The organism is Mycolicibacter sinensis, assembly GCF_001667375.1.
Taxonomy (GTDB): Bacteria; Actinomycetota; Actinomycetes; order Mycobacteriales; family Mycobacteriaceae; genus Mycobacterium; species Mycobacterium sinense_A.
In genome coordinates this window covers 1-54972 of record NZ_LZIN01000069.1, presented here as the reverse complement: position 1 = coordinate 54972, position 54972 = coordinate 1, and the positions used below count along the sequence as shown (strand labels likewise).

The 54972-nt window shown below is 69.0% G+C and carries 61 protein-coding genes and 1 tRNA gene (1 of these 62 only partly in view); 49 read left to right on the top strand and 13 right to left on the bottom strand.

The window, feature by feature from the left end; genetic code table 11:
- The 10 genes from hisD to A5771_RS13325 all read left to right on the top strand — a co-directional run.
- Positions 1-74, top strand: the final stretch of a protein-coding gene (gene hisD, locus A5771_RS13370; protein WP_064855700.1) for a histidinol dehydrogenase. 1273 nt of this gene lie to the left of the window's left edge; only the last 74 of its 1347 coding nucleotides appear in the window; its start codon lies off the left edge, out of view; it ends in the stop codon at positions 72-74.
- A complete protein-coding gene (locus A5771_RS13365; protein WP_064855699.1) occupies positions 71-1204 on the top strand; it encodes a histidinol-phosphate transaminase in 1134 nt (377 codons plus the stop codon). The genes hisD and A5771_RS13365 overlap by 4 nt, the downstream gene beginning before the upstream one ends.
- Entirely contained in the window at positions 1201-1815 is a 615-nt protein-coding gene (gene hisB, locus A5771_RS13360; protein ID WP_064855698.1) for an imidazoleglycerol-phosphate dehydratase HisB, read from the top strand. The genes A5771_RS13365 and hisB overlap by 4 nt, the downstream gene beginning before the upstream one ends.
- Positions 1812-2426: an imidazole glycerol phosphate synthase subunit HisH gene (hisH, locus tag A5771_RS13355; protein ID WP_064855697.1), complete on the top strand. Its 615-nt coding sequence runs from the start codon at positions 1812-1814 to the stop codon at positions 2424-2426. The genes hisB and hisH overlap by 4 nt, the downstream gene beginning before the upstream one ends.
- Entirely contained in the window at positions 2423-3175 is a 753-nt protein-coding gene (gene priA / locus A5771_RS13350; RefSeq protein ID WP_064855696.1) for a bifunctional 1-(5-phosphoribosyl)-5-((5-phosphoribosylamino)methylideneamino)imidazole-4-carboxamide isomerase/phosphoribosylanthranilate isomerase PriA, read from the top strand. Before hisH ends, priA begins: the two co-directional genes overlap by 4 nt.
- 8 nt (positions 3176-3183) lie before the next feature.
- Positions 3184-3999, top strand: coding sequence for an inositol monophosphatase family protein (locus A5771_RS13345; RefSeq protein ID WP_064855695.1), 816 nt, complete (start codon positions 3184-3186; stop codon positions 3997-3999).
- Between the two features lies 1 nt (position 4000).
- A complete protein-coding gene (gene hisF, locus A5771_RS13340) occupies positions 4001-4786 on the top strand; it encodes an imidazole glycerol phosphate synthase subunit HisF (RefSeq protein WP_064855694.1) in 786 nt (261 codons plus the stop codon).
- A 91-nt stretch (positions 4787-4877) separates the two neighbouring features.
- Complete coding sequence (gene hisI / locus A5771_RS13335; RefSeq protein WP_064855693.1) at positions 4878-5225, top strand: phosphoribosyl-AMP cyclohydrolase; 348 nt, start codon at positions 4878-4880, stop codon at positions 5223-5225.
- Positions 5226-5261: 36 nt separating this feature from the next.
- The gene (locus A5771_RS13330) at positions 5262-5975 is read left to right on the top strand and encodes a hypothetical protein (RefSeq protein WP_064855692.1); all 714 of its coding nucleotides are present in this window, start codon (positions 5262-5264) and stop codon (positions 5973-5975) included.
- 122 nt (positions 5976-6097) lie between these two features.
- A complete protein-coding gene (locus tag A5771_RS13325) occupies positions 6098-7180 on the top strand; it encodes a hypothetical protein (protein ID WP_234783047.1) in 1083 nt (360 codons plus the stop codon).
- On the opposite strand, the gene A5771_RS13320 is transcribed toward A5771_RS13325, so the two are convergent.
- Complete coding sequence (locus tag A5771_RS13320; protein WP_064855690.1) at positions 7177-7641, bottom strand: peroxiredoxin; 465 nt, start codon at positions 7639-7641, stop codon at positions 7177-7179. The two genes, A5771_RS13325 and A5771_RS13320, sit on opposite strands and share 4 nt — an antisense overlap.
- A 26-nt stretch (positions 7642-7667) precedes the next feature.
- On the opposite strand from A5771_RS13320, the gene A5771_RS13315 reads away from it, so the two are divergent.
- From A5771_RS13315 to A5771_RS13275, 9 genes are all read left to right on the top strand, one after another.
- The gene (locus tag A5771_RS13315; protein ID WP_207545445.1) at positions 7668-9224 is read left to right on the top strand and encodes an anthranilate synthase component I; all 1557 of its coding nucleotides are present in this window, start codon (positions 7668-7670) and stop codon (positions 9222-9224) included.
- The gene (locus A5771_RS13310) at positions 9217-9876 is read left to right on the top strand and encodes a TIGR02234 family membrane protein (RefSeq protein ID WP_064855689.1); all 660 of its coding nucleotides are present in this window, start codon (positions 9217-9219) and stop codon (positions 9874-9876) included. Before A5771_RS13315 ends, A5771_RS13310 begins: the two co-directional genes overlap by 8 nt.
- 72 nt (positions 9877-9948) lie before the next feature.
- Complete coding sequence (gene trpC / locus A5771_RS13305) at positions 9949-10767, top strand: indole-3-glycerol phosphate synthase TrpC (RefSeq protein ID WP_064855688.1); 819 nt, start codon at positions 9949-9951, stop codon at positions 10765-10767.
- The gene (gene trpB / locus A5771_RS13300) at positions 10768-12033 is read left to right on the top strand and encodes a tryptophan synthase subunit beta (RefSeq protein ID WP_064855687.1); all 1266 of its coding nucleotides are present in this window, start codon (positions 10768-10770) and stop codon (positions 12031-12033) included.
- Positions 12030-12836 (top strand): tryptophan synthase subunit alpha, encoded by an 807-nt coding sequence (gene trpA, locus A5771_RS13295; RefSeq protein WP_064855686.1) that lies wholly within the window; start codon positions 12030-12032, stop codon positions 12834-12836. Before trpB ends, trpA begins: the two co-directional genes overlap by 4 nt.
- Complete coding sequence (gene lgt / locus A5771_RS13290) at positions 12833-14260, top strand: prolipoprotein diacylglyceryl transferase (protein WP_064855685.1); 1428 nt, start codon at positions 12833-12835, stop codon at positions 14258-14260. Before trpA ends, lgt begins: the two co-directional genes overlap by 4 nt.
- Positions 14261-14305: 45 nt before the next feature.
- Positions 14306-14692, top strand: coding sequence for a TM2 domain-containing protein (locus tag A5771_RS13285; protein ID WP_064855684.1), 387 nt, complete (start codon positions 14306-14308; stop codon positions 14690-14692).
- 101 nt (positions 14693-14793) lie between these two features.
- Positions 14794-16212: a pyruvate kinase gene (gene pyk, locus A5771_RS13280; RefSeq protein WP_064855683.1), complete on the top strand. Its 1419-nt coding sequence runs from the start codon at positions 14794-14796 to the stop codon at positions 16210-16212.
- Entirely contained in the window at positions 16212-17090 is an 879-nt protein-coding gene (locus tag A5771_RS13275) for an acyl-CoA thioesterase II (RefSeq protein ID WP_064855682.1), read from the top strand. The genes pyk and A5771_RS13275 overlap by 1 nt, the downstream gene beginning before the upstream one ends.
- A gap of 21 nt (positions 17091-17111) precedes the next feature.
- Here the strand turns inward: A5771_RS13275 and A5771_RS13270 are convergent, their stop codons facing one another.
- The 5 genes from A5771_RS13270 to A5771_RS13250 form a co-directional block, all read right to left on the bottom strand.
- On the bottom strand, positions 17112-17669 hold the full coding sequence (locus tag A5771_RS13270; protein WP_064855681.1) for a DUF4190 domain-containing protein: 558 nt from the start codon (positions 17667-17669) through the stop codon (positions 17112-17114).
- A 97-nt stretch (positions 17670-17766) separates the two neighbouring features.
- Positions 17767-18375 carry an HdeD family acid-resistance protein gene (locus A5771_RS13265; RefSeq protein WP_064855721.1) on the bottom strand — a complete coding sequence of 203 codons (609 nt, stop codon included), beginning with the start codon at positions 18373-18375 and terminating at the stop codon, positions 17767-17769.
- 34 nt (positions 18376-18409) lie between these two features.
- Complete coding sequence (locus tag A5771_RS13260; RefSeq protein ID WP_064855680.1) at positions 18410-19654, bottom strand: alpha/beta hydrolase; 1245 nt, start codon at positions 19652-19654, stop codon at positions 18410-18412.
- Positions 19655-19717: 63 nt separating this feature from the next.
- Positions 19718-21025: an adenylate/guanylate cyclase domain-containing protein gene (locus A5771_RS13255; protein WP_207545444.1), complete on the bottom strand. Its 1308-nt coding sequence runs from the start codon at positions 21023-21025 to the stop codon at positions 19718-19720.
- A 148-nt stretch (positions 21026-21173) separates the two neighbouring features.
- Positions 21174-21250, bottom strand: a tRNA-Leu gene (locus tag A5771_RS13250).
- A 73-nt stretch (positions 21251-21323) separates the two neighbouring features.
- On the opposite strand from A5771_RS13250, the gene A5771_RS13245 reads away from it, so the two are divergent.
- The 8 genes from A5771_RS13245 (at position 21324) to A5771_RS13210 (ending at position 30279) form a co-directional block, all read left to right on the top strand.
- Positions 21324-21947, top strand: coding sequence for an ANTAR domain-containing response regulator (locus A5771_RS13245; protein ID WP_064855679.1), 624 nt, complete (start codon positions 21324-21326; stop codon positions 21945-21947).
- 37 nt (positions 21948-21984) lie between these two features.
- The gene (gene pafA, locus A5771_RS13240) at positions 21985-23346 is read left to right on the top strand and encodes a Pup--protein ligase (RefSeq protein ID WP_109401130.1); all 1362 of its coding nucleotides are present in this window, start codon (positions 21985-21987) and stop codon (positions 23344-23346) included.
- A gap of 17 nt (positions 23347-23363) precedes the next feature.
- Positions 23364-24359, top strand: coding sequence for a helix-turn-helix transcriptional regulator (locus tag A5771_RS13235; RefSeq protein WP_064855677.1), 996 nt, complete (start codon positions 23364-23366; stop codon positions 24357-24359).
- On the top strand, positions 24356-25306 hold the full coding sequence (locus tag A5771_RS13230; protein WP_109401129.1) for a helix-turn-helix transcriptional regulator: 951 nt from the start codon (positions 24356-24358) through the stop codon (positions 25304-25306). Before A5771_RS13235 ends, A5771_RS13230 begins: the two co-directional genes overlap by 4 nt.
- 214 nt (positions 25307-25520) lie before the next feature.
- Positions 25521-25751, top strand: a complete 231-nt coding sequence (gene tatA, locus A5771_RS13225; RefSeq protein ID WP_064855676.1) for a Sec-independent protein translocase subunit TatA — start codon at positions 25521-25523, stop codon at positions 25749-25751.
- A gap of 110 nt (positions 25752-25861) precedes the next feature.
- Positions 25862-26698 carry a twin-arginine translocase subunit TatC gene (gene tatC, locus A5771_RS13220; protein ID WP_428844410.1) on the top strand — a complete coding sequence of 279 codons (837 nt, stop codon included), beginning with the start codon at positions 25862-25864 and terminating at the stop codon, positions 26696-26698.
- The gene (locus A5771_RS13215; protein ID WP_064855674.1) at positions 26664-29462 is read left to right on the top strand and encodes a DEAD/DEAH box helicase; all 2799 of its coding nucleotides are present in this window, start codon (positions 26664-26666) and stop codon (positions 29460-29462) included. Before tatC ends, A5771_RS13215 begins: the two co-directional genes overlap by 35 nt.
- Positions 29463-29535: 73 nt before the next feature.
- On the top strand, positions 29536-30279 hold the full coding sequence (locus A5771_RS13210; protein ID WP_064855673.1) for a DUF4333 domain-containing protein: 744 nt from the start codon (positions 29536-29538) through the stop codon (positions 30277-30279).
- 16 nt (positions 30280-30295) lie between these two features.
- Here the strand turns inward: A5771_RS13210 and A5771_RS13205 are convergent, their stop codons facing one another.
- Complete coding sequence (locus tag A5771_RS13205) at positions 30296-31249, bottom strand: 5'-3' exonuclease (protein WP_064855672.1); 954 nt, start codon at positions 31247-31249, stop codon at positions 30296-30298.
- A 103-nt stretch (positions 31250-31352) separates the two neighbouring features.
- Here A5771_RS13205 and A5771_RS13200 point away from each other — a divergent pair, with 103 nt between their 5' ends.
- Positions 31353-32474: a M24 family metallopeptidase gene (locus A5771_RS13200; RefSeq protein WP_064855671.1), complete on the top strand. Its 1122-nt coding sequence runs from the start codon at positions 31353-31355 to the stop codon at positions 32472-32474.
- Here A5771_RS13200 and A5771_RS13195 read toward each other — a convergent pair.
- A complete protein-coding gene (locus A5771_RS13195) occupies positions 32471-32884 on the bottom strand; it encodes a F420-dependent biliverdin reductase (RefSeq protein ID WP_064855670.1) in 414 nt (137 codons plus the stop codon). The two genes, A5771_RS13200 and A5771_RS13195, sit on opposite strands and share 4 nt — an antisense overlap.
- A gap of 35 nt (positions 32885-32919) precedes the next feature.
- Between A5771_RS13195 and A5771_RS13190 the strand changes: the two genes are divergently transcribed.
- The 4 genes from A5771_RS13190 to ric all read left to right on the top strand — a co-directional run bounded on the left by A5771_RS13190 (position 32920) and on the right by ric (position 35352).
- Positions 32920-33669, top strand: a complete 750-nt coding sequence (locus A5771_RS13190) for an SDR family NAD(P)-dependent oxidoreductase (protein ID WP_064855669.1) — start codon at positions 32920-32922, stop codon at positions 33667-33669.
- A gap of 127 nt (positions 33670-33796) precedes the next feature.
- Positions 33797-34114 (top strand): hypothetical protein, encoded by a 318-nt coding sequence (locus A5771_RS13185; RefSeq protein WP_064855668.1) that lies wholly within the window; start codon positions 33797-33799, stop codon positions 34112-34114.
- A gap of 71 nt (positions 34115-34185) precedes the next feature.
- Positions 34186-34569: a PPOX class F420-dependent oxidoreductase gene (locus A5771_RS13180; RefSeq protein ID WP_064855667.1), complete on the top strand. Its 384-nt coding sequence runs from the start codon at positions 34186-34188 to the stop codon at positions 34567-34569.
- Positions 34570-34650: 81 nt separating this feature from the next.
- Positions 34651-35352 carry an iron-sulfur cluster repair di-iron protein gene (ric, locus tag A5771_RS13175; RefSeq protein ID WP_064855666.1) on the top strand — a complete coding sequence of 234 codons (702 nt, stop codon included), beginning with the start codon at positions 34651-34653 and terminating at the stop codon, positions 35350-35352.
- 2 nt (positions 35353-35354) lie between these two features.
- Here ric and A5771_RS13170 read toward each other — a convergent pair whose 3' ends face one another.
- Complete coding sequence (locus A5771_RS13170) at positions 35355-36053, bottom strand: dienelactone hydrolase family protein (protein WP_064855665.1); 699 nt, start codon at positions 36051-36053, stop codon at positions 35355-35357.
- 65 nt (positions 36054-36118) lie between these two features.
- Between A5771_RS13170 and A5771_RS13165 the strand changes: the two genes are divergently transcribed.
- The 4 genes from A5771_RS13165 to A5771_RS13150 all read left to right on the top strand — a co-directional run bounded on the left by A5771_RS13165 (position 36119) and on the right by A5771_RS13150 (position 40684).
- The gene (locus tag A5771_RS13165) at positions 36119-36619 is read left to right on the top strand and encodes an FxsA family protein (protein WP_064855664.1); all 501 of its coding nucleotides are present in this window, start codon (positions 36119-36121) and stop codon (positions 36617-36619) included.
- A gap of 115 nt (positions 36620-36734) precedes the next feature.
- The gene (locus A5771_RS13160) at positions 36735-38258 is read left to right on the top strand and encodes an amidohydrolase (RefSeq protein WP_064855718.1); all 1524 of its coding nucleotides are present in this window, start codon (positions 36735-36737) and stop codon (positions 38256-38258) included.
- Complete coding sequence (gene lnt / locus A5771_RS13155; protein WP_064855663.1) at positions 38251-39939, top strand: apolipoprotein N-acyltransferase; 1689 nt, start codon at positions 38251-38253, stop codon at positions 39937-39939. The genes A5771_RS13160 and lnt overlap by 8 nt, the downstream gene beginning before the upstream one ends.
- Positions 39932-40684 (top strand): polyprenol monophosphomannose synthase, encoded by a 753-nt coding sequence (locus A5771_RS13150; protein ID WP_064855662.1) that lies wholly within the window; start codon positions 39932-39934, stop codon positions 40682-40684. Before lnt ends, A5771_RS13150 begins: the two co-directional genes overlap by 8 nt.
- Positions 40685-40714: 30 nt before the next feature.
- Here the strand turns inward: A5771_RS13150 and A5771_RS13145 are convergent, their stop codons facing one another.
- Positions 40715-41050: an RNA polymerase-binding protein RbpA gene (locus A5771_RS13145; protein WP_064855661.1), complete on the bottom strand. Its 336-nt coding sequence runs from the start codon at positions 41048-41050 to the stop codon at positions 40715-40717.
- 142 nt (positions 41051-41192) lie between these two features.
- Here A5771_RS13145 and A5771_RS13140 point away from each other — a divergent pair, with 142 nt between their 5' ends.
- Positions 41193-41531, top strand: coding sequence for a hypothetical protein (locus tag A5771_RS13140; RefSeq protein ID WP_109401128.1), 339 nt, complete (start codon positions 41193-41195; stop codon positions 41529-41531).
- Between the two features lie 3 nt (positions 41532-41534).
- Here the strand turns inward: A5771_RS13140 and A5771_RS13135 are convergent, their stop codons facing one another.
- Positions 41535-42239 (bottom strand): hypothetical protein, encoded by a 705-nt coding sequence (locus tag A5771_RS13135; RefSeq protein WP_064855659.1) that lies wholly within the window; start codon positions 42237-42239, stop codon positions 41535-41537.
- A 42-nt stretch (positions 42240-42281) separates the two neighbouring features.
- Between A5771_RS13135 and A5771_RS13130 the strand changes: the two genes are divergently transcribed.
- Entirely contained in the window at positions 42282-43790 is a 1509-nt protein-coding gene (locus tag A5771_RS13130; protein ID WP_064855658.1) for a carboxylesterase/lipase family protein, read from the top strand.
- Between the two features lie 18 nt (positions 43791-43808).
- On the opposite strand, the gene A5771_RS13125 is transcribed toward A5771_RS13130, so the two are convergent.
- Complete coding sequence (locus A5771_RS13125) at positions 43809-44366, bottom strand: RDD family protein (protein WP_064855657.1); 558 nt, start codon at positions 44364-44366, stop codon at positions 43809-43811.
- A gap of 99 nt (positions 44367-44465) precedes the next feature.
- On the opposite strand from A5771_RS13125, the gene A5771_RS13120 reads away from it, so the two are divergent.
- From A5771_RS13120 to A5771_RS13105, 4 genes are read left to right on the top strand one after another with little or no spacing between them, the layout of a single operon-like run.
- Positions 44466-44879, top strand: coding sequence for a DUF2784 domain-containing protein (locus tag A5771_RS13120; RefSeq protein WP_064855656.1), 414 nt, complete (start codon positions 44466-44468; stop codon positions 44877-44879).
- The gene (locus A5771_RS13115) at positions 44836-45399 is read left to right on the top strand and encodes an isochorismatase family protein (protein WP_064855655.1); all 564 of its coding nucleotides are present in this window, start codon (positions 44836-44838) and stop codon (positions 45397-45399) included. Before A5771_RS13120 ends, A5771_RS13115 begins: the two co-directional genes overlap by 44 nt.
- A complete protein-coding gene (locus A5771_RS13110) occupies positions 45399-46211 on the top strand; it encodes a ketosteroid isomerase family protein (protein WP_064855654.1) in 813 nt (270 codons plus the stop codon). The genes A5771_RS13115 and A5771_RS13110 overlap by 1 nt, the downstream gene beginning before the upstream one ends.
- Before the next feature lie 32 nt (positions 46212-46243).
- On the top strand, positions 46244-46687 hold the full coding sequence (locus tag A5771_RS13105) for a TOBE domain-containing protein (protein ID WP_064855653.1): 444 nt from the start codon (positions 46244-46246) through the stop codon (positions 46685-46687).
- A gap of 1 nt (position 46688) precedes the next feature.
- On the opposite strand, the gene A5771_RS13100 is transcribed toward A5771_RS13105, so the two are convergent.
- The gene (locus tag A5771_RS13100) at positions 46689-47042 is read right to left on the bottom strand and encodes a DoxX family protein (RefSeq protein WP_064855652.1); all 354 of its coding nucleotides are present in this window, start codon (positions 47040-47042) and stop codon (positions 46689-46691) included.
- 74 nt (positions 47043-47116) lie between these two features.
- Here A5771_RS13100 and A5771_RS13095 point away from each other — a divergent pair, with 74 nt between their 5' ends.
- From A5771_RS13095 to A5771_RS13065, 7 genes are all read left to right on the top strand, one after another.
- Positions 47117-47998 (top strand): sigma-70 family RNA polymerase sigma factor, encoded by an 882-nt coding sequence (locus A5771_RS13095; protein ID WP_064855651.1) that lies wholly within the window; start codon positions 47117-47119, stop codon positions 47996-47998.
- An 82-nt stretch (positions 47999-48080) separates the two neighbouring features.
- Positions 48081-48815 (top strand): ATP-binding cassette domain-containing protein, encoded by a 735-nt coding sequence (locus tag A5771_RS13090; protein WP_064855650.1) that lies wholly within the window; start codon positions 48081-48083, stop codon positions 48813-48815.
- 3 nt (positions 48816-48818) lie between these two features.
- Positions 48819-50732 (top strand): YhgE/Pip domain-containing protein, encoded by a 1914-nt coding sequence (locus A5771_RS13085; protein ID WP_064855649.1) that lies wholly within the window; start codon positions 48819-48821, stop codon positions 50730-50732.
- 6 nt (positions 50733-50738) lie between these two features.
- Positions 50739-52055: an ABC transporter substrate-binding protein gene (locus A5771_RS13080; protein ID WP_064855648.1), complete on the top strand. Its 1317-nt coding sequence runs from the start codon at positions 50739-50741 to the stop codon at positions 52053-52055.
- Entirely contained in the window at positions 52052-52936 is an 885-nt protein-coding gene (locus tag A5771_RS13075) for a carbohydrate ABC transporter permease (protein WP_064855647.1), read from the top strand. The genes A5771_RS13080 and A5771_RS13075 overlap by 4 nt, the downstream gene beginning before the upstream one ends.
- Positions 52933-53784 (top strand): carbohydrate ABC transporter permease, encoded by an 852-nt coding sequence (locus tag A5771_RS13070; RefSeq protein WP_064855646.1) that lies wholly within the window; start codon positions 52933-52935, stop codon positions 53782-53784. Before A5771_RS13075 ends, A5771_RS13070 begins: the two co-directional genes overlap by 4 nt.
- A 4-nt stretch (positions 53785-53788) precedes the next feature.
- Complete coding sequence (locus A5771_RS13065) at positions 53789-54862, top strand: ABC transporter ATP-binding protein (protein ID WP_064855645.1); 1074 nt, start codon at positions 53789-53791, stop codon at positions 54860-54862.
- Positions 54863-54972: the final 110 nt, after the last annotated feature.

The following is a 54972-nucleotide window of genomic DNA, read 5'->3' as shown; positions in this document are numbered from 1 at the left end:
ACGTGATCGCCCTGGCCAACGCCGAGGATCTACCCTCGCACGGCGAAGCGGTCCGGCGGAGGTTCGAGCAGTGACCCGTCCCGGAGGCGAGATCACGCTTGCCGACCTGCCACTGCGCGAGGATCTTCGCGGCAAGTCGCCCTACGGCGCACCGCAACTCAGCGTTCCGGCGCGGCTGAACACCAACGAGAACCCGCACCCGCCCAGCGCGGCGCTGGTCGACGACGTCGCCCGCTCGGTGCGCGAGGCCGCGGCCGATCTGCACCGCTATCCCGACCGCGACGCGGTGGCGCTGCGCACCGACCTGGCCGGCTACCTGAGCACCCAGACCGGTGTCGAAGTGGGCCCGGAGAACGTGTGGGCGGCAAACGGCTCCAACGAGATCCTGCAGCAACTGCTGCAGGCGTTCGGCGGTCCCGGCCGCAGCGCGATCGGATTCGTCCCGTCGTATTCGATGCACCCGATCATCTCCGATGGCACCCAGACCCGGTGGTTGGCTGCGAACCGGGCCGAGGACTTCGGGCTGGACGTCGACGTCGCCGTCGGGGCCATCACCGACCGTCAGCCCGATGTGGTGTTCGTCGCGAGCCCGAATAATCCGTCCGGGCAGAGCATTCCACTCGATGATCTGCGTAGCGTGCTCGACGTCGCGCCGGGAATCGTGATCGTGGACGAGGCCTACGGCGAATTTTCGTCGCAGCCCAGCGCGATCGGGCTGATCGGCGACTATCCGACGAAGCTGATCGTCACCCGCACCATGAGCAAGGCGTTCGCATTCGCCGGCGGCCGGCTCGGATACCTGATCGCCGCCCCGGCGGTGATCGACGCGATGCTGCTGGTGCGGTTGCCCTATCACCTGTCGGCGATCACCCAGGCGGCCGCCCGTGCTGCGCTGCGACACGCCGACGACACCCTGGGCAGCGTCGCGCAGCTCATCTCCGAACGGGAGCGGGTCTGTGCGGCATTGATCGCCATGGGGTTTCGGGTCATCCCCAGCGATGCGAACTTCGTGCTGTTCGGCGAATTCGCCGATGCGCCCGCAACCTGGCAGCGCTACCTGGATGCCGGCATCCTGATCCGCGACGTCGGCATCGCCGGCTACCTGCGCGCCACCACCGGATTGCCGGAGGAGAACGACGCCCTGCTCGCCGCCAGCCAACGCCTTGCGGCCACCGAACTCGCACAACCATTAGGAGCTTCATGACCGGCAGCCGCCGCGCCCGGGTGGAACGCACCACCCGCGAATCTCAGATCACCGTCGAACTCGACCTCGACGGCACCGGGATCGTCGACATCGACACCGGGGTGCCGTTCTACGACCACATGTTGACCGCGCTCGGCAGCCACGCCAGTTTCGACCTGACGGTGCGCGCCAAAGGTGACGTCGAGATCGAGGCGCATCACACCGTGGAGGACACCGCGATCGTGCTCGGGCAGGCCCTGGACCGGGCGCTCGGCGACAAGACAGGCATCCGCCGGTTCGGCGACGCGTTCATCCCGATGGACGAAACACTGGCGCACGCCGCCGTCGACGTGTCCGGGCGGCCCTACTGTGTGCACACCGGCGAGCCGGATCACTTGGTGCACAGCACTATTGCGGGGTCGCAGGTGCCCTACCACACCGTCATCAACCGCCACGTGTTCGAGACACTGGCTTCGAACGCCCGTATCGCGCTGCACGTGCGGGTGCTCTACGGGCGCGACCCGCACCACATCACCGAGGCCCAGTACAAGGCGGTCGCCCGTGCGCTGCGTCAGGCCGTGGAGCCCGATCCGCGGGTGACCGGCGTGCCGTCGACCAAAGGCGCTCTGTGAAGTCGGTAGTGATCCTGGATTACGGCTCGGGCAACCTGCGTTCAGCCCAGCGCGCCCTGCAGCGGGCCGGGGCCGCGGTCGAGGTGACCGCCGACGCCGACGCGGCGGCTGCTGCCGATGGACTGGTGGTCCCCGGCGTCGGCGCGTTCGCGGCGTGCATGGCCGGGCTGCACGCGGTGCGCGGCGAGAAGATCATCGCCGAACGGGTGGCTGCTGGGCGCCCGGTGTTGGGGGTTTGCGTCGGGATGCAGATCCTGTTCGCCCGCGGCGTCGAGTTCGGCGTGGAGACCGTCGGCTGCGGGCAATGGCCCGGCGCGGTCACCCGACTCGAGGCGCCGGTGATCCCGCACATGGGCTGGAACGTCGTGGACGCGCCGGCCGGCAGCACCTTGTTCGCCGGGTTGGACGCCGACACCAGGTTCTACTTCGTGCACTCCTACGCCGCGCAGCGCTGGGAGGGCCGTCCCGAGGCTTTGGTGACCCGGGCGACCCATCAGGTACCGTTCCTGGCGGCTGTCGAGGACGGGCCGTTGGCCGCCACCCAGTTTCACCCTGAAAAGAGTGGGGATGCCGGGGCGAGACTGCTGAGCAACTGGGTGGAGGCACTGTGAGTACACGATTGATCTTGCTGCCGGCCGTCGACGTGGTCGACGGGCGTGCGGTGCGACTGGTGCAGGGCAAGGCCGGCAGCGAAACCGAGTACGGGTCGGCGATCGAAGCCGCGCTGGGCTGGCAGCGTGACGGCGCCGAGTGGATCCACCTCGTCGACCTGGATGCCGCCTTCGGCCGCGGCTCCAACCGTGAGCTGCTCGCCGATGTGGTTGGCCGCCTTGATGTGAAGGTCGAAATGTCCGGTGGCATCCGCGACGACGACTCGCTGGCGGCGGCGCTGGCCACCGGCTGCGCCCGGGTGAACCTGGGCACCGCGGCGTTGGAGAACCCGCAGTGGTGTGCCCGCGCGATCGCCGAGCACGGCGACCGGATCGCGGTCGGTCTGGACGTACAGCTCGACAAGGACAGTCCGGAAGGCGCCTACCGACTGCGCGGACGCGGCTGGGAGACCGACGGCGGCGAACTGTGGCCGGTGCTGGAACGTCTTGACCGCGAAGGGTGTTCACGCTACGTAGTCACCGATGTGAGCAAGGACGGCACCTTGGGCGGGCCCAACCTGGAGCTGCTCGGTGAGGTCGCCGACCGCACCGACGCTCCGGTGATCGCCTCCGGCGGGGTGTCCAGCCTCGACGATCTGCGGGCGATCGCCACGCTGGTGGACCGCGGAGTCGAAGGCGCGATCGTCGGCAAAGCGCTCTACGCGGGGCGGTTCACCCTGCCCGAGGCGCTGACCGCGGTGCAAGGCTAGGCCCGCGCGTGGCGCTGGACACCGCGGATCTGAACGCCCTGGTCGCCGAGGCGTCGAAAATCCTTGATGTCGCGGCGCAGCCGTTCCTCGAGGGCCACCGCGCCGGTTCGGCGGTTCGAAAGGGCGGCAACGACTTCGCCACCGAGGTCGACCTGGCTCTGGAGCGTCAGATCACCGACGGCTTGGTGGCGGCGACCGGAATCGGCGTGCACGGTGAAGAATTCGGCGGTCCGCCGATCGATTCCCCGCTGGTGTGGGTGCTGGATCCGATCGACGGCACGTTCAACTATGCCGCGGGATCCCCGCTGGCGGCGATCCTGTTGGGTCTGCTGAGCGACGGTGAGCCGGTGGCCGGTCTGACCTGGCTGCCGTTCACCGACCAGCGCTACACCGCGGTGGCAGGCGGACCGTTGCTGCGCAACGGGGCGGTCCAGCCGGCGCTGGGCCAAACGGCGCTCTCGGAGTCCCAGGTCGGGATCGGCACGTTCAATGTCGAGTGGCGGGGACGCTTTCCGGGCCGTTATCGGCTCGCGGTGTTGGAGGGCCTGAGCCGGGTGACTTCGCGGCAGCGGGTGCACGGCGCCACCGGAATCGACCTGGCCTATGTCGCCGACGGCATTCTCGGCGGGGCGCTCAGTTTCGGCGACCACATCTGGGACCACGCCGCCGGTGTCGCGCTGGTACGCGCGGCCGGCGGCATCGTCACGGATCTGACCGGCGCGCCGTGGACGGCGCAGTCGCGCTCGGCGCTGGCCGCCGCACCGGGCGTGCACCGCGAGATCCTCGACATCTTGACCGCGGTCGGCGCACCGGAGGACTACTGAGATGAGCCAACCGAGCGATGTGGCGGTCCGGGTCATCCCGTGCCTGGACGTCGACGACGGCCGGGTCGTCAAAGGGGTCAACTTCGCGAATCTGCGCGATGCCGGGGATCCCGTCGAGCTCGCCGCCGCCTACGACGCCGAGGGCGCCGACGAACTGACCTTTCTTGACGTCACGGCGTCGTCGTCGGGCCGGGCAACCATGCTGGAGGTGGTTGCCCGCACCGCGGACCAGGTGTTCATCCCGCTCACCGTCGGCGGCGGGGTGCGCACCGTCGCCGACGTCGACGTGCTGCTGCGGGCCGGCGCCGACAAGGTGTCGGTGAATACCGCCGCGATCGGCCGTCCCGAGCTGCTGGCCGAGCTGGCCCTCCAGTTCGGCTCCCAGTGCATCGTGCTGTCGGTCGACGCCCGCACGGTGCCAACCGGATCGGCGCCGACCCCGTCGGGATGGGAGGTCACCACCCATGGCGGCCGGCGCGGCACCGGAATCGACGCCGTCGAGTGGGCGGTCCGCGGTGTCGAACTGGGCGTCGGGGAGATCCTGCTGAACTCGATGGACGCCGACGGCACCAAGGCCGGCTTCGACCTGCCGATGCTGCGCGCGGTGCGGGCGGCGGTGAGCGTGCCGGTGATCGCCAGCGGGGGAGCCGGCGCGACGGAGCATTTCGCCCCGGCGGTCGATGCTGGCGCCGATGCGGTGCTGGCGGCCAGCGTCTTTCATTTCCGGGAGCTGACGATCGGGCAGGTCAAAGCGGCGATGGCGGCCGAAGGGATCATTGTGCGATGACTCGCGGTGGCGACGATGCAGTGGGGGTGCCCCCAGCCGCGCAGCGGCGAGGGGGACGGACCTTGCGGAGCGATGAGGAGGAGTGCCGCCAATGACACTCGATCCGGTGATTGCGGCCCGGCTCAAACGCAACGCCGACGGCTTGATCGCTGCGGTCGCTCAGGAGCGGAGCAGCGGCGACGTGCTGATGGTCGCCTGGATGGATGACGACGCCTTGGCGCGCACCCTGGAAACCCGTGAGGCGACGTACTTTTCGCGCTCGCGGGGGCAGCAGTGGGTCAAGGGCGCGACGTCCGGACACACCCAGCACGTCCACTCGGTGCGGTTGGACTGCGACGGTGACACCGTGCTGCTGGAGGTCGATCAGACCGGCGGGGCCTGCCACACCGGCGACCACAGTTGCTTCGACTCCGACGTGTTGCTGCCTCCCGCGGATTGACTCCCTGACGGGACCCGAGCGGTATGCTGGCCGACTGTGAACTCCGACGAACCGGACGACTCGTACCCGTTGGACTACCCGGGTTTGGAGCTGGAGCGGGTTTCCCAGCAGATCGACTCCCACTATGCCCGGGGCACGGTCAGCGACAGCGAGGCGCACCTGCCACGCGCGGGAGCACGGATCATCGCGCTCACCAAGCAGCTGAGCGAATCGCAGGCGACCCTGGAGTCGACGTCCGTGCAGTTCAACGAGTTGGCGTCGGCCATCCCCGGTGACATCGTGGACCTCAGTGATCGGCTCTCCGGAATTCTCAACGGCGCCATGGCCGAAGCCGAGGACATCCGGGCGGAGGCGCAGCGATTCGCCGACGAATTACGCAGTGCCGCCGAAAAGGAAGCCGGGGCGATTCTCGATGACGCCGAGGCCCAGCGCCGAGAGGCGGCCGAACTGCGCGCCGAGCTGGAGACCCAGCACAAGCAACTTCGGGTTCATGCCGCCCAATTGCGGCGGCAGGCCGTGATGAGCGCCGCGGAGATCATGAAGGAAGCCGAGAACCACGCCTCGGAGATATTGACCGAGATGAACAACGCGATCACTACGCATGTCGCCGATGCGCAGCTTCGGTTGACCGAGCTCATGGATGCCCGCGCGAAAATTGTCAATCAGATTCAGCGTTCGACCACCGGGGTGAAACGTGAATCCCTCGCCCCGGCCAAAGAGTCCTGGTTTCGCGAAAATCGTCCACGCTGACTTATGTCAGCCCTGTTAATGCGAGCCGGTGACACGCCCACACAGGTCTGGTACGCTGCGTCGCACGGCAACTGGCCGGTCCATTTGGCCTCGCGCACAAGCCAACTCAGTCGAGCAGCTGGTTGCCCCCCGAAACCCGCAGACCGAACCAGTCAGGTGCTAGGAGTAAATCGGTGGCCCTAGAGATTCCGGAATTCGAAACGCAGATGCGCGGTTTCGACCGCAATGAGGTGTCCGACTACATCGCGCGCCTGCATCATGAAATCGAGATCCTGCAGGATCGAACGAAATCTCTCGACGCGGTCAAGGCGCAGACGCGATTTGATCGCGAACAACTGACCGCCGAGGTCACGCGATTGCAAAACGACATTGTGCGGATGACCGCCGAGGCTGATTCCGAGCGTCAGCGCCTGACCGCTGAGCTGGCCGAACTGCGGTCCCAATTCGAGCAGGTCACCGGTCCGGTCGATTCCGTGGAGGGCATGTCGGATCGGATCGCGCGGATGATGCGGATCGCCTCCGAGGAAGCGCGGCGCACCAAGGAACTGGCCCGCCAGGACGCGGAGGCACTGACCGCAGAACTGCGCGAGCAGTTGGAGGCCGCCCGCCAGGACCGGTCCGCCGCCAGTGAGGCGCTGGCGGAGTTCCAGGCGTCCACCAATGTGCGCCGGGCGAAAATCCTCGAAACCGCGACGGCCGAAGCGGAGGAGATCCTGCAGATCGCCCATGAGGAACGCAGCCGGATCGCGCAGGAGATCGAGGACGCCGAACGCAGCCGTCGCGAGGTCTACCAGCGCCTCGCCGAGGAAGACGAGCGCAACCGCCGGGCGGCGCAGGAAGCGCTCGATGAGCAGATCAAGCTGGCCTGGGAGGAGGACGAGCGCAACCGCCGCGAGGCGCAGCGCCGGCTGGACCAGAAGATGCAGGCGGCCTGGGAGCAGGCCGAGGCGAACATCGCCAAGCTCGATAAGGAAGCCCGCCTGGAGGCCTCCACGCTGATCAGCACCACCAAACGCGAGTCCAAGCTGCTCACCGAGCGCACCCAGGCCGAAGTCGATCTATTGGTGCGGGAGCGCGCCGGGATCGTCACCCACCTCAACGAGATCCGGAACTGGATCGACACCGCCGTCGGCGACAGCCGCCAGGTGGCCGAGGACGCTCCCGCCCAGGAAGACGCGGCAGAGGAAGACGCCGCCGAGGCTTAGGCCGAGGAGCGTGCCCGCAGCGCCTCCAGCGCCTTGTCGGCGTGGGTGTCCATGGAGAACTCGCTGGCGATCACATCGAGCACCTTGCGGTCGGTGTCGATGACGAAGGTGGTGCGCTTGACCGGCATCAACTTGCCGAGCAACCCGCGTTTGACCCCGAACTGGGCGGCCACCGCGCCGTCGGTGTCGGACAGCAGCGGGTAGTCGAAACCCTCCTGGTCGGCGAACTTGGCCTGCTTGGCCACCGGATCGGTGCTGATACCGACCCGCTGTGCCCCGACCGCGGCGAACTCGGCGGCCAGGTCACGGAAGTGGCAAGCCTCCTTGGTGCAGCCCGGCGTCATCGCCGCCGGATAGAAGAACAGCACCACCGGCCCGTCGGCCAGCAGGGCGCTGAGCTTGCGCGGTGTTCCGGTCTGGTCGGGCAGTTCGAAATCGGCCACGGTGTCGCCTGTTTTCATGGCCGCAAGGCTACTCCTGACTCCACATGGGGGTCTGGGAAGATGGGCGGGTGCAAACGACCCACGCCGGCACCGCATCGCGGGAGGATTTCCGGGCCCTGGCTGCCGAGCACCGGGTGGTCCCGGTGACCCGCAAGGTGCTCGCCGACGCCGAGACGCCGCTGTCGGCCTACCGCAAGCTGGCCGCCAACCGGCCCGGCACCTTCTTGCTGGAGTCGGCCGAGAACGGGCGGTCCTGGTCGCGGTGGTCGTTCATCGGTGCCGGAACCTCCTCGGCGCTGACGGTGCGCGACGGCGAAGCGGCGTGGCTGGGCGCGGCCCCGCAGGACGCCCCCACCGGCGGCGACCCGCTGGAAGCCCTGCGCGAGACTCTGGCGGTGCTGGAAACGGCCCATCTGCCCGGTCTGCCGCCGCTGTCGAGCGGCCTGGTGGGGTTCTTCGCCTACGACATGGTGCGCCGGTTGGAGCGGCTTCCCGAGCTGGCCGTCGACGATCTGCGGTTGCCCGACATGCTGCTGCTGCTGGCCACCGACATGGCCGCCGTCGACCACCACGAGGGCACCATCACCCTGATCGCCAACGCGGTCAACTGGAACGGCACCGACGAGCGGGTCGACGAGGCCTATGACGACGCGATCGCCCGCCTCGATGTGATGACCGCGGCGCTGAGTCAGCCGCTGGAGTCCAGTGTGGCGATCTTCGAGCGCCCCGAGCCGGTCTACCGACGGCAGCGCACCGCCGAGGAGTACGGGGCGATCGTCGAGCGGCTGGTCGGGGAGATCGAGGCCGGCGAGGCGTTTCAGGTGGTGCCGTCGCAGCGTTTCGAGATGGACACCGCGGTCGACCCCATTGATGTCTACCGGATGCTGCGGGTGTCCAATCCGAGCCCGTACATGTATCTGCTGCAGGTCCCCGATGACGATGGGGGACTGGCATTTTCGATCGTCGGCTCCAGCCCCGAGGCGTTGGTGACGGTCCAGGACGGTCGCGCGACCACCCACCCGATCGCCGGAACCCGGTGGCGCGGTGCGACCGACGAGGAAGACCTGCTGCTGGAGAAGGACCTGCTCAATGACGACAAGGAGCGCGCCGAGCACCTGATGCTCGTCGACCTCGGCCGCAACGACTTGGGCCGGGTCTGTGTTCCGGGCACGGTGCGGGTGTCCGACTACAGCCACATCGAGCGCTACAGCCACGTCATGCACCTGGTGTCCACGGTCACCGGCTTGCTCGCCGAGAACCGCACCGCACTGGACGCGGTGACCGCGTGCTTCCCGGCCGGCACCCTGTCCGGGGCACCCAAGGTCCGCGCGATGGAGCTGATCGAGGAGGTCGAGAAGACCCGACGCGGCCTGTACGGCGGCGTCGTCGGCTATCTGGATTTCGCCGGCAACGCCGACTTCGCGATCGCGATCCGCACTGCCCTGCTCGCCGGCGGCACCGCCTACGTGCAGGCCGGCGGCGGGGTGGTGGCCGACTCCAACGGCCCCTATGAGTACACCGAGGCATCGAACAAGGCTCGCGCGGTGCTGGCTGCGATCGCCGCCGCCGAAACCCTCACCGCGCCCGGGGCCGATGGCTGAGGGCCGGGCTCGTCGCGCCACCGTCGCGCTGCGGGTAGCGCAACTGCTGCTGGTGCTGGCCGCCGGCGGCCTGTGGGGCGCCTCCCGGCTGTCCTGGGTGCTGATCCGCTCGTTCGACGGGCTGGGACAGCCCAAGGAGGTCGCGGTCACCGGCGCGTCGTGGTCGACGGCGCTGATGCCGCTGGCATGGGTGTGCCTGGCCGCCGCCGTCGCCGCGGTGGCGGTGCGGGGCTGGCCGCTGCGGGCGCTGGCGGTGCTGATGGCCGCGGTGAGCCTGGCCGCGGGGTATCTGGGCGTGAGCATGTGGGTGGTGCGCGACATCGCGCTGCGTGCCCTCGACATCGCCGAGATCCCGCTGACCTCGCTGCTGGGGACCGATCGCCGGCTGACCGGTGCGGTGTTGAGCCTGCTGGCCGCGTTGTGCGTGCTGGCCGCTGCCGTGCTGCTGATGCGCGCGGCCGCGCACGGCTCCGGCGGTGACGCGAAATATGCGGCGCCGGCGGCGCGCCGGGAAGCTGTCCGGGGCCGCGCCGGTGGCGCTGAGGGCCAGGAGATGTCGGAACGGTCGATGTGGGATGCGCTTGACGAGGGCTCTGACCCCACCAGTGATCCACCCGATGACGCGTCCGGCCCGGCCGCCGAGGGCCGGTGACATCGCGGGTGGTGACGGTAGCTACCCTTCGATGAAGGTCTTCGACGGAACGTGCGAGAGGAACCGGCAGACATGAGTTCGGCAACCGTGCTCGACTCCATCATCGAGGGAGTCTGCGCCGACGTTGCCGCCCGGGAGGCCGTCGTCAGCCTGGCGCAAGTCAAGGCGGCAGCCGAGGCCATGCCCGCCCCGCGGGACGTCATGGCGGCACTGCGAGAGCCCGGCATCGCGGTGATCGCCGAGGTCAAGCGGGCCAGCCCGTCGAAGGGCCAACTGGCCCCCATCGCCGACCCGGCCGAACTGGCCTGCGCCTACGCCGAAGGCGGTGCCCGCGCGATCAGTGTGCTGACCGAACAGCGCCGGTTCAACGGCTCGCTGGCCGACCTGGACGCGGTGCGCGCCGCGGTGTCGGTGCCGGTGCTGCGCAAGGATTTCATCGTGCGGCCCTACCAGATTCACGAAGCACGCGCTCACGGCGCGGACATGCTGTTGCTGATCGTGGCGGCGCTCGAACAGCAGGCGCTGGTCTCGATGCTCGACCGCACCGAGTCCCTCGGGATGACCGCCCTGGTGGAGGTGCACACCGAGGAAGAGGCCGACCGGGCCCTGACCGCCGGCGCGAAGGTGATCGGGGTCAACGCCCGCGACCTGCACACGCTGAAGGTCGACCGGGACTGCTTCGCGCGGATCGCGCCGGGCCTGCCCACCGAGGTGGTCAAGATCGCCGAGTCCGGAGTTCGCGGCACCGCGGACCTGCTGGCCTACGCCGGCGCCGGCGCGGACGCCGTTCTGGTCGGTGAGGGACTGGTCACCAGCGGCGACCCGCGGGCGGCCGTTGCCGATTTGGTCAGTGCGGGTAAGCATCCGTCCTGCCCGAAGTCGACCCGCTAGATGTCGGACACCGCCCAGCCTCCTCTTCCGCGCGCCAGCGCCGGAGTGGCCGAACCGAGCCGGCACGACCCCGACGCCCGCGGGCACTTCGGCGCCTACGGCGGCCGCTACGTCGCCGAGGCGTTGATGGCGGTCATCGAAGAAGTCACCGCCGCCTACGACAAGGTGCGCAATGACCGCGAGTTCCTCGACACCCTCGACAAGCTGCAGACGCACTACACCGGCCGGCCCTCACCTCTGTATGAGGCCGAACGCCTCTCCGCCCACGCCGGCGGGGCACGCATCTTCCTCAAACGCGAGGATCTGAACCACACCGGCTCGCACAAGATCAACAACGTGCTCGGCCAAGCGCTGCTGGCCCGGCGCATGGGCAAGACCCGGGTGATCGCCGAGACCGGCGCCGGCCAGCACGGGGTGGCCACCGCCACCGCCTGCGCCCTGCTGGGGCTGGAGTGCGTGATCTACATGGGCGCCGTCGACACCCGCCGCCAAGCGCTCAACGTGGCCCGGATGCGGTTGCTGGGCGCTGAGGTGGTCTCGGTGGAGTCGGGCTCGCAGACCTTGAAGGACGCCATCAACGAGGCGTTCCGGGACTGGGTGACCAACGCCGATCGCACCTACTACTGCTTCGGCACCGCCGCCGGGCCGCACCCGTTTCCGACCATGGTGCGCGACTTCCAGCGGATCGTCGGCCTGGAGACCCGCACGCAGATTCAGCAGATGGCGGGCCGGCTGCCCGATGCCGTGGTGGCCTGCGTCGGCGGTGGATCGAACGCCATCGGCATCTTCCACGCGTTCCTCGACGACCCGGCGGTGCGGCTGATCGGCTACGAAGCCGGCGGCGACGGCGTGGCCACCGGCCGGCACGCCGCGACGTTCACCGGCGGATCCCCGGGGGCGTTCCAGGGGTCGTTCTCCTACCTGCTGCAAGACGACGACGGTCAGACCATCGAATCCCATTCGATCTCGGCGGGGCTGGACTACCCCGGCGTCGGCCCGGAGCACGCCTGGCTGCGCGAGACGGGGCGAGCCGAGTACCGGCCGATCACCGACACCGAGGCGATGGCGGCGTTCGGAATACTTTGCCGCACTGAGGGAATCATCCCGGCGATCGAATCCGCGCACGCGGTGGCCGGCGCGCTGCAGCTGGCCGCCGAGCTGGGCCCGGGCAAAATCATCGTGGTGAACCTGTCCGGGCGCGGCGACAAGGACGTCGAGACCGCCGCCAAGTGGTTCGGCCTGCTCGACGACGGCGGCCCGCAATGAGCGGTCACGCCGGCGACCGGCTGGCCTCGCTGTTCGCCGGGTGCCGGGAGGAGGGCCGCGCCGCCCTGATCGGCTACTTACCGACCGGCTATCCGGACGTGGCCGGCTCCATCGCCGCGATGACCACGCTGGTCGAGGCGGGGTGCGACCTCGTCGAAGTCGGCGTGCCGTACTCCGATCCGGGAATGGACGGACCGACCGTGGCGGGGGCCGCCGAGGCCGCCCTGCGGGGCGGTGTCCGGGTGCGTGACACCCTGACCGTGGTCGAGGCGATCACCCGCGCCGGTGGCCGCGCGGTGGTAATGACCTACTGGAACCCGGTGCTGCGCTACGGGGTCGACGCATTCGCCCGTGATCTCGCTTCGGCCGGTGGCCTCGGGTTGATCACCCCCGACTTGATCATCGACGAGGCCGACGACTGGATGGCCGCGTCCGAGCAGCACCGGCTGGACCGGATCTTCCTGGTGGCACCGTCGTCGACACCGCAGCGCCTTGCCGAGACCGCACACGCTTCAAGCGGATTCGTCTACGCCGCTTCGACCATGGGCGTCACCGGTGCTCGCGACACGGTGTCGAACGCCGCACCGGAACTGGTGCGCCGCGTTCGGGAGGCCTCCGACATTCCCGTCGGGGTGGGATTGGGAGTGCGGTCCGGGGCGCAGGCCGCCGAGATCGGCGCCTACGCCGACGGCGTCATCGTGGGGTCGGCACTGGTCACCGCACTCACCGACAGCCTGCCCGCGCTGCGGTCCTTGACCGAAGAACTCGCTGCTGGTGTGCGTCAGAGGGTTTCGCACGGATGACGTTGAACTGGCTGACCTACTTTCCCAGTCCGGCGCGCGGTGTCTGGCATCTGGGCCCGGTCCCCATCCGGGCCTATGCACTGTGCATCATCGTCGGGATCGTCGCGGCGCTGCTGATCGGGGACCGCCGGTGGCGGGCCCGCGGCGGCGAGCCGGGGGTCATCTATGACATTGCGCTGTGGGCGGTGCCGTTCGGGTTGATCGGTGGGCGGCTGTATCACCTGATGACGGACTGGCGGACCTACTTCGGTGAGGGCGGCGTCGGATGGGAGGCCACGGTACGTATCTGGGACGGCGGTCTGGGCATCTGGGGTGCGGTGGCGCTCGGCGGTGTCGGCGCGTGGATCGGCTGCCGCCGTCGCGGGATCCCGCTGCCGGCCTTCGGCGACGCGGTCGCACCCGGCATCGTGTTGGCGCAGGCGATCGGGCGCATCGGTAACTACTTCAATCAGGAGCTCTACGGCCGGGAGACGACGCTGCCGTGGGGGCTGGAGATCTTCTGGCGTGAGGATGCTGCCGGGGTACGCGATCCGCACCTGCTCGACGGCGTGTCGACCGGGGAACTGTACAAGATCGTCCAGCCGACGTTCCTCTACGAATTGCTCTGGAACCTCGTGGTATTCGCGGTGCTGATCTACGCCGACCGGCGGTTCCGGATGGGGCACGGCCGGCTGTTCGCGCTGTATGTCGCCGGTTACTGCATCGGGCGCTTCGGCATCGAATTGCTGCGCGATGATGCGGCCACCCACATCGCCGGTATCCGGGTCAACTCGTTCACCTCGACCTTCGTGTTCATCGGCGCGGTGGTCTACATCCTGCTGGCCACCAAGGGTCGTGAGGATCCGGACGTCATCCGTCGCGCTTGGGAGCAGCAGGGATCCGGGCAGCAGGCGGTGACCGAGCCGGAGCCGGAAGCCGAAGAGGAGTTGGTGGCAGTCGGCACCGCAAACGGCGTCGGATCGGTGGTCCGAGTGCCGAAAAGACTGACCGGCGAAGGCGAAACCGATGAGGACCAAGACGCGGACGAAGGGGCTGACGAGGCCGACGACGTCGACGACGCCACTGCGGCCGAGCCCGATGAGGACACCGAGACCCCTGAAGACGCCGAGGACGTCGAGCACGTCGACGATGCCGCCGTTGTCGAGGATGACGACGTTGCCGCTGACGACGCCGCCGAAACGGACGACGTGGTCCAGGAGGCTGACGACGCCACCGCGGCCGATGAATCTGACGACGCCACCGAGGCCGAAGACCCCGAGCCGGAGGCCGAGGGGTCGGAGGAAGGCGAGGACCCCGAAGCGTTAGCCGACCCGGACGAAGAATCCGAGGACGCCGAGCCTGAACCAGAGGTCGCTGCCGACGAGGGCGCTGAAACCGACACCGAACCCGAGACGTCCACCGACGAGGACGCTGAACAGCGCTGATATCAGCCCGGGCCGCGGATTCGCGTTTTCTGGCATGCTGCGGAGATGACCGATCCGTCGTGGCCTCCTACCGGGCCGGAGGGCAAGTGGCAGCCTTACCAGCAGGCCTCGCCTTACCCGCCACCGTATCCGGGCCAACCCGATCCGTGGGCACCGCACGGTCATCATCCGATGACCGGACAGCCGTACTCGGACAAGTCGAAGGTCCCCGCGGCTCTGCTGCAACTGCTCGGCGTGTTCGGGCTGCTCGGGTTCGGGCGGATCTACCTCGGCCAGACCGGATTCGGGATCGCGCAGTTGCTGGCCGGCATCTTCATCACGATCGTGACGTGGGGGGTCGGCGGTGCGGTTCCGCTCATCTGGGGCATCGTGGATGCGATCCTGATCCTGAGCGGTCGGGTTCACGACGCGCAGGGCCGTCCGCTGCGCTAGGTGCTATAGCATGCGTGATCATGCTGCGTAACAGCCGGGTTACGGCTGGCGCCAACCATTCCTGAGGATGGCGGCTCAGCCGGCCCGACTATGCTGACGGCGTGAATAGACGCGGCAAGATCGTCTGCACTCTGGGACCGGCGACCCACTCCGCGGAGATGGTCAGGGCATTGGTCGACGCGGGCATGGATGTGGCCCGTCTGAACTTCAGCCACGGCGACCATGAAGACCACCAAGCCTCCTACGAATGGGTGCGCATCGCCTCGGACGCGACCGGGCGGGCGGTCGGCGTGCTCGCCGATCTGCAGGGGCCCAAGATCCGGCTGGGACGTTTCACCGACGGCTCGGCTTATTGGGCGACCGGTGAGACCGTGCGGATCACCGTCGCCGACTACCCCGGCGACCACGACCGGGTATCCACCACCTATAAGCAGTTGGCCGCCGACGCCGCGCCCGGTGACCGGGTCTTGGTCGACGACGGCAAGGTCGGCCTCGTCGTAGAACACATCGACGGCTTGGACGTGGTGTGCACGGTCACCGAGGGCGGCCCGGTCAGCAACCACAAGGGCATGTCCCTGCCGGGTATGAAGGTCTCGGCGCCCGCCCTGTCGGAAAAGGACATCGAGGACCTGGAATTCGCCCTGAACCTCGGCGTCGACATGGTGGCGCTGTCGTTCGTGCGCTCGCCGTCGGATGTCGAGTTGGTGCACGAGGTGATGGACCGGGTCGGGCGCCGGGTTCCGGTGATCGCCAAACTGGAGAAGCCCGAGGCGATCGAGGACCTGGAAGCCGTGGTGCTGGCGTTCGACGCGGTGATGGTCGCGCGCGGTGACCTGGGGGTGGAGCTCGCGCTCGAAGAGGTGCCGTTGGTGCAGAAGCGCGCCATCCAGGTTGCGCGGGAGAACGCCCGGCCGGTGATCGTCGCGACCCAGATGCTCGAATCGATGATCGAGAACTTCCGGCCGACCCGGGCCGAGGCGTCCGATGTGGCCAACGCGGTGCTCGACGGCGCCGACGCGGTGATGCTTTCCGGTGAGACCGCCGTGGGCAAGTACGCCCTGGAGGCGGTGCGCACGATGAGCAGGATCGTGTGTGCCGTGGAGGAGAATTCCACCGCCGCACCGCCGTTGAGCCATGTCCCGCGCACCAAGCGCGGGGTGATCTCCTATGCGGCTCGCGAGATCGGTGAACGACTCGACGCCAAGGCACTGGTGGCCTTCACCCAGTCCGGTGACACCGTCCGGCGGCTGGCCCGGTTGCACACCCCGCTGCCGTTGCTGGCGTTCACCGCGCTGCCCGAAGTCCGTAGCCAACTCGCAATGACTTGGGGCACTGAGACATTCATCGTCCCGCAGATGCAGTCGACCGATGGGATGATCCGTCAGGTCGACAAGGCGCTGCTGGATCTGGGCCGCTATCACCGCGGTGACCTGGTGATCGTCGTCGCGGGCGCCCCGCCGGGCACCGTGGGCTCGACTAACCTGATCCACGTGCACCGGATCGGGGAGGACGACGTCTAGTGCCGGCCGAGTCGAACACCGACTTTGAGGAGCTGCTGGCCGTACTGGACCTCAAGGCCACCCGGGACGACGTGTTCGTCGGATCGCATCCCAGCAAAACCCCGCTGCGCACCTTCGGTGGACAACTCATGGCGCAGGCGTTTGTCGCCGCCAGCCGCACTGTCGCCGCGCACCTGCCGCCCGGCGCATTGTCGGTCCACTTCATCAACGGCGGAGATCCGGCCCGCGACATCGAGTTCCGGGTGCACCGGCTGCGCGACGAACGCCGGTTCGCCAACCGGCGGGTGGATGCGATACAGGGCGACACCCTGGTCGCCACCGCGATGGTGTCCTACCTCTCGGGTGGTCGTGGGCTCGAGCACGGCGTGGCAGCGCCGGCGGTCCCCGATCCGGAGACGCTGCCCAGGGTCCGCGAGGTGCTCAAGGGCTACGAGGAAGTGGTGCCCAATTTCGTCAATGCACCGCATCCGATCGAGTGGCGGTACACCAATGATCCGGCCTGGGTGATGCGCGACAAGGGCGGGCGGCTCGATCACAATCGGGTCTGGATGAAAGCCGACGGCGTGTTGCCCGAGGACCCGGTGCTACACGCCGCACTGATGGTGTACTCGTCGGACACCACGGTGCTGGACTCGATCATCACCACCCACGGGCTGTCGTGGGGATTCGACCGGATCTTCGCGGCCAGCGCCAACCACACCCTGTGGCTTCACCGGCCGGTGCGTTTCGATGACTGGGTGCTGTACGCGACGTCGTCGCCGGTGGCGGCCGATTCGCGCGGGCTGGGTGCCGGGCACTTCTTCGACCGGGCCGGTCAGCTGCTGGCCACCGTCACCCAAGAAGGCGTCTTGAAGTACTTCCCGAACGCCAACCGCTGAGCTGATGGCGGAGACCGGCTGCTAGGCCGGCATCAGCGCCGAGTCCGACGATTCCTGGACCAAGGGTGCTTCGGCGGTGCCGAACTTGTTCTCGAAGTGCTCGCGGAACCGGTCGGTGCACTGTTGTTGGGCGGCGGCATCCGAACCCGCCTTCGTCATGCAGTCCACGTAGTCGCCGCCTCCCGCCGTCCGCCAGATGCCGACGTAGACGAAGATGCAGCCGATTCCGGCGACCACCGCCAGCGCACCGAGGACGATACCGGCGATGGCGACCCCGCCGTTGTCGGCTTCGCCGCGCTTGGCGCGGCTGTGCCCAAGGAACCCGAGCACCATCGCGACGATGCCCAGCACCACCCCGCCGATCACCGACAGCGCGGTCACGATTCCGGCGATGGCTACCACCAGGGCAGCGATGCCCATACCGTTCCGGGGCGCGCTGGGGCCGGGCGGGGGGTAGCCGGGGTACTGCCCGGGCGCCGGGTAGGGGTAGGGGTAGCCGGGCGGGGGATAGCCTCCGCCGGCCCGCGGCCAGGACGGTTGAGATTCAGGCGACAGCGAGGGCATCCCCGATTCGGGCATTGCGCGGACTCCAGATCAGAGCTTCAGACAGGTGTCAAACGGGTTAGGACTCAGGGTACCCGCGTTGGCGCCGACGGGTCCCGAAGCTGTCGGACGGCTAGCTGCCCGACAGCGCCGCGTCGATCTCGCGGGAGGCGCTACGAATCTTGAGGGCGGTGATGATCTCGACGATCCCGATGACGATCAACCACCAGCCGACCACCAACGCCAGGATCCACAGCGAGGTGAACGGCGCCGCCAGCGTCACCAGCCCGGCCAGCAGGCTGATCACGCCCACGAAGATCTGCCAGCTCCGGCCCGGCAGCGCCGGGTCACTGATGCCGGCGACGGTGGTGGCCACCCCGCGGAAGATGAAGCCGACCGCGATCCAGATGGCCAGCAGCAGCACCGCGAGGGCTTCCTCGTCGGAGTGGAAATGCCGGAAACACAGCACGGCCAGGATCACCGACGCGGTACCGCTGAGGAACAGCAGCACCCGCCCGCCCGCGGATACGACCGGCAGGCTGAACGCGACGATCACCTGGGCGACCCCGGTGATCACCAGATAGATGCCGAACAGCACGGCGGCCGCCAGGATGGTTCGGCCCGGCCAGGCCAGGATCAGCACGCCTAGGGCCAGCGCCAGAACACCGGAGACCAGCGTCGACTTCCACAGATGCGGCAGCAGGCTGGAAGGGGTTGGTTCCATGGCCGAAGTCTGGCACAGATGTCGCGTCGCGGCCGGGGTATCGACGACCGCGTCAGGCGGCCGGGGCGGTCCGCGAACTGTAGATCTCGGCAAGGAACTGCTCGACGGCCAGCGCCGTGTGCGCTGCCCGGGGCGAGCCGAAGATGTCGAAGGCGTGCTGCGCCACCGGCATTTCCGCGTAGACGACCGGGTTGGTGCTGACATCGCGCAGCCGGGCGGTGAAAGCGCGGGCCTGCTCGACCGGCACCAGTGAGTCGTTGACCCCGTGCAGTACGAAAAACGGTGGCGCGTCAGCGGAGATGTACGTCATCGGGGATGCGTCGCGGTAGGTGTCCGGGAACTTGCGGCGGCTCTGCTTGAACACGTAGGCGCTGAGCGCCGGTGTGAGCAGCGGGTGCAGATCGGTGTCGCCGGTGAAGTCGTAGATGCCGTAGAACGGGATCGCCGCCCGCACGCTGGTGTCGGCGTCGGCGAAACCCGGCTGGAATCGGGGGTCGCCTGCCGTCAGGGCGGTCAGCGCGCACAGGTGCCCGCCCGCCGAACCGCCGGTGACCGCGACCCAGTCCGGGTCGCCGCCGTAGTCGGCGATGTGGGCTTTCGTCCAGGCCAGGGCGCGCTTGACGTCGATGATGTGATCGGGCCAGGTGGAGCGCGGACTGAGCCGGTAGTTGATCGACACGCACACCCAGCCCCGCTCCACCAGGTGAGTCATCAGCGGATGTGCTTGGCCGCGTTTGCTTCCCACCATCCAGGCGCCGCCCGGCACCTGCAGCAGGACCGGCGCGCGGCCGTCGCGGGGCAGGTCGCGGTGACGCCACACGTCGAGGGTGTTGCGGCCGCCGTATTCGCCGTAGGGAATGTCGGCATCGGTGGCGTAGTCGCGGTAGACCCGCATCATGCGCACCAGACCGGGTGCCTTCGCGATTTCGCCGTCCGGGTCCGGCCGCTTCCAGAGGTCAGCGCCGTCGGTGCGCCGGCCCGCACCGAGTTCGGCGTCCAACGCCGCGGTCAGCGGCCGGTTGGCGGTGCGCCCGGCATGGCTGAGCCCGAGCAGGCCCAGCCAGGACAGCACCGACACCAGCCAGCTGAACCGTCGTAGCCGCGGCGACAACCGGCGCGACACCGCTACCAACGCCGCGGACTGCCCGGCGATCAGTTGCAACGGAAGCTCCGAGGCGAACACGCCGAACGCGAACGCATACAGCGACGGGTAGCCGTGCTTGGTCAGCGGGCGGTAGCCATTGAGGGTGGTGGCGAGTCCGGCGAGCGAGCCGAACACAGCCAGAAGCCTCGTCATTGCGCTCCTTCGCGTTGGGGGACGACCCTTCGGCACCCTACCGAAACCGGTCGAGTCGCCCCGTCAGCGCGCGGGCACCGACAGTGATCGCGACGCCGGACCACTCGAGGCCGGCGGGCGCGCACCCACCAGGAACCAGGTGTGCATGACGCCCTTGCCCTTGACGTCGACGTCACCGCGCTCCTCGAACACGAAGTCGCTGCTCAACCGCTGGTAGACGTCCTGCGGCACCTGGATGCGGTTCTGGGTGCCGGTCGACTCCATCCGTGAGGCGAGGTTGACCGCATCCCCCCAGACGTCGTAGAAGAAGCGGCGGTTTCCGACCACACCGGCGACGACCGGGCCGGCGGCCAGACCGATCCGCAGCGACACCGGACGGCCCAGCGGATCGCGCAGTTCGGCGATGGTATCGGCGATATCGAGCGCTAGCCGCGCCAGCGCATGCAGGTGATCGGGCCGGGCGTTGGGGACCCCGCTGACCACCATGTAGGAGTCGCCGCTGGTCTTGATCTTCTCCAGCCCGTGCCGCTCGACGAGCCGGTCGAGGCCGGTGTAGAACTCGTTGAGGAATTCGACCAGCTGGCCGGGGTCGGTCTCGCTGGCCCGGCGGGTGAAGTCGGCGATGTCGGCGAACAGCACCGAGGCGTCCGGATAGCTGTCGGCGATCACGTCCACGGCCGGGTTCTTCAGCCGGTCGGCGACAGCCGTGGGCAGGATGTTGGCCAGCAGCGCTTCGGAACGTTCGTACTCGGCTTCCATCGCCGCTTCGGCGTGGCTGATCTCGCGCAGCGCGTACCAGATGGTGGCCACCACCATGAAGCACGCCGAGACCACCACCAGGGCGAAGGACAGGTTGCGCAGCCAGTCCGGCTGATCCAGGTTCTGGGCGGGGACCAGCAATTGCAGGGCGATGGTCAGCGCCGCGCCGATGCCGGCCACCACAGCGGCCAGCTTGATCCGATCGACGCCGAGGATGAGCACGCTGATCGATGCCGCGGCCAGGAAGTAGAACTGGATTCCCGAGCCGGTCCCGACCACCCAGCAGATGACGAAGGTCGTCAGGTAGGCGATGCCGACGAACGCCAAGGGTGCAATCAGCTCGCCGTAGTGGTACAGCAGCGGCGTCAGCACAAAGGCGGCGGCGGCGATCAGGTTGAGCGCACCGATCCACCAGTACGTCGGGTCGGCCCAGATCTCGAGAAGTCCGAACCCCGCGCTGATGATCGCGGCCAGCCCGGCGGAGACCTTGAGGATCCGCAGCCGCTGCGACAGCCGCGCCGCGTAATGCCGGGTGCGGGCCGGCATGCAGTGCGAGTGCCGGTAGGAGCCCTGGGCCTCGGCCGGCACGGCCAGGAACCGCTTGACGGTCACAATCGACAGCCTAATCGCGTGAGCAGCGCAGTTGGCGGTTTCACCGGGCGGCTACGGTCGGCGGCCATGGTGCTGCGTTCGGTTGCGCTGATCTGCCTGGCCGGCGTCGCGGTGATCATGTATGCACCGCGCTGACCGGCGGTGATCGTGGTGCCCTCGGTGAGATTCGAACTCACACTGTACGGGTTTTGAATCCGTTTCCTCTGCCAGTTGGGATACGAGGGCTTCTGCGCGGCTTCCTACCCTAGACGATGCCCCACCGGGTTGCCGTCGCCGGCAACCGCGACAGAATGGGGTGATGACTGCGTCGACATCCCAGAGCGCCCCGCGTCCTGCCCGCCGGGTCCTGATCGCCGAGGACGAGGCGCTGATCCGCCTCGACCTCGCCGAAATGCTGCGGGAAGAGGGCTACGAGGTGGTCGGGGAGGCAGGCGACGGCCAGGAAGCCGTGGAGCTGGCCGAACTGCTGCGCCCGGACCTGGTGATCCTCGACGTGAAGATGCCGCGGCGCGACGGCATCGACGCCGCCTCCGAGATCGCCGCCAAACGCATCGCGCCGATCGTCATGCTCACCGCCTTCAGCCAGCGCGACCTGGTGGAACGGGCCCGCGACGCGGGGGCGATGGCCTATCTGGTCAAACCCTTCACCGCCGGCGACCTGGTCCCGGCCATCGAGCTGGCGGTCAGCCGGTCCGAGGAGATCACCGCGCTGGAACGCGAGGTCAGCACGCTGTCGGAACAGCTGGCGACCCGCAAGGTCATCGAACGGGCCAAGGGCCTGCTGCAGTCCAGGCAGGGCTTGAGCGAGCCCGAAGCGTTCAAGTGGATTCAGCGCGCGGCGATGGACAAGCGGACCACGATGCGGCAGGTGGCCGACGTGATACTGGAAACCCTCGACACGGCGGCGAACCCCCCGGCCTGACCACCGTTGCGGTTGGTCAACGGCTACGCTCGATGACGTGCAGCGCAGAATCATGGGCATCGAGACCGAGTTCGGTGTCACCTGCACCTTTCACGGCCACCGGCGGCTGTCGCCCGACGAGGTGGCGCGCTACCTGTTCCGCCGGGTGGTGTCCTGGGGCCGCAGTTCGAATGTGTTCCTGCGCAACGGCGCTCGGTTGTACCTCGATGTCGGCAGTCATCCCGAGTACGCCACCGCCGAATGCGACAACCTGACTCAGCTGGTCACCCACGACCGGGCCGGCGAACGGGTGCTCGAGGACCTGCTGATCGACGCCGAACAGCGGCTGGCCGATGAGGGCATCGGCGGCGACATCTACCTGTTCAAGAACAACACCGACTCGGCCGGCAACTCCTACGGCTGCCACGAGAACTATTTGATCGTGCGGGCCGGGGAGTTCTCCCGGATCTCCGACGTGCTGCTGCCGTTTCTGGTGACCCGCCAGCTGATCTGCGGCGCCGGCAAGATACTGCAGACCCCCAAGGCCGCAACCTTCTGCCTGTCGCAGCGCGCCGAGCACATCTGGGAGGGCGTCTCCAGCGCGACCACGCGCTCCCGCCCGATCATCAATACCCGCGACGAGCCGCACGCCGACGCCGAGAAGTACCGCCGGCTGCACGTCATCGTCGGCGACTCGAACATGTCCGAGACCTCGACCCTGCTCAAGGTGGGCAGCGCGTCGCTGGTGCTGGAGATGATCGAGGCGGGGGTGCCCTTCCGCGACTTCTCTCTCGACAACCCGATCCGGGCGATCCGCGAGGTCAGCCACGACGTCACCGGTCGCCGGCCGGTACGCCTGGCCGGGGGTCGCCAGGCCGGCGCCTTGGACATCCAGCGCGAGTACTACGGGCGGGCCGTGGAGTATGTGCGGACGCGCGCGGCCAGCAACCCGCAACTCGAGCAGGTCATCGATCTGTGGGGCCGCCAGCTCGATGCCGTCGAATCCCAGGACTTCGCCAAGGTGGACACCGAGATCGACTGGGTGATCAAACGAAAGCTGTTCCAGCGCTACCAGGATCGCTACGACATGGAGCTCTCCGACCCCAAAATCGCGCAATTGGATCTGGCCTACCACGACATCAAGCGGGGCCGCGGGGTGTTCGATCTGCTGCAGCGCAAGGGCTTGGCCGCCCGGGTCACCACCGATGAAGAGGTCGATGCGGCCGTCGACACCCCGCCGCAGACCACCCGGGCCAAGCTGCGCGGCGAATTCATCAGTGCCGCACAGGCCGCCGGTCGTGACTTCACCGTCGACTGGGTGCACCTCAAGCTCAACGACCAGGCCCAGCGCACCGTGTTGTGCAAGGACCCGTTCCGCTCGGTCGACGAACGGGTCAAGCGGCTGATCGCCAGCATGTAGCGCTTATCCTCCTTCTCATGGCGACCGCCAAAGTCGAACGGCTCCTGAACCTGGTCATCGCGTTGCTGTCCACGCGCGGTTACCTCACCGCGGAGAAGATCCGCACCAATGTCGCCGGCTATGACGGCACCCAGAACCTCGACGCGTTCTCGCGGATGTTCGAACGCGACAAGAACGAGCTGCGTGACCTGGGCATTCCGCTGGAGACCGGCAAGGTCTCGGGTCTCGACCCGGTCGAGGGCTATCGCATCAACCCGGACGCCTACAAGCTGCCCGCCATCGAGCTGACCAGCGAGGAGGCGGCCGCGGTCGCGGTCGCCGTGCAGCTGTGGCAGTCGCCGGAGCTGCGCGCCAACGCCCAGGGCGCGGTGGCCAAACTGCAGGCCGCCGGGGTCGACGTGGATGCGGATCGAGCCGACGTGCTGGTGGCACCGCCGGCGGCGCTGCCCGGTATCCATCGCGCCGAGCCGGCGCTGAGGGCGCTGACGGACGCGGTCCAGGCGGGGCAGACCGTGCAGTTCGGCCACCGCCCGTCGCCGGTGGCGCCCTACAGCATCCGCACCGTGGAGCCCTGGGGGGTGGTCACCCACGGCGGCCGGTGGTATCTGGTGGGCCACGACCGCGACCGCGACGCGGTCCGCACCTTCCGGATGTCGCGGATCGCCGACGACGTCACCCCGATCGGGCCACCGGGCGCCGTCACCCGGCCTGAGGCCGCCGATCTGCGCCAGATCGTGGCGGCGGCGGTGGGGGATGCGCCCAGCGGTCTGCAGGCGCGCATCTGGGTCGCCGACGATCGCGCCGTGGCGCTGCGCCGGACCGGCACGGTGCTGGGCCGCGAGTCGGTGGCCGGCCGCGACGGCGACATCATCGGCGTCGATATCGGCACCCATGACCGGCTGGCCCGCGAGATCGCCGGATACGGGGCCGACGCCGTCGTCCTGGACCCGGCCTCACTGCGCGACGACGTGGTTGCGAGGCTCACCGCCTGTGCTCGGGGGGTCTCGGCGTGAACCAACTTCCGAAGCGGCTGGTGCGGCTGCTCAACATGGTGCCGTACTTCTTGGCGCGCCCGGGCATCACCAAGGAGCAGGCCGCCGCCGAGCTCGGGGTCAGCCTCAGCCAGCTGCAGACCGACCTCGAGCAGTTGGCGGTATGCGGATTGCCCGGTTACGGGCCCGGAGATCTGATCGACCTGACGTTCTACGACGACCGCATCGACGTCTACGAATCCGCGGGCGTGGACCGGCCGCTGCGGCTGACCTCGCCGGAGGCCACCGCCATGCTGATGGCGTTGCGGGCGTTGGTCGACATGCCCGGCATCGTCGACCCCCGGGCCGCTCGCAGCGCGATCGCCAAGATCGAGAACGCCGCCGGCACCGCCGTGCAGGAAGCATCCGAGGCGACCGACCACGCCAACCCGGCCGCTGACGTGGTGCGCGAAGCTGTGCGCCGCCATCGTGCGCTGGCCATCGACTACTACGCCGCCTCCCGCGACACCTCCTCGCACCGGATCGTCGACCCGATCCGGGTGGTGCTGATCGCCAACCACAGTTACCTGGAGGCGTGGTGTCGAGAATCCGCTGGCGTGCGGCTGTTCCGCTTCGACCGCATCGACGGCGCCGAGGTGCTCGACGAGCCGTCCGCGCCGCCGGAACCGGCGCGGCAGGCCGAAACCGACACGTCGTTGTTCGACGCCGACCCGTCGATGCCGGTCGCGACCGTGCGCGTGGCACCCTCGGCGGCGTGGATGTTCGAGTACTACCCGATGCGTCTGATTGGCGAATTGCCCGACGGTTGGCGTGAGGCGGAGATGACGTACGCGTCCGACGAGTGGTTGACCCGGCTACTGCTGGGAATGGGGGATGAGGTGCAGGTCGTGGCGCCCGAGTCGCTGGCAACCGGCGTGCGCGACGCCGCGGTGGCCGCCCTGGCCGCTTATGAGAACGGGCGCTCATGACCGCCTACAACCTCGGAGCGCCTCTCCTTCGTCGAGCCTCGCTGAACCGCCGGGTTAATGCGGCGGTCCCAGCTTCGGCTCTCCTTCGTCGAGCCTCGCTGAACCGCCGGGTTGATGCGGCGGTTCCAGCTTCGCCTCTCCTTCGTCGAGCCTCGCTGAACCGCCGGGTTCCTGAGCTGCGGTAGCATCGTGGCGACGTCTGGAGGTAACCAAAGTGAACGCTTTAGGACCGTCGCACCTGGCGATCCTCGCCGTCGCCGTGATCATCTTGTTCGGCGCCAAGCGATTGCCCGACGCGGCGCGCTCGCTGGGTAAGTCGCTGCGCATCTTCAAATCCGAGGTTCGCGAACTGCAAAGCGAGGCCAAGCCGGATTCGACCGCCACTCCGACCACCGTCCAGTCCGAGCGGGTCGACCCGCCGGCGGCCGGCGGTCAGTCGGCGTAGCCCGGCCCCGCCGTCGCGGCGACCGCGCCTGACCTACTGTGCCCACGCTCGGAGCTCTGCGGCGGCTGGACCCGCGGCTGCGCCGCAGTCGCACCAATCCCGACGGGACGATGTCGCTCGTCGACCATCTGCGTGAGCTGCGGACCCGGCTGCTGATCTCGCTGGGCGCGATCGTGCTCACCACGATCATCGGCTTCGTCTGGTACACCCAGCCGCTCTTCGGGCTGGAAAGCCTCGGCGAATGGCTGCGCCACCCGTACTGCGAGTTGCCGGCCTCCGCGCGCGCCTCGATCGCGCCCGACGGGCAGTGCCGGCTGCTGGCCACCGCACCCTTCGACCAGTTCATGCTGCGGCTTAAGGTGGGCTTGGCCGCGGGAATCGTGCTGGCCTGCCCGGTCTGGTTCTACCAGTTGTGGGCGTTCATCACCCCGGGGCTCTACCGCAAGGAGCGGCGCTTCGCGGTGGTGTTCGTGGTGTCGGCGGCCGTGCTGTTCGTCACCGGTGCGATCCTGGCCTACCTGGTGCTGTCCAAGGCGCTGGGTTTTCTGCTGACCGTCGGCAGCGACGTCCAGGTGACCGCATTGTCCGGCGACCGCTATTTCGGTTTCCTGCTGAACCTGCTGGTGGTGTTCGGGATCAGCTTCGAGTTCCCGCTGCTGATCATCATGCTCAACCAGGTCGGCGTCTTGAGCTACGCCCGGCTCAAAGAGTGGCGGCGCGGGCTGATCTTCGCGATGTTCGTGTTCGCGGCGTTCTTCACCCCCGGCTCGGACCCGTTCTCGATGCTCGTGCTCGGCTTCACGCTGACCCTGTTGCAGGAGTTCGCGATTCAGATCGCCCGGCTGCACGACAAACGCAAAGCCAAACGGGAGGCCACCGAGGAACTCAGCGACGACCAGGCCTCGCCCATCGATGCCCCCGCACCCGTCGCCAGCCCGCGTGACTAGCCCGCCGGAGGTGCCCGAGCTGAGCCGGTTCACCGCGCAACTGCCGTTCGGGCTGGACGACTTCCAGCGTCGGGCATGCCAGGCCCTGCAGGACGGTCGGGGCGTGCTGGTGTGCGCCCCCACCGGCGCCGGCAAGACGGTGGTGGGGGAGTTCGCGGTGCACCTGGCCCTGGCAGCCGGCGGAAAGTGCTTCTACACCACGCCGATCAAGGCGCTGAGCAACCAGAAGCACACCGACTTGGTCGCCCGCTACGGCAAGGACAAAGTGGGGTTGTTGACCGGCGACCAGTCGGTCAACGCCAACGCGCCGGTGGTGGTGATGACCACCGAGGTGTTGCGCAACATGCTCTATGCGAATTCGCCAGCTCTGCAAGGTCTTTCGCATGTGGTGATGGATGAGGTGCACTTCCTGGCCGACCGGATGCGCGGCGCGGTCTGGGAGGAGGTGATCCTGCACCTGGCCGACGAGGTGCGGCTGGTCAGCCTGTCGGCGACGGTCAGCAACGCCGAAGAGTTCGGCGGCTGGATCCAGACGGTGCGAGGAGACACCACCGTCGTTGTCGACGAGCACCGCCCAGTGCCGCTGTGGCAGCACATGATGGTGGGCAAGCGGCTCTTCGACCTGTTCGAATCCCGCCCCGACAGCGACGGGCCGGGCACCGCGGGCCGTGCGCGCGTAGACCCACAACTGTTGCGGCACATCGCGCATCGGCGCGAAGCCGACCGGCTCACCGACTGGCCACCGCGCCGCCACAGCGGCAGGGGCGGCCCCGGGCGCCCGGGCTACCGGCCCCCGATGCGCCCGGATGTGATCGCAGTGCTGGATTCGGCCGGGCTGCTGCCGGCGATCACTTTCGTGTTCTCCCGCGCCGGCTGCGATGCCGCGGTTAAGCAGTGCCTGCGCTCGCCGCTGCGGTTGACCACCGAGTCGGAGCGCGCCCGCATCGCCGAGGTGATCGACCACCGCTGCGGTGATCTCTCCGATGACGACCTGGCCGTGTTGGGCTATTACGAATGGCGCGAGGGGCTGCTGCGCGGACTGGCCGGCCACCACGCCGGGATGCTGCCGGTGTTCCGCCACACCGTCGAGGAGCTGTTCGCCGCGGGCCTGGTTAAAGCCGTGTTCGCCACCGAGACCCTGGCGTTGGGCATCAACATGCCCGCGCGCACGGTCGTGCTCGAAAGATTGGTCAAGTTCAACGGCGAGCAGCACGCGGCGCTGACCCCGGGCGAGTACACCCAGCTGACCGGGCGGGCCGGCCGGCGTGGCATCGACATCGAAGGCCACGCGGTGGTGTTGTGGCATCCGGGGGAGGCCACCGCCGATCCCGATCAGGTGGCCGGGCTGGCGTCTACCCGAACGTTCCCGTTGCGCAGCTCGTTCGCGCCGTCGTACAACATGACGATCAACCTTGTCCAGCAGATGGGCCCCGAGCAGGCCCACCGGTTGTTGGAGCAGTCGTTCGCCCAGTATCAGGCCGACCGGTCGGTCGTCGGCCTGGTGCGCAGCGCCGAACGCGGCGAACGGACCCTGGATGACATCGCCGCCGAACTCGGCGGCCGCGACTCGGCCGTCCTTGAGTACGCCCGGCTGCGGGCGCAGATCTCCGAACGGGAACGAGCCCAGGCGCGGGCCTCGCGGCTGCAGCGCCGCCGGGCCGCCAGTGATGCGCTGGCGGCGTTGCGAAAAGGCGACATCATCACCCTCACCCACGGGCGCCGCGGTGGTCTGGCGGTGGTGCTGCAGGCCGACGGGGAATCTGACGAACCGCGGCCGCTGGTGCTCACCGAGCACCGTTGGGCCGGCCGGATCTCCTCGGCGGATTATTCGGGCGCCGTGCCGCCGATCGGAACCATGAACCTGCCCAAACGGGTGGAACACCGCCAGCCGCGGGTCCGCCGCGATCTGGCTTCGGCGTTGCGGTCCGCGGCGGAAGGCCTGGTGGTGCCCAAGGCGCGCGGTCGGCGCGGCGGCGGCCCGCAGGAGGACCCGGTGGATCCGGAACTGGCCGCGCTGCGGCAACAGCTGCGCGCTCACCCCACCCACGCCGAGCCGGGTCGTGAGGACAAGGTGCGCACTGCCGAGCGCTACCTGCGCGTAGAGGCCGACAACGCCCAACTGCGCCGCAAGGTGCAAGCGGCCACCAACTCACTGGCGCGCACCTTCGACCGGATCGTCGGGTTGCTCGCCGAGCGGGGTTTCGTCACGACCGGCGCCGGCGACCCGAAAGTGACCGCCGATGGCCGGATGCTGGCCCGGATCTATAACGAAAGCGACCTGCTGGTCGCCGAGTGTCTGCGTACCGGGGCATGGGACGGTCTCGGGCCGGCTGAGCTGGCCGCGGTGGTCTCCGCGGTGCTCTACGAATCACGCGGCGCGGATGGCCCGGGCGGACCGCCGACCCTGCAACCGCCCACCGAGCCGGTGCGCCGCGCCCTGCACCAGACCCGCAAGCTCTCGGCCGCGCTGCGGGCCGACGAACGCCGGCACGGCATCACCGCGACCCGGGAACCCGACGACGGCTTCGTCGCCGCGGTGTATCGCTGGGCGCTCACCGGGGACCTGGCGTCGGCATTGGATGCTTCGGACGCCGCCGGTGCCGGTTCGCCGCTGTCGGCGGGTGACTTCGTGCGCTGGTGCCGCCAGGTGCTCGACCTGCTGGATCAGCTGCGTAACGCGGCGCCCGGCGCCGAACTGCGGGCAACGGCAAAACAGGCCATCGACACCGTTTTGCGGGGCGTCGTCGCCGTTGACGCCGGGTAGGCTGGTCCGGGCGCTACGGTGGAGAGCCGGCGGTGATCAGCACCCGCTACGCGAGAGGACTTGGGGAACAACGATGAGCGGACCGCAGGGATACGACCCGACGCAGCCGTGGCAGCCTCAGCAGCCCGGGCAGCCCGAGGAGCAGCCGGGCACCGGAGCGGGTCCGGCGACCGGCGCCGAGCAGCAGTGGCAGCCGCCGGCCTACACGCCGTCGCAGTACCCGCAGCAGACGTCTTACCCCTCGACACCGCAGTACCCCGGCTACCCCCAGCCTGAGCAGTACGGCCAGCCGACCCAATACGGCCAGCCCGGCCAGTACGGCCAACCCGCGCAGTACGGCCAACCCGGCCAGTACGGCCAACCGGGCCAATATGGTCAGCCTGGCCAGTACGGCCAACCGGCCCAGTACGGCCAACCCGGCCAATATGGCCAATACCCCCAGCAGCCCGGCCAGTACGGTCAGCCCGGATCGGGCAGCAAGCGCCCGACCGCGCTGGTAGGCACCGTGCTCGCAGCCTGCCTGGGCATCGCTGCCCTGGTGGTACTGGTGCTCGGGTTCTGGAAGCCCGGATTCTTCGTGACCACCAAACTCGACGTCGACAAGGCGCAGCAGGGGGTGCAGCAGATTCTGGCCGACCAGACCAACGGCTACGGCGCCAAGAACGTCAAGGACGTCCGGTGCAACAACGGCCAGAGCCCGGTGGTCAAGCAGGGTGACACGTTCAACTGCGAGGTCAGCATCGATGGCACGAAGCGTCAGGTGACCGTGACTTTCCAGGACAACTCGGGCACCTACGAGGTCGGCCGGCCCAAGTAGTCCGCATTAGCCCGGTTCAGTCCGGCAGCGTGTCGAGCGCCCGCTGTAGCCGGGCGATCGAGGATCCGACGCCGAGACGGTCGGCCAGCTCGGCGACCCGAGCGGGGTCGGCAGCCACCCGCGGCAGGGTGTCCGACGGCGTCGACAGTGTGACCGGGGCGTCGGTGGCGACCCGCACCACCGGACCGGCAGCGGCGATATAGTCCTGCGCCGCTTGCAGTTTGGCCCGCACTCCCTTGGCCATCGGCGAGCGCGGGTCGGCGGCGGCGGCCTGCACCGCCGCGAGCGAACCGTGCTCGGCCAGCAGCCCGACCGCCGTCTTCTCGCCGATCCCGGGCACTCCGGGAAGCCCGTCGGAGGGATCGCCGCGCAGCAGCGCCATCTCGGCGTAGGCGGCGCCGGCGCGCTCGGCGGGCAGGCCATAGCGTTGCGCCACCTCCGCCGGGCCGAACAGCGTCGCCTGCGCCAGCCCGCGGCCCAGATAGAGCACCGACACCGCGACGGGGTGCTCGGCGACCACCTGCAGCAGGTCCCGGTCGCCGCTGACGACGATCACCGGATCCTTGCGCTCGGCCGCCGCCAAGGTGCCCAGGACGTCGTCGGCCTCGAAGTCCGGCGCTCCGGCGGTGGCGATCCCGAACGCGTCGAGCAGCTCGGCGATCATCTCCACCTGCGGGCTCAGCTCGTCGGGCACCTCCTCGACGTCGGTGTCCTCCGGCACCTGCTCGGCCACCCGGTGCGCCTTGTAGGAGGAGATGAGGTCGACTCGCCACTGCGGGCGCCAGTCCAGGTCCAGGCAGACCGCCAACCGGCCGGGACGCTGGCGGGTGATCAAGGTGGCCACCGAGTCGAAGAAGCCGCGCACCGCGTTCACCGGCCGGCCGTCGGGGGCGGTGATCGAGGACGGCACGCCGAAATAGGACCGGAACCACATACTGGCACCGTCGAGCAACAGCACGGGAGCGGGCATGGCTGCCACCCTATTTACCATTGACTCTGCATCTACCAGGCGGGTTACTCGCACTTCTTCGTGGTGAGCGCAGAGTCAACGCAACCCGGGCCACGTTAGCCTGATGTGCGTGACTTCCCGGTTCGATAGCAGCGTTTACGCCCACCGCCTGGCCGCTGCGGCCGCCGCGGCCGCCGATGCCGGTCTGGCCGGGATGGTAGTCACCCCGGGCTACGACCTGCGTTACCTGACCGGGTCGCGCGCCCAGACCTTCGAGCGACTCACCGCGTTGGTGCTGCCGGCATCCGGGTCGCCCACCATGGTGGTGCCCCGGCTGGAGTTGGCGGCGCTGCGCGAATCCGCGGTGGCCGGGCTGGGTATCGCGGTGCGCGACTGGGTCGACGGTCAGGATCCCTACCGCCTGGTGGGCGAGGCGTTGGGAGCGTCGCCGACGGCTGCGGCGGTCACCGATTCGATGCCGGCCTTGCATCTGCTGCCGCTGGTCGACGTGCTCGGCACGACGCCGGTGCTGGCCACCGAGGTGCTGCGCGAACTGCGAATGATCAAGGACCCCAGCGAGATCGACGCACTGCGGAAGGCCGGCGCGGCGATCGATCGGGTGCACGCCCGGGTGCCGGAGTTTCTGGTGCCGGGCCGCACCGAGGCCGACGTCGCCGCCGATATCGCCGAAGCGATCGTCGCGGAGGGGCATTCGGAGGTGGCGTTCATCATCGTGGGTTCTGGGCCGCATGGCGCCGACCCGCACCACGAGTGCTCGGACCGCGAGCTACGGCCCGGCGACGTCGTCGTGGTGGATATCGGCGGCCCGGTCGAACCGGGATATCATTCCGATTCCACCCGCACCTACAGCTTGGGGGAGCCGGATACCCAAGTGGCGCAGCGGTATTCGGTGTTACAGCGGGCGCAGCGCGCGGCGGTCGAGAGCATCCGTCCCGGGGTGTCCGCCGAGCAGGTCGACGCGGCTGCACGCGATGTGCTGGCCGAGGCGGGCCTGGCGGAGTACTTCGTGCACCGCACCGGCCATGGCATCGGCCTGTCGGTGCATGAGGAGCCCTACATCGTCGCCGGCAACGACGTCGCACTGGCCGCCGGGATGGCGTTCTCGGTCGAGCCGGGCATCTACTTCCCCGGCGAGTGGGGTGCCCGGATCGAAGACATCGTGATCGTCACCGACGAGGGTGCCGAGTCATTGAACAACCGGCCGCGCGACCTGGTCGTGGTCTAGCGGCTACCGCGGTCGAGCAGATCAGCCGAACCCAGCACTCGCTCCACCTGCACCTCGATCACCACGCGCTGCGGGTTGACCCGCGGCGTCCGGTAGCGCTGGGCGTAGCGCAGCTCGGCATCGCGAACGGCGGCGGCCGCGTTGTTGACCGTGGCGCTGCCCTCCAGTGAGAGCCAGCGCGCCCCGTCGACCTGGCTGAGCACGGCCACGCCGGCGCGTTCGGCGTTGACGGCCTTCTGCGAGCCGCCGGTGGTGATCACCCGCGCGATGTGAGTTTTCGGGTCGAAGGTGAAACCGACCGCGACCACATGCGGCGAGTTGTCGGCGCGCAGGGTGGTCAGCATCGCCAGGTGCCGTTCAGTGAGAAACGCCAGCGCGTCGCTGGTGAGCCGGGTCGTCGCGTTCGCCATCACCGTTCACGCTAGCGCAGGCGATAATCGCAGCCGTGAACGACACGGTGGACGGGTCGGTGGTGATTTTTGGCGGGCGCAGTGAGATCGGCGTGGAACTGGCGTGCCGGCTGGCGCCTGGCGCAACGGTTTTGCTGGCCGCCCGGGGCGCCGACCGGCTCGACGCGGAGATCGCCGCGGTGCGCGACGCGGGCGCTGTGGCGGTGCACGCCACGGAGTTCGACGCCGATGACCTGGCCGCCCACGGCCCTCTGGTCGCGGACCTGATCGCCGAGCACGGCCCGATCGGCACCGCCGTGCTGGCTTTCGGGATCCTGGGCGACCAGGCCCGGGCGGAGTCCGACGCCGCGCACGCGCTGGCCGTGGTCCACACCGACTACGTCGCCCAGGTCAGCCTGCTCACCCATCTGGCGGCGGCGATGCGTGCGGCCGGGCGGGGCCGCTTGGTGGTGTTCTCCTCGATCGCCGGGGTGCGGGTGCGCCGGGCCAACTACGTCTACGGTTCGGCCAAGGCCGGTCTGGACGGGTTCGCCAACGGCCTGGCCGACGCCTTGCACGGCACCGGAGTGCGGCTGTTGATTGTTCGTCCCGGGTTCGTCGTCGGGCGGATGACCGCCGGCATGAAACCGGCCCCGCCTGCCAGCACGCCCGCCCAGGTTGCCGCCGCGGCCGCTCGCGCGCTCGCCCGCGGGCGACGCACCGTCGCGGTGCCGTGGATGCTGCGGCCGATGTTCAGCGTCATGCGGGTGGTGCCGCAGGCGATCTGGCGCCGAATGCCCCGCTGACCGGGGCAAAAGATCGCAATCCGATTCTTACAACGTTGCAGAAGTCTTACATCAAGATAAGAAAACCTGAGGAATTTGACGCGGCGGTCTGGCCTTCGCCCGCCTAAAAGAACTATGGTGTAAAACCATGGACGATCGTGATAAAGACCCGTCGGTGGTGCTGCCGTATCTGATCGGTCGGCCGCTGCCCGCGACCGAAGTCTATGAGGCCTTCGGGTACCGCAAGTCCGCCTACTACAAGGCGGCACACGAGGGCCGGTTGATCACCGCCGACAATCTGCTCCGGGTTGCCCAGCACTTCGGCTTGAATGCCCTTGATCTGCTGGTGCGCTACGGACTGATCACCGAAGACGCGGTGGCGTCCTATGTCGATTCGGCACAGCCGACGCCCGCGCTGCCAAAGATCGCCAACCTGCACCCCGTCCCGAGCCGGCCCCCGCTGTAGCCGGGGTAGCCCCACCCGCACGTTCATCCAGCGTCCCGGCGCCGCGGCTCCGGGCGAGTAGATTCGCGACCGTGGCCCCCACCTTTGCCGAGATCGCCAAGTCCGATTACCTGCTACTGACCACCTTCACCAAAGACGGCAGACCCAAGCCCACTCCGGTGTGGGCGGCCGCCGATGGCGAGCGGTTGCTGGTGATTACCCAGGAGTCGTCCTGGAAGGTCAAGCGGATCCGCAACACATCGCGCGTCACCCTGGCGGTCTGCGATGTGCGAGGCCGGCCCAAGGGCGAGGCGATCGAGGCGGTGGCCGCCGTGTTGGACAAGGCCGACAACGGCGCCGTCTACGCCGCGATCGGCAAGCGGTACGGGATCATCGGCCGGGTGTTCAACGTGTTCAGCAAGCTGCGCGGCGGCATGCGCAACAACGTCGGGCTGGCGCTGACCGCCGCCGAATGAGCCGACTCCGTCACATATAGTGGACTTCAATCATTAAAATTAGCATTGTTGGACTGACCCACCGACAAACGAGGAGTTCCCGTGGCCGCCTTCACCTCCGACCAGATCCTCGGCGACATCGTCACCGCCGACCCGTCGACGACCCGCATCCTGAGCAAGTTCGGGATCGACTTCTGCTGCCACGGCCAACGGACGCTCACTGATGCGTGCGCTGCCGACGGCGTCGACGCCGCCGAGCTGCTCGCCGCCCTCAACAGCTCCGGTGCGCCCGCTCAGCGCGCCGACTGGGCCGACTTCGACGACCCCTCGCTGATCGCCCATATCGTCAGCACCCACCACCGGTTCCTGTGGGAGGAGTTCCCGCGGTTGGCGGAGCTGGTCGACAAGGTGGCGCGGGTGCACGGCCCCAACCACGGCGAGCTGGTCCGGGTCCGGGAGCTGTTTCATCAGCTGCGCGCCGGCATGGAACCGCACCTGCGCACCGAGGAGACCATGCTGTTCCCCGAGATCAGCCTGCGTGCCGGCCGTCCGGACCGTCCACTGTCCGACGAGGTGCGCAATGAGCTGGCCGAGAATCAGCAGGAGCACGACAACGCCGGCCATCTGCTCGCCGAACTGCGGGAGCTCACCGACGACTACACCATTCCGGCGGACGCCTGCGCCAGCTACACCGCGATGCTGGCCGGCCTGGCGGACCTGGAGAGCGACATCCACCTGCACGTGCACAAGGAGAACAACGTGCTGTTCCCGCGGGTGCTTGCCGAAGCCGGCAGCCCGGCCTGAGCTCAGCCGGCGTGCAGGTGTTGGCCGAAGAACGCGAACACCCGCGCCCAGGCATCGGCGGTCGCGGCGTCGTTGTAGCCGAAGCCGGCGATGCGGAGCAGCGGCTGGGCCGGCAGCTTGTTGGCGAAGCTGTGCCCGGCTCTTGGATAGACCTTGATGTCGTGCGGGATGTTTTGGTGCTCGACGACCCGGCGTAACCGGTTGGGGGCGCCGATGCCCATCGGGTCCCGGCGGCCGAAGCTGGCCACGATCGGGCAGGCGCCGTCGAGCGTCTCGCTCAAATGCCGAGGCAGCGGGGTGCCGTAGAACGGAGCGGAGGCTCCGAAGCCCTTGGGCGACAACACCAAGGCGAACTGTCCGCCCATACAGAAGCCGGCGATCCCGACCTTGCCGGAGCACTCCGGCATGCCCAGCAGGTGATCGCGCGCGGCCATGATGTCGTCGAGGGCGCGGCCGCGCTGGGTCAGCAGCTCGCGGAACACCCGGGTGATGCAGCGCGCCCGCCCGCCGCGCGAGTACAGGTTCGGCGACAACGCGAGGAAACCCGCCTCCGCGACGTGTTCGGAGATCGCCTGCATGTCCGCGGCGTAACCGATCGCATCGTGAATCACCACCACTGCAGGCCACGGCCCGGGCCCGTCCGGAATGTCCAGCAACGCGTCGATGGGTCCCTCGGGGGTGGCGAGTTCGATGGTCGTCATCGCATCAACGTATGCCCCGGCGCGCCGCGAGGGAACCTCCTCGGCGGCCCGGACGTTGGGGAGGCATGGGTAGCGCTGTGGTGCAGATATTCGGTGTCTACGTCCTGGCCGAATCGGCCGCGGTGGCCGCACTGATCTGGGCGATCGGCTTCGGCTGGACGGCGCTGTTGCTGCTAGCTGCGTTCGTGGCCGGACTGGCGCTGTCAGCAGCCCAGGTCAGACGCCAGATCGGGCGGCTGCGTACGGGTGCCGGGCAGCGCGTGCTCGCCGACGGCGGGCTGATCGCGGCGGGCACCGTACTGGTGCTGGTCCCCGGCCCGCTGACCACGCTGGCGGGCCTGCTGCTGCTGGCGCCCCCGACCCGCACCGCGGCCCGCCCCGTGCTGGCCGCGGCGGCCGCCGCCGGACTCGGCCGGCACACGCCGCTGGTCGCCGCCACCGTCGCGGGCCGGCGCTGGTATGCCACGCGGCGCACCCCCGACCAGCACACCGACTACATCGACGCCGAAGTCGTCGACGTCACCGACGTCCGGCCCAGCCAACCGCCCACCCTGTCGGTCGGCTGAACCGGCGTCACCGCCACCCCGTACTTTTTAGGCCGTGACAGTCGTGCCCGGCGCCCCCACCGTGCTGCTGCTCGGCGGCCGTATCCACAGCCCTTCTCATCCCGACGCCACCGCGATGGCCGTCCGCGACGGGGTGGTCGCCTGGCTGGGCAGCGACGCCGTCGGCCGCGATCAGTTCCCGTCGGCCGACGTGCTCGATCTCGATGGGGCGTTGGTGACACCGGCTTTCGTCGACAGCCACGTCCACGTCACCGAGACGGGCCTGTGCCGCACCGGTTTGGATCTGCGGCCGGCCACATCCCGGCGACACTGCCTACAGCTGGTCGCCGACTACGCCGCCGCCCATCCCGGTCAGCCGATCTGGGGTCACGGCTGGGACGAAACCGGCTGGCCCGACGGTGCGGCCCCGGACACCGCGGCACTCGACGCGGTGGTGGGGGACCGGCCGGCCTACCTGTCCCGGGTCGACGTGCACTCGGCGCTAGCCTCGAGCGGGCTGCGCAAGCTGGTGCCGGAACTCCCGGGGCGCCCCGGCGCTGCGGCGCCGCTGTCCGGGGCGGCCCACCATCTGATTCGTTCGGCGGCCCGCGACCTGCTCACCACCGCCCAGCGGGCCGCCGCCCGCACCGCCGCGCTGGACGCCACGGCCGCGGCCGGCATCGTCGCGGTCCACGAGTGCGCCGGTCCGAACATCGGCGGCCTGGACGACTGGCGGGAGCTGCGGGCGCTGGACCACGGGGTCGAGGTGGTCGGTTACTGGGGCGAGGCGGTCACCAGCGCCGCCCGGGCGCGCGACCTACTCGCCGAGACCGGCGCCCGGGGTCTCGGCGGCGATCTGTTCGTCGATGGTGCCCTGGGTTCGCACACGGCCTGGCTGCACGAGCCCTACGCCGACGCCGCGGACTGCACCGGTGTGCGCCACCTGGACCCCGACACCGTCGAGGCCCATCTGTGGGCCTGCACCGAGGCCGGGGTGACCGCCGGTTTCCACGTCATCGGCGACGCCGCGGTGTCCGCGGTGGTCGCGGCCCTGGAACGGGTGGTGGAGCACTTCGGGGTGGCCGCGGTGGCCCGCTGCGGGCACCGGCTGGAGCACCTGGAGATGGTCAGCGCCGAGCAGGCCGCCAAGCTCGGCTCCTGGGGCGTGATCGCCAGCATGCAACCGGTTTTCGACGCGCTCTGGGGCGGCGTCGACGGCATGTACGCCCAGCGGTTGGGTGCGCAGCGGGCCGCCGGGCTGAACCCGTTCGCGCTGTTAGCATCCCAAGGCGTGCCCCTCGCGTTCGGTTCCGACAGCCCGGTGACCACTCTCGATCCGTGGGCCACGGTGCGTGCCGCCGCACACCACCGCACACCGGGCAGCGCGGTGTCGATGCGGGCGGCGTTCGCCGCAGCCACCCGCGGCGGCTGGCGGGCCGCCGGGATCAACGACGGCGTCAGCGGAACCTTGGTGCCCGGCGCGCCCGCGTCCTACGCGGTCTGGGAGGCCGCCCGGCTGGCGGTGGAGGCGCCCCGCGACTCCGTTCAGCGCTGGTCGACCGATCCGCGCTCCCGGGTGCCCGCGCTACCGGTGCTGGAACCCGGTGATGCGCCGACATGCCGGCGCACCGTGCACCGTGGTGTGGTCCTGCATGGCTGACACCGCAGAGGATCCGGCGACACTCCACGGCCCCGTCGCGCCGAACCGGTTGGAGCGGCTGGGGGTGGCGGCGGCCGACCGCTGGGCCCAGCTGGCGGCGACGGTGCTGGCCGGCATGCTGCTGCGCGCCAGCTTCCCACCGCTGAACTGGTGGTGGGCCGCAATCCTGGCGTTCGCGCTGCTGAGCTGGGTGCTGATTCGCCGCGCGACCACCGTCGTAGGCGGTTTCGGTTACGGCCTGCTGTGCGGTCTGGCCTTCTATCTGCCGCTGCTGCCCTGGGTCGGAGGCCTGGTCGGGGCCCTGCCCTGGCTGGCGTTGACCCTGATGTGCGCGCTGTTTCCCGCCGTGTTCGGCTCGGCCGCCGTCGTGGTGCGCCGACTGCCGGGCTGGCCGATCTGGTTCGCCCTGGTATGGGCGGCGCAGGAATGGGCGAAGTCGGTGATCCCGTTCGGCGGATTCCCATGGGGCGCTGTAGGTTACGGCCAGACATCCGGTCCGTTGCTACCGCTGGTAGCACTCGGCGGTGTTCCGCTGCTCTCGGCGGCCGTGGTGTTGACCGGCTGCGCCGGCACCGCGCTGACCGTGGAGATCCTGCGGTGGCTGCGCGAGGAGCCGCCGGCCCGCGACGCCGGCCGTCCGCCGGCGGTGCTGCTGCCCGGCCTGTGCATCTGCCTGGTGCTGCTGGCCGCGATCGTGGTGTGGCCCGGGGTGCGCCGCTCCGGTGTGGGAGCCGGTGACGACCCGGCGATCACCGTGGCGGCGGTGCAGGGCAACGTGCCGCGCCTGGGACTGGACTTCAATGCCCAGCGCCGCGAGGTGCTGGACTATCACGTCCGCGAGACCCTGCGGCTGGCCGACGACGTCGAGGCCGGCCGGGCCCCACGCCCGCTGTTCGTGATCTGGCCGGAGAACGCCTCCGACATCGATCCGATGGCCAACGCCGATGCCGCCCAACAGATCACCCTGGCCGCCCAGGCGATCGACGCCCCGATCCTGGTGGGCACCGTGCGGGCGGCGCCCGGTTGGACCCGGGACAATCCGGTGGCGACGAACTCGGTGCTGGTGTGGGATCCGCACACCGGGCCGGGGGAGAGCCACGACAAGCGGATCGTCCAGCCGTTCGGCGAGTACCTGCCGTGGCGCGGGTTCTTCCGCCACCTGTCGGGCTACGCCGACCGCGCGGGATATTTCGTGCCGGGGCACGGCGACGGAGTGCTGCACGTCGCCGGCGTTCCGGTCGGGGTGGCCACCTGCTGGGAGGTGATCTTCGATCGCGCGCCGCGCCAGTCGGTGCTGGCCGGCGCCCAGCTGCTGGCGGTGCCGTCCAACAACGCCACCTTCGACGAGACGATGAGCGAGCAGCAGCTGGCGTTCGCCAAGGTCCGCGCGGTCGAACACGACCGTTATGTCGTCGTCGCCGGAACCACCGGCATCAGTGCCCTCATCGCCCCCGACGGTCGCGAGCTGGCCCGCACCGGCTTCTTCGAGGCCGACTACCTCGACAGCCACCTGCGGCTCAAGACCTCGCTGACCCCGGCCACCCGGTGGGCGCCGATCCTGCAATGGGTGCTGGTCGGCGCGGCCGTTGCGGGTCTGCTGGCGGCCATACTGCAAAATAGTCGGTTCAAGCGTCGTTTCGTCGGCGCAGAGGTGAAGGGGAGGATCGGCGCCGATGAGTGAGCGTCCCAGCCTGCATACGCTGGTGGTGATACCCACCTACAACGAGCTGGAGAACCTGCCGCTCATCCTCGTCCGGCTGCAACAGGCCCGCCCGGACGTCCACGTCCTCGTCGTCGACGACGGCAGCCCCGACGGCACCGGGCGGCTGGCCGACGAGCTGGCCGCCGCCGACCCCGAACGCCTCCACGTGATGCACCGGACCGCCAAGGCCGGACTGGGTGCGGCCTACCTGGCGGGTTTCGCCTGGGGGCTGGCCCGCCATTACGAGGTGGTGGTCGAGATGGACGCCGACGGCAGCCACGCACCCGAACAGCTCTACCGGCTGCTGGACGCCATTGACGCGGGCGCCGACGTGGCGATTGGTTCGCGCTACGTCGACGGCGGCGCGGTACGCAACTGGCCGGTGCGTCGGCTGGTGCTGTCCAAGACCGCCAACACCTACGCGCGGCTGCTGCTCGGGGTCGGGATCCACGACATCACCGCCGGCTACCGCGCCTACCGGCGCAGCGTGCTGGAGAAGATCGGCCTGGACGCGGTGGACTCCAAGGGGTACTGCTTCCAGGTCGACCTGACCTGGCGCGCGGTCAACAACGGCTTCATCGTCACCGAAGTGCCGATCACGTTCACCGAGCGCGAACTGGGCGTGTCGAAGATGAGCGGCTCCAACATCCGCGAAGCGATGGTTAAAGTCGCGCGTTGGGGGATCGGCGGCCGGGTCAACCGGCTCCGCGGCGGGCGCGCCTGAGTCGGCAGCAAGCACCCGCCGCGAGTCGGGTCAGCCCCGGCGCTTGGTCTTGATCAGGTCCAGCCGCTCTTTGAGCAGCTCTTCGAGGTCTTCGATCGAACGGCGCTCCAGCAGCATGTCCCAGTGGGTGCGCGGCGGCTTGACCTTCTTCGGCTCGGGCAGATCGCCTTCGAGCAGCGTGCCTTCCAAGCCGTTGCGGCACATCCAGGTGCCGGGAATCTCGGCGTCGTCGGCGAAGGGAACCTCGAACTCCTCGCCGTTCTCGGTGCGGTACCGCGCCATGCGACGCGGCGCCAGGTCGTGGTTGCGGTCGGTCTCGTAGCTCACGGCTCCCAGCCGACTGCCTCGAAGAACACGGTCAGCCATCGACCCACACTCCTTAACCTTTTTGTCAGAAATACGTCTCGCGATTGTCAACGCAAACGGGCCCTGTGCAGTTCCCGACGCACGCGGCGCAACCTCTAATGATACCGGGAACCCAGCCGGACCCCGACTAAGGTGGTTGGACGTGCCACGCAGTCCTCGCCCGCAACCGTGCCGATGGTGCGGCCGCGACGTGGGTGACGCCGGTATCGGGCGGCGCCGGCAGTATTGCCGGCAATCCTGCCGGCAGCGCGCTTACGAGCAGCGTGCCCTGATCAGCAGCGGTAAGACGTCCGCGCTGGCGCCCGACGCCGTGGTGCTCTCCGCCGAGGAGGCCACCGCCTTGTCCGACCGGGTGTATCAGGTGCGCTGCGCGGCCGAGGACATCGCGACCGCCCTGGCCGAGGACGCTCCGCGCGAGGACCTGCGGCAACTGTGCGACGCGCTGCTGCAGGCCGTCGAATCCGCCGACCGTTGGCGTTGAGGGTCAGCTGGCGCAGCTGAACAGCTTGCCGGCGTCGGCGGGCGGCGGCACGGGGTGCAGGCAACCGAAGACGCCGATGCCCTCGGGACTGAACCGCACCGCCGAGCGGTGGGCGTAGTTCACGCAGAACAGCCCGGCTCGATCCGCCCGGCAGCGGTAGTCGCCGAACGCCAGCGTCGATCCATCGGGCAACTCGGCGCCCTCACCGTGCACAAACCGGCCCGGATCACCGTGTGCGGAGCCGACCCGCAGCGTGTTGCCGGCGTAGTCGACCCAGCCGCCCTTCCACTGCCCGTAGACGTCTTCAGGCTGCGGCGGCGGATTCACCAGGTCCACCACGCAGGCCAGTGCGCCGTCGGCGGAGCCGGAATCGGTCATGCAGTTGGTGGCGCGGTGCGACGCGGCCGGCACCGTGAAGGCGACCTCTTCGATGAGGTCGGTGCTGACCCCGTCGCGGGTCGCGCTGTGATAGCCCGCGGGATCGGCGGGCCGGCCGGCCTCGATCCAGGCGATCACCTCGGCGATCGGGGCGCCCGTCGCCGGCGGCGCCGAAGGCTTCGACGACGAACTCGGTGCGGCGGGGGCCGACGACGACGGCACGCTCGTTACGGTGCTTTTACCGGTCGGCCCGGGCTCCGGCTCGCCGACGGTCGCGCGGGCACACCCGGCGATCAGCAACAGCACAGCGATGAGCCCGGTGAGACGCATGCCGTTAGGCTAACCGGCCGGGCGCAAGCTACCGTTCGGCTCATGCATAACCACCCTGTGCAGGCCAGCATCGCCAGCGGCGTCGTGGAGGGTTTCGCGCGCGACGGGGTGCGCAGATGGCGCTCGATCCCGTATGCCCGCCCGCCGGTCGGGCCGCTGCGGTTCCGGGCGCCCCAGCCGCCTGAGCCCTGGTCGGGGGTGCGGCACTGCCACGGGTTCACCAACTGTGCACCGCAGGAGCGGATGTACACCATCCTCAGCCCGGGCCGCTTCCAGCCGACCAGCGAGGACTGCCTGACCCTGAACGTGGTGGCGCCGGAAGATGCAGGTACCGAACCGCTGCCCGTCATGGTGTTCATCCACGGCGGCGGCTACATCCTGGGCAGTTCGGCGACCCCGATGTACGACGGGGCGGCGCTGGCCCGCCGCGGCTGCGTGTACGTCTCGGTCAACTACCGGCTCGGCGCGCTCGGCTGCCTGGACCTGTCGTCGCTGTCGACCTCCGAGATCACCATCGACAGCAACCTGTACCTGCGTGATCTGGTGCTGGCCTTGCGCTGGGTGCGCGAGAACGTCGGGGCCTTCGGCGGCGACCCGGACAACGTCACGATCTTCGGGGAAAGCGCCGGCGCGCACATCGTCGCCACGTTGCTGGGGGTGCCGCAAGCCGAAGGTCTGTTCGCCCGCGCGATCGCCGAAAGCCCCGCCGCGGGAATGGTGCGCGGTCCCGAGGTGGCAGCGGAGTTCGCCCGCCGGTTCGCCGCGCTGCTCGGGGTGCGCGCCTCCGACGCCGCGCACACGCTGCTGCGGGTGTCGCCGGCCGAATTGCTGGCGGCCCAGGAGCGATTGCTCACCGAGGGCACCCGCGACATGTTGGGCGCGTTCCCGATCGGCCCGGTTTTCGGCGACGACCTGTTGCCGCTGGATCCGGTCGAGGCGATGCGGCGCGGTTCGGCCCATCGGGTGCCGCTCATCGTGGGCAGCAACGCCGAGGAGGGCCGCTTGTTCACCCGTTTCCTGAAGATGTTGCCGACGACCGAGCCGATGGTCGAGGCCGTGCTGGCCAACACCGAGGCGGGGGTGCGTGATCGCATCATCGCCGCCTACCCGGAGTATCCGAACCGGACGGCCTGCATCCAGCTCGGCGGCGATTTCGCCTTCAACGCCGCCGTCTGGGAGATCGCCGAGGCCCACGGGGCGCATGCGCCGACCTACGTATACCGCTACGACTTCGCTCCGCGCGTGCTGCGCTGGTCAGGGTTGGGCGCCACCCATGCCACCGAACTCTTCGCCGTGTTCGACGTTTACCGCAGCGGCGGATTGGGCCGGCTGCTGACCGCCGGCGCGGATCGCCGGGCGGCACTGCGGGTCAGCGATCAGGTGCAGCGCCGCTGGCGGGCCTTCAGCCGTGACGGCGTGCCGGGCGACGACTGGCCGGTGTACACCCGCGACGACCGCGCGGTGATGGTGTTCGACCGCAAGACCCGGGTGGAATACGATCCGGCACCCGAGCGCCGGATGGCCTGGGAAGGCTTCACCCTGGCGCACTAGCCGCTACCGCGAGCGAGCTCAGGTGCGGAGCACCCGGGTGCCGCCGGCCAGCTCGTCGTGCTTGCCCTGTTTGGTCGGGCTGCCGCTGATCGTCAGCGCGATCACGACGTAGGCGATGAAGGCCAGCAGCGGGCCCAGGTAGGGAAATACGGCCAGCACGGTGAACGAGTTGCGGACGGCCGACTGCGCAGGCGTCGGCTTCGACACCCCGTCGGGTCCACGCACCGCCAGACCGAGCAGTCGCTTGGCCGGCGTGGCCCCCTGGGTGACTTCGAACAACACGAAATAGCCGTAGGTCAGCACCCCGGAGAACACGCCGGTCACCAGGAACGGATAGTCGTCGCTGAACACGAACAGCGCCAAGACGAACGCCACGATGCTGACCAGCACCCCGTCGAGCCACCGGGCCCAGAAGCGCCGACCCAGCCCGCCGGGCTTCTGGCTCGCTGCCGGCGGCTGCCCCCAACCCTGCTGCGCCCAACCCGGTGGCGGCTGATGGCCGCCGGGCGGGCCGTAACCGGATCCGTAACCCGGGCCGTAGCCGGGGACATTCGGATCGAAACCACCGGTTGTCATCAGATCCGCTCCTGATCATCGGGTGTTCGCCAATGTACCGTGGCGGTCGCGGATGGAAGCGGATTCTGCGCACGGCGAAATGGTGGCCAGTGGAGGACCATGTATCCGATCGCGGTGGGGCTCATCGTGGCGGTGCACCTGGCGTTCGTCGGCTACGTCGTCGCCGGCGGCTTTCTGGCGCTGCGGTGGCCCCGCACGCTGTGGCTGCATGTTCCGGCGGTGGGGTGGGCGGTGCTGCTCCTCGCCGCCAACCTGGAGTGCCCGCTGACCTGGTTCGAACGCCGCGCACGTGCGGCCGCCGGGATGGCCCCGCTGCCACCGGACGGTTTCATCGCCCATTATCTGACCGGCGTGCTGTACCCGGCCGGCTGGACACCGGCCGTCGAGGTCGTGGTGGGCGCCGTCGTGATCGGGACCTGGGCGCTGTGCGGCCGGGAAACGCTGCGGCACCGGCGATACGGTGGGGGTCATGCGGGCGCTGATCATCGTCGACGTGCAGAACGACTTCTGTGACGGTGGCGCACTGCCGGTGACCGGCGCCGTCGCGGTCGCCCACGACATCACCCGCTATCTGAGGGCCGCCGGGGACCGCTACGACCACGTGGTGGCCGCCCAGGATTGGCACATCGACCCCGGCGACCACTTCTCCCCGCACCCGGACTACGTGACGTCCTGGCCGCCGCACTGCCGCGCCGGTACCGCCGGCGCAGATTTCCATCCCGCACTGTGCACCGATCGGATCGACGCGGTCTTCCGGAAGGGCGAATTCGACGCCGGCTACAGCGGTTTCGACGGCGTCGACGACCACGGCACCGCGCTGGGCGACTGGTTGCACCGGCGCCAGGTGGACGGTGTCGACGTGGTCGGCGTTGCCACCGACTACTGTGTGCGCCACACCGCCGAAGACGCGATTCGCGCGGGGTTTTCCACCACGGTGCTGACGCGCTTGACCGCGGGGGTGGCCGCCGATTCGACGGCCGCCGCGGTGGCGGCGATGCGCAGCGCCGGTGTCGCTGTTGTGGAGGCAGCCTGATGACGGACTCGACAGCCCAAGACCTGCTGGCCACCGTCGAGCAGTCACCGGCCGCGGCGGCCGCCCATGACCGGACCGGCTGGGTGGGCCTGTTCAGCGCCGACGGTCGGGTGGAGGACCCGGTCGGCTCGCGCCCGCACGTCGGTTTCGAGCAGATCGGCCGGTTCTACGACACCTTCATCGGGCCGCGTGACATCACCTTCCACCGCGACCTGGACATCGTGCACGGCACGACGGTCATCCGGGACCTGCAGCTCGAGGTCGCGATGGGGCCGACGGTGGTCATGCACATTCCGGCGATCCTGCGCTATGACCTGACCGAGGACTTAGCCGAGGCCGACGGCCGATGGAGGCTGCAGCGGTTGCGCGCGTACTGGGAGCTGCCGGCGATGATGCGCCAGTTCCTCGGCAACGGCGTGGCGGCGCTGCCCGCCGGGGCCCAGCTGTCGCGCTCACTGCTGAGCAACCAGCGCTTCGGCGGCACCGCCGGATTCGCCGCCGGATTTCTCCGGTCGGCCGAACGGGGCAAGAGGCCGGTGCGGGCGTTCCTCACCGCGATAGCCGCCGGCGAGCTGTCCACCATCACGGCGGCGATACCACCCAGTGCGACAATGACTTTCGGCGACGATATCGCCATGGATCTGGCCGAACTCGCCGCCCGGCTGGATGGCGCCCAGCCGACGAAGCTGCTGGCGGCCGGCCGCACCGTCGCCGTCTCGATCACCTCAGCGCAGCAACGCGGGGTGCTCTTCGCCGACGTGGACCGGCGTGGCCGGGCGATCACGACCATCCGGTACTTCGCAGAAGACTGAGGCGGCGGGCCGACGAGGATAAGCTCGACGACGTGCCAAGCTTCCGCATTGCCGAAGTCGCCGAGCTGCTCGGAGTCAGCGACGACACCGTCCGGCGCTGGATCGACTCCGGGCGCCTCTCGGTGACGTCAGGAAGCGGGCCCCGGATGGTCGACGGCGCCGAACTCGCACGGTTCGCCCAGGAACGCGCCTCCGTCGAACCGATGTCGCGCAATCCGGTGGTGGGGCAATCCGCCCGCAACCGCCTGGTCGGCCTGGTCACCAAGGTGACTCGGGACACGGTGATGGCCCAGGTGGACGTGCAGGCCGGCCCGTTTCGGCTGGTGTCGCTGGTCAGCCGGGAGGCCGCCGACGAACTGCGGCTGCAGCCCGGCAGCCTGGTCGTCGCCTCGGTCAAGGCCACCAACGTCGTCCTGGAACTGCCGCGCCGAGCCGGTTCGGCCGGGAACGCCGACCCGGCGGCGGAATTCGGCTGAATCAGGTCAGCAGCATCACCAGCGAGGCCGTGGCCAGCGCCAGGTAGGCGGCCGGAAAACCGATGTTGTACAACACTTTGGCCCGCAGATGCGTCACCACGGCCCCGACGAAAAAGGCGACCAGCCCGGCCGCGGCGACGACACCGATCACTGGGACGCCCGCCAGGCCGATGATCAGCCCGGCGCCCCCGGCCAGCTTCAGCCCGCCCAACAGTGGGAGCCAGGATCTCGGCACCCCCACCTGCGCCGAGTTGGCCAGCACGAACTGCGCCGGAATCAAGTCGGCGACGGCGATGGCGATGGTGACGACCGCCGTGAGGGTGATGACCGCGAGGTAGACGGTCGATACGCTCATGGTGTTGCTCTTCCTTTCGTCGGCGGATGTGGCTATCTGTGTCGATGACGACCCCCGGGCGGGAAAGGTGACCCATGGGCAACGTGGAGTATCTGGCGGAGCAGTTCGAAGGCCACCGACGCCACTTGCATTCGGTGGCGTTTCACCTGCTCGGCTCGGCCGCCGACGCCGACGACGCCGTTCAGTCGGCCTGGCTGAAAGCCAGCCGCGCGGACTTCACCGCGGTGGACAACCTGGCGGGCTGGCTGACCACGATCACCGCCCGCACCGCCGTCGACCAGCTGCGCGCACGTGCCCGGCGCGGCGAGCAGCCCCTGCCGGAAACCCTTGACCATGGGCCGGCCGCGCTCGCCGCCGAGGAGGAGGCATTGCGCTCCGAGGCGGTCAGCCGCGCACTGCTGGTGGTGCTGGATCGGTTGTCGCCGGCTCAGCGAGCGGCCTTCGTATTGCACGAGGTGTTCGACGTTCCCTTCGAGCAGATCGGTGAACTGCTCGACAGGTCCACCGATGCGGCCAAGAAGCTGGCCAGCCGGGCACGGGAACGGCTCCACGCCGAGCCGGCCGCCGAACCGCGTCGCCGTGCCGAGCACCAACAGATCGTGACGGCGTTCCTTGCGGCCTCCCGCGGCGGCGACATCCCCGCGCTGCTCGAGCTGTTGGCGCCCAACGTGGTGCGCCGGGTGGATCCGGTGCTGGTGCCGGCCGGGGTGCCCACCGAGATGCGCGGCGCCGCCGATGTCGCGACCGAGACCCGGCGCTTCACCGCCCGCACTCGCGCCGGTGCGGTGCTGCTGGTCGACGGCGCGCCCGGCATCGCGATCGCCCCCGGCGGCCGGCTGCTGGCCGTGTTGCGCATCGGTATCGGCAACGGGCGCATTCACACCATCGACATCGCCGGCGAGCCGGATCGATTGCGGCTCATGACGCTGCAACTGCCAGGAACCGATCGGCCATGAGTGCGCGTGATGGCCGCTCACCGGTGCTTGATTCTGCTTTGATGGGTCACGCGAACCGATTCGGCAGTTGAGGGGGAGACCCATGCCCGAGGAAGCGAAGGAACCGGAAGAGAAGCCGGTCGCGGTGACAGCGCGCGGCATCTCGATGACCGGCCCCTGGGGTCGGGTCTTCGGGCCACTCGACCTGGACATCGAGGCCGGCGGGGTCACTGTGCTGGTCGGCCCGCCCGGCTCGGGACGTACTGCGCTGCTGATGAATCTGGCCGGGCGGATGAAACCGTCGACGGGGACGATCGCGGTCCTCGGGCGCCGCAAAGCCCGCGACATCTTCGGCGTCTGTGCGCTCGCCGGTATCGAACAGCTCGACGCGATCTTCGAATCGGTGACCGTCCGCGACCTCATCACCGAACAGCTCCGCTGGGACACACCGTGGTACCGGCTGGTGCGCCGCGCCGGGGAAGCCGAGCGCGACGCCGTCTGCCGGCCGGTCTTCGGTGACCTGCCGGTGCCGCGACTGCACGAGTACGTCGAACAGCTCGACGAACTGACCGGGCTGCTGTTGCGTATCGCGCTGGCCAATACCGCGCGGCCACCGTTGTTGGTGGTCGGCAGCATCGATCAGGTCACCAGCGACCACGACCGGGCGGCCCTGATCGGCCGGCTGGTCGCGTTGGGCGAACAGCAGACCGTCATCACCGCGTCGGCCAATGAGGTACCCGAGGGCTCAGGGGTCGCAGCGCAGCTCCACGTCGCGCAGCTGGGGCCGGCCGAGCTAGCGCACAGCACCCACGGCCGACACGAGAAGGGGAATGACTAAATCATGCTCGCGGGAATGTCGTTGGGAACCGACCTCAAACGCTACTCCCGCGGCACCATGCCGCGGGTGGCCCTGATCACCATCATCGTGCTGCCCCTGCTGTACGGCGCCATGTACCTGTGGGCCTTCTGGAATCCATTCGCCGCCATCGACAAGATCCCGGTCGCTCTGGTCAACGAGGACACCGGTGCCACCGTCTCGGGAAACCAATTACACGCCGGCGATGAGGTCACCCGAGCGCTGGTCGACTCCGGCCAGCTCGATCTGCATCGGGTATCGGAAAGCGATGCCGCCAAAGGGGTTTCCGACGGCACCTATTATTTCTCCATCACGCTGCCGGCCGATTTCAGTGCGTCGGTGGTCTCGCCCGCGGGCCCGCATCCGCAGAAGGCGCAGATCCAGTTCCGGTTCAACGACGCCAATAACTATCTGGCTTCTGTCATGGGGCAGAACGCTGCCCGCGAGGTTCTCAACGAGGTCAGCGCCAAGGTCGGCCAGCAGGTGATCGGCACCGCATTGACCCAGGTGACCGACGAGGTCAAGAAGGCGGCCGACGGCGCCAACCAGCTCTCCGACGGCTCGAAGACGCTGGCGGACAATCTGGTAGCGGCCCGCGACGGCTCCGCCGCGCTTGCCGGCGGCAGCCGCCGGCTGGCGGCCGGCGTTCAGCAGGCCACCGACCCGCTGCTGAAGCTCACCGACGACCTCGGCGCCATGGGTTTTGACCCGAATGCCGCCGGTGCCGCCGCGACCGCGTTGAGCGGCAACATCAAAACGGTGTCCGACCGGATCGGGGCACTCAACGTCAACTACCAGCAGGCCGCCGGAATCGTCAACCAGGTGGTGGACGCCTTGCACGCCAACCCCGACCCGGCGGTGCGCGGGCTCGGCGACACCCTCGCCGGCGCCCAGCGTCTGCTGTCCATCAAGGGTATCGATCCCGCCACCGATGAGGGCCTGGCCCAGCTGCGCGTCAACACTCAACGGCTGGAGAATGATCTGGCCGATCCCAACAGCGGGCTGCGCACGCTCATGACCCACGCGCTGGAGGGCGGGCTCAAGAACGACCTGATCGCGCTACGCAACGGTGCTACCGAGCTGGACGCCGGCACCCACAAACTGAGCGACGGCCTGGTCCAGCTGACCGACGGTAGCAATCGACTCAAAGACGGTGCCGCACAATTGGCCTCGGGTCTGGGCGAGGCGGATCAGCGCGCATCGACGATCACCGACCAGCAGCGCGTCGAGGTGGCATCGATCCTGGCCAGCCCGGTCGGAGTGGCGATGGGCTTCACCCACCACGCCGCCACCTTCGGCACCGGCTTCGCTCCGTTCTTCCTACCGTTGGCCTTGTTCATCGGCTCCCTGATCGTGTGGATGTTGCTGACGCCGTTGCAGACTCGCGCCATCGTCAACGGACTCGGCGCGTTGCGGGTGGTGCTGGCCTCCTACTGGCCGGCGCTGCTGCTGGGGATCTGCCAGGTGGTGCTGATGTATGCGGTGGTGCATTTCGGGGTCGGGCTGCAGGCGCGCTACGCCGCGGGCATGGTCGCGTTCCTCGCGTTGATCGCCGCGTCGTTCCTGGCGATGATCCAGGCGTTCAACGCGGTGCTCGGTGTCGCGGTCGGCCGGGTGGTCACCCTGGCCTTCCTGATGTTCCAGCTGGTGTCGTCCGGCGGGGTCTACCCGGTGGAGACGACCGCGAAGCCCTTCCAGATCCTGCACCCCTATGACCCGATGACGTACGCCGTCAACGGGTTACGTCAGCTGACCGTCGGCGGCATCGACACCAGGCTGTGGGTGTCGGTGGGCGTGCTGGCCGGGATCCTCGTGGTTTCCCTGGCCGCCAGCGCCCTCGCCGCCCGCCGAGACCGCCAGTACACCCTCGAACGCCTCTACCCGCCGATCGAAGTGTGACAGACGTTGCAGCGGCGGGGTTTTCTGCGCGGAGCCGGTCTACTCGGTGCGGCCGCGCTGGCACCGTGGCCGGCCGGCTGCACCGCTGACGACGACGCGCTGACGTTCTTCTTCGCGGCCAACCCGGAAGAGGCCGATACCCGGATGCGCATCGTGACGGCGTTCCAGCGCGAGCATCCCGACATCAGGGTGCGCACCGTGCTGGCCGGAGGAGACCCCACCCAGCTGATATCGACATTCTGTGCCGGCGGCAGGTGCCCGGATGTGCTGATGGCCTGGGAGTTCAACTACGCGGGGCTGGCCGACCGCGGGGTGCTGGCAGACCTGAACCCGCTGTTGGACGCCGACCCGGAGTTCGCCGCGGCTTTGCACGCCGACAGCATCCCGGCGCTGTATGAGACGTTCGGCTTCAACGGTGGTCAGTACGCGTTCCCCGAGCAGTGGTCGGGCGCGTTCCTGTTCTACAACACTCGCCTCTTCGCCGAGGCCGGGGTTCCGCCGCCACCGGGACGCTGGGACCGCCCCTGGACGTTCGACCAATTCCTGGACACCGCAACCGCACTCACCCGGCGGGCACCCAACGGCCGGACCACCCAGTGGGGATTCGTCGACACCTGGTCGCCGCCCTACACCGCGGCCGTGTTCGGGATGAACAACGGCACGCCGTGGGCGGTCCCGCGATTCAACCCCACCCACATGAACTTCGACGACGACGCCTTCCTCGACGGCATCCAGTTCTACGCCGACCTCGCCAACATTCACCGGGTAGCACCGGCGGCCTCCGACACCCAGGCGATCTCCACCATGGGCCTGTTCACCGCGGGCCAGGCGGCGATGGCATTCGGCGGCCACTGGCGTTATCAGACCTTCGTGCAAGCCGAGGACCTCGACTTCGACGTGGCGGTGCTGCCGACCGGGCCGGCCGCGGCCGCCAAGGGCATGGCTGCCCGCTCGGCCATCGGCAGCACCGGCCTGTCCATCGCCGCCACCAGCCGACACCGGCAACAGGCCTGGGAATTCGTCAAATACGCGGCGGGTCCGGTGGGGCAGTCGCTGATCGGGGAGTCCGGGCTTTTCGTGCCGGTGCTGAAATCGGCGATCTCCGCACCGGGCTTCACCGAAGCACATGCCGGTATCACCAACCTCGCGGTGCTCACCGGCGGCCCTTCGCATTCCGAGGGATTGCCGATCACCCCGGAGTGGCAGAAGGTGCACGCCCTGATGGACCGCGCCATCGGGCCCGTGCTGCGCGGAAAGCGACCCGCTGCGAGTCTGAAGACCGGACTGACGCCCCAGATCGACGAAGTGCTGGCCACCGCATGAACCCGACACGCAGACGCGCCCGGGCGGGACGGTGGTTCATCGCCCCGAACCTGGCCGCGGTCGCGGTGTTCATGGCGTTCCCGCTGGCGTTCTCGCTCTACATGAGCGTCCAGCGCTGGGACCTGTTCAGCCCGCCGACGTTTGTGGGCGCGGCGAACTACCGCGACCTGTTCACCGCCGATCCGCTGTTCGGCATCGCGGTCGGCAACTCGACGGTGTTCACGGTGGGCACCGTGGTCCCCACCGTGTTGATCAGTGTGGTGGTGGCCGGATTGTTGAACCACCAGATCAAGGGCATCGGGTTGTTCCGGGCGATCGCGTTCCTTCCGCTGGCGGTGTCCTCGGTGGTGATCGCGGTGGTGTGGCAGTTCGTGTTCAACACCGACAGCGGCTTGCTCAACATCATGCTCGGCTGGTTCGGCATCTCGGCGGTGCCGTGGCTGACCGAACCGCACTGGGCGATGGCGTCGCTGTGTCTGGTCAGCGTGTGGAAGAGCGTGCCGTTCGCGACGGTGATCCTGTTGGCGGCCATGCAGGGTGTGCCGGAGTCGCTTTACGAGGCGGCCCGCATCGACGGCGCCGGCGAGATCCGGCGCTTCGTGTCCATCACGGTGCCGATGATCCGCGGCGCTCTGTGGTTCGTGGTGGTGATCTCGGTCATCAACGCGTTTCAGGCCTTTGATCTGGTCTACGTCCTCACCGGCAGCAGCGGCGGCCCGGAGACCGGCACCTACGTGTTGGCGATCATGCTGTTCCAGCAGGCGTTCGCCTTCCTGGACTTCGGTTACGCCTCCGCGCTGGCGTGGGTGATGTTCGCGGTGCTGCTGACATTGACGATCATCCAGCTGCGGCTGTCGCGCAGGAACGCGGTGGACCAATGACGCCCCGGCGCACGGGCCTTCCGGCGCGGTACCGTATCGGCCGCTTGCTCGGCGTCTACGCCGGTCTGGCCGGCGTCGCCGCATGCGCACTGTTCCCCATCCTGTGGGCGCTGTCGGGATCACTGAAACGCCAGGCCGAGATCAGCCAGCCGACGCTGTTGCCCGCGCATCCCCAGTGGTCGAACTACCTCGACGTGTTCGCCCGAATGCCGTTCTGGCGAATGTTGTTCAACACCGTGCTCTACGCCGGCGCTGTGACGGCCGGCCAGGTGTTCTTCTGCTCGCTGGCCGGTTACGCCTTCGCCCGGCTGCCGTTCGCCGGACGTAACACCCTGTTCGTGCTCTACCTGGCCACGCTGATGGTGCCGTTGACCGTCACGGTGATTCCGCAGTTCATCCTGATGCGAGTGTTCGGCTGGACCGACACCATGTGGGCGATGATCATCCCGGGGTTGTTCGGAAGTGCCTTCGGCACCTATCTGATGCGGCAGTTCTTCGCGACGCTGCCCATCGATCTGGAGGAGGCGGCCATCTTGGACGGGTGCTCGCCGTGGGGCGTCTATTGGCGGATTCTGTTGCCGCACGCCAAACCGGCGGTGATGGTGCTGGCGGTACTGACCTGGATCAACGTCTGGAACGATTTTTTGTGGCCGCTGTTGATGATTCAGCGCAAGAGCATCGCCACCCTTACCCTCGGGCTGGTGTGGATGCAAGGGGAGTACGTCGCCGAGTGGCCGGTGCTGATGGCGGCCTCCATGCTGATGCTGGCGCCGCTGATCGTGATCTACGCGGTGGCGCAACGCGCCTTCATCAGCGGCATCGCCGCCACCGGATTCGGCGGGCGGTAACGCAATGGCGGCAGTGACTTTCGATTCGGTGACCCGGCACTATCCCGGTGCCGACCGGCCCGCGCTGGATAAGCTGAACCTGGCGGTCGAGGACGGCGAGTTCATGGTGCTGGTCGGGCCGTCCGGCTGTGGCAAGACGACGACGCTGCGGATGCTGGCCGGCCTGGAACCCGTTGATGCGGGACGGGTCTGCATCGGCAGCGCTGACGTCACCGACACCGACCCCGGCGCCCGGGACATCGCCATGGTGTTCCAGAACTATGCGCTGTACCCGCACATGACCGTGGCGCAGAACATGGGTTTCGCCCTCAAAGTCGCCAAGACCCCGAAAGCCGAGATCCGCGCCCGGGTGGCCGAGGCCGCTCGGCTGCTGGGCTTGGAGGCGCACCTGGGTCGCAAACCCAAGGACCTGTCCGGCGGTGAGCGCCAGCGGGTGGCGATGGGCCGGGCGATCGTGCGCCGCCCGCAGGTTTTTTTGATGGACGAGCCGCTGTCGAATTTGGATGCGATGCTGCGGGTGCAGACCCGCAACCAGATCGCCGAACTGCAACGCCGGTTGGGCATCACCACCGTCTACGTCACCCACGATCAGGTGGAGGCGATGACGATGGGGGACCGGGTAGCGGTGTTGCGCGACGGGGTGCTGCAGCAGTGCGCGCCGCCCCGCGAGCTCTACCGCCATCCGGCCAACGTGTTCGTCGCCGGGTTCATCGGCTCACCGGCGATGAACCTGTTCACCGTGCCTGTTGTCGACGGCGCGGTCTCACTGGGCGGCTACACCCTGGCTCTGCCACGTGAAATCGCTCTCAGTGGAGAGGATTTGGTGATCGGTGTGCGACCCGAGCATCTCGTGCTCGATGACGGCGGCGTCGACGTCGACGTGGAGTTCGTCGAGGAACTCGGCGCCGATACCTACGTTCACGGCAGCATCACCGAATCGGGCCAAGCCCCGCGCCGGGCCGTCACCGCCCGGATGGCGGGCGACCACTCCGTGCGGCGCGGTGACCGCGTGCGGTTGCGCCCCGACCCGGAGCAGGTGCACTTCTTCGGTGCGGACGGCATGCGGCTTGGTCGGTGATGCCTCAGGCGCGTGCGCGTGTCGGCCGTTTTCTGTCTTGAGTCAAGAAATTGGCGGGTTTTCTTGGGTAATCGGGTTCAGGTAGGCCTGCTGCGGGGTGCGGTCTTGGA

Excerpts from the sequence above, each read along its gene's own strand:
- hisB (WP_064855698.1), top strand. The coding sequence starts at position 1,201 with ATGACCGGCAGCCGCCGCGCCCGGGTGGAACGCACCACCCGCGAATCT.
- hisF (WP_064855694.1), top strand. The coding sequence starts at position 4,001 with ATGAGCCAACCGAGCGATGTGGCGGTCCGGGTCATCCCGTGCCTGGAC.
- hisI (WP_064855693.1), top strand. The coding sequence starts at position 4,878 with ATGACACTCGATCCGGTGATTGCGGCCCGGCTCAAACGCAACGCCGAC.
- A5771_RS13320 (WP_064855690.1), bottom strand. The coding sequence starts at position 7,641 with ATGAAAACAGGCGACACCGTGGCCGATTTCGAACTGCCCGACCAGACC.
- A5771_RS13315 (WP_207545445.1), top strand. The coding sequence starts at position 7,668 with ATGGGGGTCTGGGAAGATGGGCGGGTGCAAACGACCCACGCCGGCACC.
- A5771_RS13310 (WP_064855689.1), top strand. The coding sequence starts at position 9,217 with ATGGCTGAGGGCCGGGCTCGTCGCGCCACCGTCGCGCTGCGGGTAGCG.
- trpC (WP_064855688.1), top strand. The coding sequence starts at position 9,949 with ATGAGTTCGGCAACCGTGCTCGACTCCATCATCGAGGGAGTCTGCGCC.
- trpB (WP_064855687.1), top strand. The coding sequence starts at position 10,768 with ATGTCGGACACCGCCCAGCCTCCTCTTCCGCGCGCCAGCGCCGGAGTG.
- trpA (WP_064855686.1), top strand. The coding sequence starts at position 12,030 with ATGAGCGGTCACGCCGGCGACCGGCTGGCCTCGCTGTTCGCCGGGTGC.
- lgt (WP_064855685.1), top strand. The coding sequence starts at position 12,833 with ATGACGTTGAACTGGCTGACCTACTTTCCCAGTCCGGCGCGCGGTGTC.
- A5771_RS13285 (WP_064855684.1), top strand. The coding sequence starts at position 14,306 with ATGACCGATCCGTCGTGGCCTCCTACCGGGCCGGAGGGCAAGTGGCAG.
- A5771_RS13270 (WP_064855681.1), bottom strand. The coding sequence starts at position 17,669 with ATGCCCGAATCGGGGATGCCCTCGCTGTCGCCTGAATCTCAACCGTCC.
- A5771_RS13260 (WP_064855680.1), bottom strand. The coding sequence starts at position 19,654 with ATGACGAGGCTTCTGGCTGTGTTCGGCTCGCTCGCCGGACTCGCCACC.
- A5771_RS13245 (WP_064855679.1), top strand. The coding sequence starts at position 21,324 with ATGACTGCGTCGACATCCCAGAGCGCCCCGCGTCCTGCCCGCCGGGTC.
- A5771_RS13235 (WP_064855677.1), top strand. The coding sequence starts at position 23,364 with ATGGCGACCGCCAAAGTCGAACGGCTCCTGAACCTGGTCATCGCGTTG.
- tatC (WP_428844410.1), top strand. The coding sequence starts at position 25,862 with ATGTCGCTCGTCGACCATCTGCGTGAGCTGCGGACCCGGCTGCTGATC.
- A5771_RS13215 (WP_064855674.1), top strand. The coding sequence starts at position 26,664 with ATGCCCCCGCACCCGTCGCCAGCCCGCGTGACTAGCCCGCCGGAGGTG.
- A5771_RS13210 (WP_064855673.1), top strand. The coding sequence starts at position 29,536 with ATGAGCGGACCGCAGGGATACGACCCGACGCAGCCGTGGCAGCCTCAG.
- A5771_RS13205 (WP_064855672.1), bottom strand. The coding sequence starts at position 31,249 with ATGCCCGCTCCCGTGCTGTTGCTCGACGGTGCCAGTATGTGGTTCCGG.
- A5771_RS13200 (WP_064855671.1), top strand. The coding sequence starts at position 31,353 with ATGTGCGTGACTTCCCGGTTCGATAGCAGCGTTTACGCCCACCGCCTG.
- A5771_RS13195 (WP_064855670.1), bottom strand. The coding sequence starts at position 32,884 with ATGGCGAACGCGACGACCCGGCTCACCAGCGACGCGCTGGCGTTTCTC.
- A5771_RS13185 (WP_064855668.1), top strand. The coding sequence starts at position 33,797 with ATGGACGATCGTGATAAAGACCCGTCGGTGGTGCTGCCGTATCTGATC.
- A5771_RS13170 (WP_064855665.1), bottom strand. The coding sequence starts at position 36,053 with ATGACGACCATCGAACTCGCCACCCCCGAGGGACCCATCGACGCGTTG.
- A5771_RS13165 (WP_064855664.1), top strand. The coding sequence starts at position 36,119 with ATGGGTAGCGCTGTGGTGCAGATATTCGGTGTCTACGTCCTGGCCGAA.
- A5771_RS13160 (WP_064855718.1), top strand. The coding sequence starts at position 36,735 with ATGGCCGTCCGCGACGGGGTGGTCGCCTGGCTGGGCAGCGACGCCGTC.
- lnt (WP_064855663.1), top strand. The coding sequence starts at position 38,251 with ATGGCTGACACCGCAGAGGATCCGGCGACACTCCACGGCCCCGTCGCG.
- A5771_RS13150 (WP_064855662.1), top strand. The coding sequence starts at position 39,932 with ATGAGTGAGCGTCCCAGCCTGCATACGCTGGTGGTGATACCCACCTAC.
- A5771_RS13145 (WP_064855661.1), bottom strand. The coding sequence starts at position 41,050 with ATGGCTGACCGTGTTCTTCGAGGCAGTCGGCTGGGAGCCGTGAGCTAC.
- A5771_RS13135 (WP_064855659.1), bottom strand. The coding sequence starts at position 42,239 with ATGCGTCTCACCGGGCTCATCGCTGTGCTGTTGCTGATCGCCGGGTGT.
- A5771_RS13130 (WP_064855658.1), top strand. The coding sequence starts at position 42,282 with ATGCATAACCACCCTGTGCAGGCCAGCATCGCCAGCGGCGTCGTGGAG.
- A5771_RS13125 (WP_064855657.1), bottom strand. The coding sequence starts at position 44,366 with ATGACAACCGGTGGTTTCGATCCGAATGTCCCCGGCTACGGCCCGGGT.
- A5771_RS13120 (WP_064855656.1), top strand. The coding sequence starts at position 44,466 with ATGTATCCGATCGCGGTGGGGCTCATCGTGGCGGTGCACCTGGCGTTC.
- A5771_RS13115 (WP_064855655.1), top strand. The coding sequence starts at position 44,836 with ATGCGGGCGCTGATCATCGTCGACGTGCAGAACGACTTCTGTGACGGT.
- A5771_RS13110 (WP_064855654.1), top strand. The coding sequence starts at position 45,399 with ATGACGGACTCGACAGCCCAAGACCTGCTGGCCACCGTCGAGCAGTCA.
- A5771_RS13100 (WP_064855652.1), bottom strand. The coding sequence starts at position 47,042 with ATGAGCGTATCGACCGTCTACCTCGCGGTCATCACCCTCACGGCGGTC.
- A5771_RS13095 (WP_064855651.1), top strand. The coding sequence starts at position 47,117 with ATGGGCAACGTGGAGTATCTGGCGGAGCAGTTCGAAGGCCACCGACGC.
- A5771_RS13090 (WP_064855650.1), top strand. The coding sequence starts at position 48,081 with ATGCCCGAGGAAGCGAAGGAACCGGAAGAGAAGCCGGTCGCGGTGACA.
- A5771_RS13085 (WP_064855649.1), top strand. The coding sequence starts at position 48,819 with ATGCTCGCGGGAATGTCGTTGGGAACCGACCTCAAACGCTACTCCCGC.
- A5771_RS13075 (WP_064855647.1), top strand. The coding sequence starts at position 52,052 with ATGAACCCGACACGCAGACGCGCCCGGGCGGGACGGTGGTTCATCGCC.
- A5771_RS13070 (WP_064855646.1), top strand. The coding sequence starts at position 52,933 with ATGACGCCCCGGCGCACGGGCCTTCCGGCGCGGTACCGTATCGGCCGC.
- A5771_RS13065 (WP_064855645.1), top strand. The coding sequence starts at position 53,789 with ATGGCGGCAGTGACTTTCGATTCGGTGACCCGGCACTATCCCGGTGCC.